Origin of the sequence: Paenibacillus methanolicus (assembly GCF_008124765.1) — a bacterium.
Lineage (GTDB): Bacteria > Bacillota > Bacilli > Paenibacillales > Paenibacillaceae > Paenibacillus_Z > Paenibacillus_Z methanolicus.
On record NZ_VNHS01000008.1, the window covers coordinates 288358 to 346028 of the forward strand.

Annotated in this window: 49 protein-coding genes (2 of these 49 only partly in view); 18 read left to right on the forward strand and 31 right to left on the reverse strand. The window is 56.8% G+C overall.

Features of this window, described 5'->3' with window-relative positions; genetic code table 11:
- Window positions 1-441: the 3' portion of a terpene cyclase/mutase family protein gene (locus BCM02_RS21625; protein ID WP_246183496.1), read on the forward strand. The gene continues 1497 nt to the left of window position 1, outside the view; only the last 441 of its 1938 coding nucleotides appear in the window; its start codon lies off the left edge, out of view; its stop codon occupies window positions 439-441.
- 63 nt (window positions 442-504) lie between these two features.
- The gene (locus BCM02_RS21630; RefSeq protein WP_148931215.1) at window positions 505-846 is read left to right on the forward strand and encodes a hypothetical protein; all 342 of its coding nucleotides are present in this window, start codon (window positions 505-507) and stop codon (window positions 844-846) included.
- Between the two features lie 192 nt (window positions 847-1038).
- Here the strand turns inward: BCM02_RS21630 and BCM02_RS21635 are convergent, their stop codons facing one another.
- The 8 genes from BCM02_RS21635 to BCM02_RS21670 all read right to left on the reverse strand — a co-directional run bounded on the left by BCM02_RS21635 (window position 1039) and on the right by BCM02_RS21670 (window position 10886).
- A complete protein-coding gene (locus tag BCM02_RS21635) occupies window positions 1039-2073 on the reverse strand; it encodes a glycoside hydrolase family 88/105 protein (RefSeq protein ID WP_148931216.1) in 1035 nt (344 codons plus the stop codon).
- A 45-nt stretch (window positions 2074-2118) separates the two neighbouring features.
- A complete protein-coding gene (locus BCM02_RS21640; RefSeq protein ID WP_148931217.1) occupies window positions 2119-2955 on the reverse strand; it encodes a carbohydrate ABC transporter permease in 837 nt (278 codons plus the stop codon).
- Between the two features lie 4 nt (window positions 2956-2959).
- Window positions 2960-3853 carry a carbohydrate ABC transporter permease gene (locus tag BCM02_RS21645; RefSeq protein WP_148931218.1) on the reverse strand — a complete coding sequence of 298 codons (894 nt, stop codon included), beginning with the start codon at window positions 3851-3853 and terminating at the stop codon, window positions 2960-2962.
- Between the two features lie 120 nt (window positions 3854-3973).
- Window positions 3974-5290 (reverse strand): ABC transporter substrate-binding protein, encoded by a 1317-nt coding sequence (locus BCM02_RS21650; protein ID WP_148931219.1) that lies wholly within the window; start codon window positions 5288-5290, stop codon window positions 3974-3976.
- Between the two features lie 142 nt (window positions 5291-5432).
- Window positions 5433-6998, reverse strand: a complete 1566-nt coding sequence (locus BCM02_RS21655; RefSeq protein ID WP_148931220.1) for a response regulator transcription factor — start codon at window positions 6996-6998, stop codon at window positions 5433-5435.
- On the reverse strand, window positions 6991-8751 hold the full coding sequence (locus BCM02_RS21660) for a cache domain-containing sensor histidine kinase (RefSeq protein WP_187434346.1): 1761 nt from the start codon (window positions 8749-8751) through the stop codon (window positions 6991-6993). Before BCM02_RS21660 ends, BCM02_RS21655 begins: the two co-directional genes overlap by 8 nt.
- Window positions 8752-8975: 224 nt before the next feature.
- Window positions 8976-10466 carry an L-arabinose isomerase gene (araA, locus tag BCM02_RS21665; RefSeq protein WP_148931222.1) on the reverse strand — a complete coding sequence of 497 codons (1491 nt, stop codon included), beginning with the start codon at window positions 10464-10466 and terminating at the stop codon, window positions 8976-8978.
- 228 nt (window positions 10467-10694) lie between these two features.
- On the reverse strand, window positions 10695-10886 hold the full coding sequence (locus tag BCM02_RS21670; RefSeq protein ID WP_148931223.1) for a hypothetical protein: 192 nt from the start codon (window positions 10884-10886) through the stop codon (window positions 10695-10697).
- Window positions 10887-11032: 146 nt separating this feature from the next.
- On the opposite strand from BCM02_RS21670, the gene BCM02_RS21675 reads away from it, so the two are divergent.
- The gene (locus BCM02_RS21675; RefSeq protein WP_148931224.1) at window positions 11033-11359 is read left to right on the forward strand and encodes a helix-turn-helix domain-containing protein; all 327 of its coding nucleotides are present in this window, start codon (window positions 11033-11035) and stop codon (window positions 11357-11359) included.
- Window positions 11360-11362: 3 nt separating this feature from the next.
- Here BCM02_RS21675 and BCM02_RS21680 read toward each other — a convergent pair whose 3' ends face one another.
- Window positions 11363-13474, reverse strand: coding sequence for a sensor histidine kinase (locus BCM02_RS21680; protein WP_148931225.1), 2112 nt, complete (start codon window positions 13472-13474; stop codon window positions 11363-11365).
- Between the two features lie 114 nt (window positions 13475-13588).
- On the opposite strand from BCM02_RS21680, the gene BCM02_RS21685 reads away from it, so the two are divergent.
- The 4 genes from BCM02_RS21685 to BCM02_RS21700 are packed head-to-tail and all read left to right on the forward strand — an operon-like array spanning window position 13589 to window position 17285.
- Entirely contained in the window at window positions 13589-14314 is a 726-nt protein-coding gene (locus BCM02_RS21685; protein WP_148931226.1) for a response regulator transcription factor, read from the forward strand.
- Entirely contained in the window at window positions 14301-15167 is an 867-nt protein-coding gene (locus tag BCM02_RS21690) for a class I SAM-dependent methyltransferase (protein ID WP_148931227.1), read from the forward strand. Before BCM02_RS21685 ends, BCM02_RS21690 begins: the two co-directional genes overlap by 14 nt.
- A gap of 1 nt (window position 15168) precedes the next feature.
- A complete protein-coding gene (locus BCM02_RS21695) occupies window positions 15169-15930 on the forward strand; it encodes an RluA family pseudouridine synthase (protein WP_148931228.1) in 762 nt (253 codons plus the stop codon).
- Window positions 15924-17285, forward strand: coding sequence for a CapA family protein (locus tag BCM02_RS21700; protein WP_246183497.1), 1362 nt, complete (start codon window positions 15924-15926; stop codon window positions 17283-17285). The genes BCM02_RS21695 and BCM02_RS21700 overlap by 7 nt, the downstream gene beginning before the upstream one ends.
- Window positions 17286-17377: 92 nt before the next feature.
- On the opposite strand, the gene BCM02_RS21705 is transcribed toward BCM02_RS21700, so the two are convergent.
- A complete protein-coding gene (locus tag BCM02_RS21705) occupies window positions 17378-18139 on the reverse strand; it encodes a DUF3891 family protein (RefSeq protein ID WP_148931229.1) in 762 nt (253 codons plus the stop codon).
- A gap of 125 nt (window positions 18140-18264) precedes the next feature.
- Complete coding sequence (locus BCM02_RS21710; protein ID WP_148931362.1) at window positions 18265-18669, reverse strand: MarR family winged helix-turn-helix transcriptional regulator; 405 nt, start codon at window positions 18667-18669, stop codon at window positions 18265-18267.
- 214 nt (window positions 18670-18883) lie between these two features.
- Between BCM02_RS21710 and BCM02_RS35390 the strand changes: the two genes are divergently transcribed.
- Window positions 18884-19051: a hypothetical protein gene (locus BCM02_RS35390; RefSeq protein WP_187434347.1), complete on the forward strand. Its 168-nt coding sequence runs from the start codon at window positions 18884-18886 to the stop codon at window positions 19049-19051.
- Window positions 19052-19064: 13 nt separating this feature from the next.
- On the opposite strand, the gene gyrA is transcribed toward BCM02_RS35390, so the two are convergent.
- From gyrA to leuC, 16 genes are all read right to left on the reverse strand, one after another.
- Window positions 19065-21506 carry a DNA gyrase subunit A gene (gyrA, locus tag BCM02_RS21715; protein WP_148931230.1) on the reverse strand — a complete coding sequence of 814 codons (2442 nt, stop codon included), beginning with the start codon at window positions 21504-21506 and terminating at the stop codon, window positions 19065-19067.
- A gap of 38 nt (window positions 21507-21544) precedes the next feature.
- Window positions 21545-23521 (reverse strand): DNA topoisomerase IV subunit B, encoded by a 1977-nt coding sequence (gene parE, locus BCM02_RS21720; protein WP_148931231.1) that lies wholly within the window; start codon window positions 23519-23521, stop codon window positions 21545-21547.
- Window positions 23522-23694: 173 nt separating this feature from the next.
- On the reverse strand, window positions 23695-24681 hold the full coding sequence (locus BCM02_RS21725) for an ABC transporter permease (protein ID WP_148931232.1): 987 nt from the start codon (window positions 24679-24681) through the stop codon (window positions 23695-23697).
- Window positions 24674-25570 carry an ABC transporter ATP-binding protein gene (locus BCM02_RS21730; RefSeq protein WP_246183505.1) on the reverse strand — a complete coding sequence of 299 codons (897 nt, stop codon included), beginning with the start codon at window positions 25568-25570 and terminating at the stop codon, window positions 24674-24676. Before BCM02_RS21730 ends, BCM02_RS21725 begins: the two co-directional genes overlap by 8 nt.
- A gap of 165 nt (window positions 25571-25735) precedes the next feature.
- Window positions 25736-26566, reverse strand: a complete 831-nt coding sequence (locus tag BCM02_RS21735; RefSeq protein ID WP_148931234.1) for a GDSL-type esterase/lipase family protein — start codon at window positions 26564-26566, stop codon at window positions 25736-25738.
- Window positions 26567-26864: 298 nt separating this feature from the next.
- A complete protein-coding gene (purT, locus tag BCM02_RS21740) occupies window positions 26865-28043 on the reverse strand; it encodes a formate-dependent phosphoribosylglycinamide formyltransferase (RefSeq protein WP_148931235.1) in 1179 nt (392 codons plus the stop codon).
- A gap of 109 nt (window positions 28044-28152) precedes the next feature.
- Window positions 28153-29985 (reverse strand): ABC transporter ATP-binding protein, encoded by a 1833-nt coding sequence (locus BCM02_RS21745; RefSeq protein WP_148931236.1) that lies wholly within the window; start codon window positions 29983-29985, stop codon window positions 28153-28155.
- Complete coding sequence (locus BCM02_RS21750; protein WP_148931237.1) at window positions 29982-31757, reverse strand: ABC transporter ATP-binding protein; 1776 nt, start codon at window positions 31755-31757, stop codon at window positions 29982-29984. The genes BCM02_RS21745 and BCM02_RS21750 overlap by 4 nt, the downstream gene beginning before the upstream one ends.
- A gap of 323 nt (window positions 31758-32080) precedes the next feature.
- Window positions 32081-35755 (reverse strand): dynamin family protein, encoded by a 3675-nt coding sequence (locus BCM02_RS21755; protein WP_148931238.1) that lies wholly within the window; start codon window positions 35753-35755, stop codon window positions 32081-32083.
- A 55-nt stretch (window positions 35756-35810) separates the two neighbouring features.
- Window positions 35811-36080 carry an NAD/NADP transhydrogenase alpha subunit gene (locus tag BCM02_RS21760; protein WP_148931239.1) on the reverse strand — a complete coding sequence of 90 codons (270 nt, stop codon included), beginning with the start codon at window positions 36078-36080 and terminating at the stop codon, window positions 35811-35813.
- A gap of 7 nt (window positions 36081-36087) precedes the next feature.
- Entirely contained in the window at window positions 36088-36765 is a 678-nt protein-coding gene (nth, locus tag BCM02_RS21765; protein WP_148931363.1) for an endonuclease III, read from the reverse strand.
- A 163-nt stretch (window positions 36766-36928) separates the two neighbouring features.
- Window positions 36929-39661, reverse strand: coding sequence for an S-layer homology domain-containing protein (locus BCM02_RS21770; RefSeq protein ID WP_148931240.1), 2733 nt, complete (start codon window positions 39659-39661; stop codon window positions 36929-36931).
- A gap of 16 nt (window positions 39662-39677) precedes the next feature.
- On the reverse strand, window positions 39678-40313 hold the full coding sequence (locus BCM02_RS21775; RefSeq protein WP_148931241.1) for a GerMN domain-containing protein: 636 nt from the start codon (window positions 40311-40313) through the stop codon (window positions 39678-39680).
- 10 nt (window positions 40314-40323) lie between these two features.
- Window positions 40324-41838, reverse strand: a complete 1515-nt coding sequence (locus BCM02_RS21780) for an N-acetylmuramoyl-L-alanine amidase (RefSeq protein WP_148931242.1) — start codon at window positions 41836-41838, stop codon at window positions 40324-40326.
- Window positions 41839-42134: 296 nt separating this feature from the next.
- Window positions 42135-42728, reverse strand: coding sequence for a 3-isopropylmalate dehydratase small subunit (gene leuD / locus BCM02_RS21785; RefSeq protein ID WP_148931243.1), 594 nt, complete (start codon window positions 42726-42728; stop codon window positions 42135-42137).
- Between the two features lie 33 nt (window positions 42729-42761).
- Window positions 42762-44183, reverse strand: a complete 1422-nt coding sequence (leuC, locus tag BCM02_RS21790) for a 3-isopropylmalate dehydratase large subunit (protein WP_148931244.1) — start codon at window positions 44181-44183, stop codon at window positions 42762-42764.
- A gap of 259 nt (window positions 44184-44442) precedes the next feature.
- Between leuC and BCM02_RS21795 the strand changes: the two genes are divergently transcribed.
- The gene (locus tag BCM02_RS21795; RefSeq protein ID WP_148931245.1) at window positions 44443-45342 is read left to right on the forward strand and encodes a LysR family transcriptional regulator; all 900 of its coding nucleotides are present in this window, start codon (window positions 44443-44445) and stop codon (window positions 45340-45342) included.
- Between the two features lie 20 nt (window positions 45343-45362).
- Here the strand turns inward: BCM02_RS21795 and BCM02_RS21800 are convergent, their stop codons facing one another.
- Entirely contained in the window at window positions 45363-46163 is an 801-nt protein-coding gene (locus BCM02_RS21800; protein WP_148931246.1) for a carbon-nitrogen family hydrolase, read from the reverse strand.
- 115 nt (window positions 46164-46278) lie between these two features.
- Between BCM02_RS21800 and BCM02_RS21805 the strand changes: the two genes are divergently transcribed.
- From BCM02_RS21805 to mtnB, 8 genes are all read left to right on the forward strand, one after another.
- Window positions 46279-46725: a hypothetical protein gene (locus tag BCM02_RS21805; RefSeq protein WP_148931247.1), complete on the forward strand. Its 447-nt coding sequence runs from the start codon at window positions 46279-46281 to the stop codon at window positions 46723-46725.
- 133 nt (window positions 46726-46858) lie between these two features.
- The gene (locus tag BCM02_RS21810; protein ID WP_148931248.1) at window positions 46859-48055 is read left to right on the forward strand and encodes a pyridoxal phosphate-dependent aminotransferase; all 1197 of its coding nucleotides are present in this window, start codon (window positions 46859-46861) and stop codon (window positions 48053-48055) included.
- A 375-nt stretch (window positions 48056-48430) separates the two neighbouring features.
- Window positions 48431-49531: a glutamate 5-kinase gene (gene proB / locus BCM02_RS21815; protein WP_148931249.1), complete on the forward strand. Its 1101-nt coding sequence runs from the start codon at window positions 48431-48433 to the stop codon at window positions 49529-49531.
- Window positions 49532-49580: 49 nt separating this feature from the next.
- The gene (locus tag BCM02_RS21820) at window positions 49581-50828 is read left to right on the forward strand and encodes a glutamate-5-semialdehyde dehydrogenase (protein ID WP_148931250.1); all 1248 of its coding nucleotides are present in this window, start codon (window positions 49581-49583) and stop codon (window positions 50826-50828) included.
- Window positions 50829-50848: 20 nt separating this feature from the next.
- Complete coding sequence (proC, locus tag BCM02_RS21825; protein WP_148931251.1) at window positions 50849-51730, forward strand: pyrroline-5-carboxylate reductase; 882 nt, start codon at window positions 50849-50851, stop codon at window positions 51728-51730.
- Window positions 51727-52962: a 2,3-diketo-5-methylthiopentyl-1-phosphate enolase gene (locus BCM02_RS21830; protein ID WP_148931252.1), complete on the forward strand. Its 1236-nt coding sequence runs from the start codon at window positions 51727-51729 to the stop codon at window positions 52960-52962. Before proC ends, BCM02_RS21830 begins: the two co-directional genes overlap by 4 nt.
- The gene (locus BCM02_RS21835; RefSeq protein ID WP_148931253.1) at window positions 52959-53660 is read left to right on the forward strand and encodes a 2-hydroxy-3-keto-5-methylthiopentenyl-1-phosphate phosphatase; all 702 of its coding nucleotides are present in this window, start codon (window positions 52959-52961) and stop codon (window positions 53658-53660) included. Before BCM02_RS21830 ends, BCM02_RS21835 begins: the two co-directional genes overlap by 4 nt.
- Window positions 53657-54307, forward strand: coding sequence for a methylthioribulose 1-phosphate dehydratase (mtnB, locus tag BCM02_RS21840; protein ID WP_148931254.1), 651 nt, complete (start codon window positions 53657-53659; stop codon window positions 54305-54307). The genes BCM02_RS21835 and mtnB overlap by 4 nt, the downstream gene beginning before the upstream one ends.
- A gap of 100 nt (window positions 54308-54407) precedes the next feature.
- On the opposite strand, the gene BCM02_RS21845 is transcribed toward mtnB, so the two are convergent.
- Window positions 54408-55751 (reverse strand): DUF2515 family protein, encoded by a 1344-nt coding sequence (locus tag BCM02_RS21845; protein ID WP_187434348.1) that lies wholly within the window; start codon window positions 55749-55751, stop codon window positions 54408-54410.
- 197 nt (window positions 55752-55948) lie between these two features.
- Between BCM02_RS21845 and BCM02_RS21850 the strand changes: the two genes are divergently transcribed.
- A complete protein-coding gene (locus BCM02_RS21850; RefSeq protein ID WP_148931256.1) occupies window positions 55949-56629 on the forward strand; it encodes an SOS response-associated peptidase in 681 nt (226 codons plus the stop codon).
- 112 nt (window positions 56630-56741) lie between these two features.
- Here BCM02_RS21850 and BCM02_RS21855 read toward each other — a convergent pair whose 3' ends face one another.
- Together BCM02_RS21855 and recG are read right to left on the reverse strand one after the other, a co-directional pair.
- Window positions 56742-57029, reverse strand: coding sequence for a stage VI sporulation protein F (locus BCM02_RS21855; protein ID WP_148931257.1), 288 nt, complete (start codon window positions 57027-57029; stop codon window positions 56742-56744).
- Between the two features lie 74 nt (window positions 57030-57103).
- On the reverse strand, window positions 57104-57671 hold the 3' end of the coding sequence (recG, locus tag BCM02_RS21860; RefSeq protein WP_148931258.1) for an ATP-dependent DNA helicase RecG. It continues 1481 nt past the right edge of the window; only the last 568 of its 2049 coding nucleotides appear in the window; the start codon falls outside the window, past its right edge; its stop codon occupies window positions 57104-57106.

Here is a 57671-nt window from a genome sequence, read left to right on the forward strand (position 1 = left end):
ATCTACGGCACGTGGGCGGCATTGACGGGACTAGCCGCGGTCGGCGAACGGTCTGACCACCCGGCGATCCGCAAGGCGGTACAATGGCTGCTGGATATTCAGCGTCCGGACGGCGGCTACGGCGAATCATGCGTCAGCGATGTCGCAGGGCAGTATGTGCCTTTGGGACGCTCGACGATCGTGCAGACCGCCTGGGCGCTCGATGCGCTCACGGCCGTGCATGCCAAGCCCAACGATGCCATCAAGCGAGCGGCCGAATGGATTGCCGCCCATCACGGCCAACCTTCCGTGCAAGCCGAATATCCGACAGGCGCCGCGTTGCCCGGCCACGTCTATTCCCGCTACGAAAGTTACCCGATCGTTTGGCCGCTGCTTGCGCTTTCGCATGCTCGCCGCAAGTACGGGAATTTTTTTCCTGAATTTTTGGAAATCGATGCATAATTGATTCCGGGCCGTGACAAATTAACCCAGGTAGAAAAAATTCCACTTGGGAGGAACACGACCATGTACAATCAAACGAATCTTTCGCAACAAATCCAATTCCTGGAGCAAACGATTCACCAGCTGATTAACCAAACGCAGCAAGCTTCCGCCGTCTACCAACAAATGCTTCACCAAGAGCTTCAAAACGCGCAGCAGCTGGAGCAGCTGGCTCGACGCGAGCAGCAAGCGGCGCAAATCATCCAGAACGCCCTGCACGGCCACGAAGTCGCGATTCAGCAAATGAACCAAGTGCAATTGCTCTGCAAGCAACTGGAGCAACGCGTTCAAATCGAGCAAGCACCGTACTCCTTCAATGCGCAGCCGGCGTTCCAAGCGCAGCAGCATGTACCGTACCAACAATAAGCAAAATGAAGCGGCAGGCGCCAGCTTAAGCGGCGACGCGCGTTTCATACCAGGGAAAGTACGCCAGACCAACGTCAATATGCCTTGCGCATAGGGACGTTGGTCTTTGTTTTGCCGCAGGAAACGCACCGTCGCGAATGCCAAAAAGCCAACCGGACATCCGGCTGGCCAATTTGCTAATCTTTATCAACGCTACGAGAATACCCGCTGCTTCGTACGCACCAAATCCGCCAAGAAGACGAGCGCAAGTCCTTGTCCCCAGCCCTGTACCCGCTTGATCGGCACTTCCCGGTAGCCGTCGACGTCGCGCATCACCGCCGTGCCCGCCGAGACGGAACGAACCGAGCCGTCCTCGTCGATTTGACTCAGAATGCCTTCGATCGCGAGATTCACGTATTTGTTGTACAGCGCGCCGGCATGCGTCAGCGCCGCGGCGATCCCCGCTGAACCGCTTGTTTCGCTGTACGAACCCGGATCGGTCAGCACCGTATGCCATAGCCCGTCGATGTTCTGCAGCCGGACGAGCGCGGCCAACTGGTCGCGGAGCGATCCTTCAATGATCATAAACGACGGATGCGTCACCGGAATGAGCGGCAGCGCCTTCGCCATCGTCAGCGCCGCCCAGGAGTTGCCGCGCGCCCAAAAGATGCCGGACATATGGTTCTTCGCAATGTTATCCCAACCGTGGTAGTACAGATTCGTCGCCGGATCCTGCAAACATTGTTCATGACCGTGATACTGTTTCAATCCGTCTTCGAAGTAATCCTCCCGGCCGAGCAGCGCGCCCATGCGGACGAGGAAGTAACCGGCCATCATCATCGTGTCGACCCACGCCTGCTCGGGGAAGTTGTACGTCTCCGAGTTTACGGTATGCTGGAAAATGCCGTCGCCGAAACGTACCGCTTCGTGTCGGAGATAGTCTGCCATCTGGATCGCGACATCCAGATATTTGTTGTCTTCCGTCGCCTTGTAGAGCGCGATCAGCGCGTGACCGACCGATACGCCGTTCACCGACAGCTTCGGCAGCCCGTCCTCGAGCTTCTCGTCGACCCATGCTTGCAGCAACTCGATATAGCGCTTGTTCCCGGTTGCCTCGTATGCTTCCGCTACGCCGTAGAACGCGACGCCTCCGGGCCAGTCCCAGCTAAAGTCCATGCGGAACGTGCGCTCAACGACGCGGTCGATGACATCCTGAATATGTTTCTCGTCAAACATTAGCGGTGGCATATAGCAAAATCCCCTTTCGGATATCCATTTCATGTGCTTGCGTGACTACTTCAGTCCGCTTGTGCTGATCCCTTCGACGATATGCTTCTGGAAAGCGAAGAACACGGCGACGACCGGAACGAGACTGACGATCGACATCGCGAACATCGCGCCCCAGTTGGAGAGCGTGTCGGCGTCAAGATACATTTTGAGCGCCATCGATACCGGGTACATGCTCGGTTTGTTCAGATACAGTACCGGTCCGATCAGATCCTCCCAACGCCAGTAGAACGAGAAGATCGAAGCGGTGGCGAGCGCCGGCGCGATGAGCGGAATGATGATGCGGTAGAACAGTCGGAATTTGCCGCAGCCGTCGATCGTCGCCGCCTCGTCGAGCTCGGACGGTATCGTACGGATGAATTGGATCATTAGGAAGATGAAGAACGGCGCGCCGAAGTAAGCGGGCACGACGATCGGCTTGATCGAGTTCAGCCAATCCATCTTCGCGAACATAATATACTGCGGCACGAGCGTCACGTCATGCGGCAGCATGAGCGTGACCATCATGATGGCAAACCAGAACGAGCTGCCGAAAAACTTCAGCCGCGCGAAGCCGAACGCGACGAACGCGGAAGAGAGCACCGCGCCGATCGTCGCCAAGACGACGAGCACGAGCGAGTTTTTGATGAACGTGCCGAAGCCGTATCCCCCGATACCTTGCCAACCTTGGGAGTAATTCGTCCATATCCATTCGGACGGGATGAGCGAGCCGGCCGTCTGGAAAATTTGCGCGCTCGGCTTGAACGAGCTCATCAGCAGCCAAATGACCGGATAGACCATCAGCAGGGCGCCGCCAGCGGCGATGACATGATAGAGCGTCCACTTCAACGGTTTATATCGCATGGCGTTAGCCCTCCTTCGATTCGTAATGAACCCAGAATTTCGAAGTGGCGAACAGGATCGCCGTGAAGATCGCGACGATGATCAGCATCACCCATGCCATCGCGGATGCGTAGCCCATATCGAAATACACGAATCCTTGACGGAACAGATAGAGCGAGTACAGCAGCGTGCCGTCGAGAGGACCGCCTTCGCCCTTGGAGATAATGTACGCAGGCGTAAACGTCAGGAAGGCCCCGATCGTCTGCAGAATCGTATTGAAGAGCATGATCGGCGTCAGCATCGGGAGCGTAATGCTGAAGAACCGGCGCACCGCGCCTGCTCCGTCCACGCCCGCCGCTTCGTACAGCTCGCTTGGAATGTTCTTGAGACCGGCCAGGAAGATGAGCATCGACGAACCGAACTGCCAGACGGACAGCGAGATGAGCATCCACAAGGCCGCGAACGGTTCGGCGAACCAGCGTACGCTGTCCACGCCGAAGAAATTCAGCAGGCCGTTGATGATGCCCTCGTCGCCGTAAATGTTGCGCCACATGATGGAGACCGCGACGCTGCCGCCGATAATCGATGGCAAATAATAAATGGTACGATATACCCCGACCGCTTTGGCTGCCGTATTGAGAAGCATGGCGATCGCGAGGGCGAAAGCAAGACGCAGCGGAACGCCCATGAACACGTAGATGAGCGTCACCTTCAGCGACTGCCAGTATTTGCTGTCCTCAAAAAACATTTCTTTGTAGTTGTCCAGCCCGATCCAACGGGGCGACGTGAACAAATCGTAGCTCGTGAACGAAAGATAAAGCGACACGCAGGACGGAACGAGAATAAAGACGAGAAAACCGATAACGAACGGACTAATAAAGGCATAACCGGTCAGCTGGTTTTTCCAGGCGACTCGCATGCTACCACTCCCAATCCCAGATTCTGACCTTCTCTAAGCCGCTTTTTGCGTATGGGAAAGAGAGCAGCCCGCCCTGATGACCGGCCGCCCTAACCCCATGTATGCGGTTTGCTGAATGCGTTATTTGTTTTTCGCCAAGATGGCGTTCGCTTCTTTGCGGAATTGTTTCGCCGCTTCTTCCACCGACAGCTTCTGGAAGTCCATTTGCTCGCCCAGGCCGGAGAAGAGCTTGATGATCTCCGCCGTTCCGACCGGATCCGGCGGATCCATCGGGCTGCTGTTCTCCTGCGCCCACGTGACATAGTCGAATACTTGCACTTGCGCCGGATCAAGCGTCGGCTTGATCGCGTCCGCTACCGCGCTGTTGACCGGCACGCCGCGGTCGCCTTTGATCAATTTGTTCGCTTCGACGTTGTTGACCCAGAAGTCGATGAACTTCGCCGCTTCTTCTTTGTGCTCCGAGTTTTTCGATACCGAGAAGTACATGGAAGGTTTCAGGTAGAGACCTTCTTTGCGGCCCGGACCCGGCATATGCGCCATCTCGAGCGGACGGTTCGCTACTTGCTGGATCGCGACGAACTGGTTCGTCCACTGCCAGATGCCGACCTGCTTGTTCTTGACCATCATGTCGTCCTCGAGCCCTTTGATCTGCGCTTTGACGTCCGGCGGCGGCGTATGTCCGTCCTTGACCAGATTCGCGAGGGGCCCGAAGAAATCGATGAACAGCTTGTCGTCCTCGTAGCCAAGCGCCGTGCCTTCCGCGTTGTACAAGTGCTGGCCTTTCGAACGCAGGTAGTAGCCGAAGAATACTTCCGGACGGAAGCCGTTGTCGAAGTAAAGTCCCGCGTCCTTGGCCTTGCTCGCCATCGCGAAGTAGTCGTCCCACGTCCAATCTTCGCCTGGCTTCTCGACGCCCAGCTTCTTCAAGAGCTCAGGGTCGTATTGGAAGTTGACCGTATTAACGCCGATGTTGAAACCATAAAGCTTGTCGCCCAGCTTGCCGCCGGAGATCGAGTTATCCGAAATGTTCGTCGTATCGATGCCGTTGCCCAGATAAGGCGTCAAATCTTCCAGTTGACCCTTCTGGCCGTACTGCGCCAAATACGAGATATCCATCTGTACGATGTCCGGCAGTTCGTTCGCCGCCGCTTGCGGCGCAAGCTTCTTCCAGTAGTCGTCGAAGTTGGCGTATTCCGGTTCGATCTTTACGTTCGGATGTTCCTTTTGGTACATTTCGATAACCTTCAGCGTGTAATCGTGCCGAGGCTGCGACCCCCACCAGGCCATGCGGAGCGTGACCGGCTTGGACGAGTCTGCCGCTCCTCCGGAATCCGTTCCGTCGTTCGGCGCGTTCGAGCCCGCATTGTTGCCGTTGCCGCAAGCTGCCAATGAAACTACGAGCGTAGCCGCCACCAAGAGCGTCGATAGCTTTTTCATCTAACGATCCCCTTTCATGCATGCGCTTGAAATGTTAACCCTTACATTTACAATTGTAGCGGGGCGTAAGCGCTTGCGGAATGCAAAAAACCGCTCCCGTTGTTCAAAAAACAGAGGTTTCGACAACGGGATTATGACATGTTTATACAGGCGAACGTTTATATTCCGAGGGGGACATTCCCGTATATTTCTTGAACACTTGGGAGAAGTATTGGGGATTATCGCCAAAACCGAGCCGTTCCGCAAGTTCGAACACGCGCACGTCCTCCGCCTCTTCGATCAGCGCGATCGCCTGTTCCATTCGCCTTTTCATGACATAGGAGGAAAATTTGTCGCCGATCTCCTTCTTGAACAACTTCCCGAGATAATCCGCGTTCATATAGAGCACTTCGCCGGCAACCCAGTGAAGAGAGAGCTGCGGATTCGCGAGATTCGCTTCGATGACCTCCAACATGCGCCGAATCATGTCGGAATACTTGTTCCGATATCGTTCGAAATTAAAGCTGCATGCTTCCTTGGCCGCGGCGTACATGAATTCGCGAACCGCGTGCAGCGTGTCCATGCCCTCCAGCTTCCCGAGCGAGGTCAGCCAATCTTTCATCCGGTTCGGATCGCCTTGTCGCGCGACCGCGACGTAGATTGGGATGAGGTACGACTTGGTCATCGTCGTGTCCATCCGCTGTTGCGCGAGCGAATCGAACAACGCGGCCAACTCGGCTTCCGTCTCGCTCCATCGGCCGGATTTGACGAGCAGGCAGAGCCGCTCCTCGTCATATAGGAACGGCTCCTGCATTGGCTGCTCCGCATAATCGGCTAAGTCCTGCTTCATGATCAGCGTGCCTTCCCCAACGTAGAAGCGGTGCTCGAGACAAGCCAGCGTGTCCCGGTACATCCTTCTGGCGCCCGTAATATCGCCCGGATCGCTTAGCGCGGACGTGACCTCCTTTTTATAGAAGCCTTTGAACGTGCGTGCGATGTCGGCGATGCTCGCCCGCAACCGGTCCGTTTCCGCAGGGCTTGGCACGAGTAGGAGTACCTGCTTGCCGATGGTCGCCCCGAGCAGAGGCGGTTCCTCCGCGAGCAGATCCTGCGCGATGTTCAGCAGCGCGAACAAGTGCTCATACTCTATGTCGCCCTCGACCTGCATCAGAAGCAGACAAACCGGCTCGCTGCCCAGCGTAAGGCCGAACAATCTCGCATATTCGTCCCAGTCCCGTTTACCGTAGGTTTTGTTCGTGACCAGTTCCTTCAGGAACTGCGCCTTCGCATGCGGTATGACTTTGTTCAGCTCGGTCTCCATTCCGACCAGAAACTGGTCGCGGTTGCGCCGCTTGTCCAGTTCGCGAACGATATCCCGAAGCGATTGCGCAATCGTCTCCTCGTTGCACGGCTTGAGCAAATAATGCTTGACCCCGAACCGCATCGCCTTGCGCGCATAATCGAAATCCCCGAAGCCGGATAGGACGATGAACGCTGGCGCGTCGTCTTCGTTCTCCGTCACCTTCTCGACGAGCTGCAAGCCATCCATGCCCGGCATCCGGATATCGGTAATCACGATGTCCGGCCGATCGCGCTCGATCGCCGCCAACGCCTCCACGCCGTTCCTAGCCGTGCCGGCCAGGCGCGTCCCGGTTCCTTCCCAATCCACGATCGCGGATATGCCTTCCAAAATAATGCGTTCATCGTCCACCAACAGCACCTTATACATGTTCATCCCTCCGCTCATACGGCAGCGCCATCGTAATCGTCGTGCCGGCGCCGCGTTCGCTATCCACTTGCAATCCATAGACATCCCCGAACAAAAGTTTAATCCGGTCGTCGATATTCCGCATGCCCACGCCCGAACCTTTCGGCCGTACGTCGCCCGATTTCAATCCTGCCAAAATCCCGGCGTCCATTCCCGGTCCGGTATCCTCGACGACGATCAGCAGCCGGCCGGCCTCATGCCAAGCGCGTATGCGGATGCGGCAAGGCTCCAGCATATGTTCCACCCCGTAATTCACCGCGTTCTCGACTAGCGGCTGCAGCGAAAGTTTCGGAATCATCGTCGTCTGGTATTCGTCCGGCACGTCCAGTTGAAAATCAAGCCGTTCCTCGAATCGGATTCGTTGAATCGTGACATAGTGGGACACGATGTCCAGCTCGTCCTTCAGCTGAATCAGCGGCTCCTTGATAGTGATCGAGCTGCGCAGCAGGAAGCCAAGCGACTCCACCATTTGCGAGATGGACCGCTGCCGGTTCATTTTGGCCGTCCAATTGATCGTCTCCAGCGTATTGTACAGGAAGTGCGGGTTGATTTGCGCTTGAAGCGCCTTGAACTCGCTCTCCTTGATCGCGAGTTGCTTGACGTAATTCTCTGTGATCAAATCGTCGATGCGCTGGACCATCATGCGGAAATTGCGGTGCAGCTGGCCGGCCTCGTCCATCGGAATTTGCTTGTCGTCTTCATCTTCCCAAGCGTCAAAATGGCCAAGCTGTACCCGTTTCATCTTCAGGTTCAAACGCTCGATCGGTCCGGTGATTCCCTTAGAGAACCGGACCGATAAGATGACGGCCATGACGAACAGCGCCGCGAGCAGCAGCAGCACCGCGCGCTTGACGGCGGCGACCCGCTCGAAGATCGTGTCGTACGGGATAAGCGTCATATACGTCCAGTTCGTATTCGAAGACGGGACGTACGCGACGAAATACCGATTTCCGTCGATGCCGGCCGTCGTATAACCTTGCTTGCCCGCGATGAACTCATTCAGCTTACTCTCTTCGTCCGTTTCGAGCGCCGGGAAGATAGAGTGACCGTCCTTCATAATATAGAGCTCCATATTCTCGAGGCCGCCTGCCTTGTTCAAGTAATCATGAAACAGCCCTTCCATATCGATGCGCACGGTCATGACGCCAAGCGGCGCCAGCTCCAATTCCTGATAGGAGCGGATGAGCCGAGCCGAGCTCAGCGTACGGTCTTCCTCATCCGGCAATATCCAGGTGTTTCCTCCTTTGTTCGGCTCCGTCTCCTTCTTCAGCATGCGGATGCGCTCGGGCGATGACGTGACCAGCTTCGTTCCCGCCGCGTATTCTTTGCCGTAATAATCGGTCATCTGGATCGATAGCACGTATTTCTCCATGCCGCCGATCTCCAGCATCCGCGTCTGAATATAATCGGCGATGACGAAACGGTCGTATTCCGTCCCCGCCTGCTTGATTTTGTTCAAATAAGACTGCAGCGTGCCGTCGGTCGCCAGCCTGTAGGATAGCCGCTCCATCTTCTGCAGCTCGCTCTCGATGCCCGCCGCCGTCAGTCCGAGCGATTGGGCCGACTGACGATACAGCTCCTCGTCGTACTTCTCGAAGGCGTACTGCTGCACGATCAGCATCAGCAAGCAGACGAGCAGCATGACCGCCGTGATGAGCGCGATTAATTTGTATTTGATGCGAAGATTCATGTAAAGCGCTTTCAACGTGACCAATGAGCCGTCCCCTTTCTGCTTGAAGTCCCGCTCCCCGCGAAACGTAACCGCGTTCATTATACATGAAATGTACGTACAAGAGGAGGTGCCAATGGGCCGACACGCGCGGCGCAAAAAAAAAAGACGTCCCGGGGAGCCGGGACGTGCCAATGATCGCCAGTGCGGTGTTGCGTCATGCTTCACAAGATGAATAAAACCGGTCGCCTAGCGGAAAGAATCACCGGCTAGCGCATCCGCCAGAACATATCGTTGAGGCGAAGCTCGTTGCGGAACGCGTTCACTTGCGTCGCGTTGTCGATGATGACGACTTCGATGCCGGCCAGCTCCGCCCAGTCGATGAGCTGTTCGGCCGTAATCGCGTACGAGAGCACCGTATGGTGCGCGCCGCCGGCGTGGATCCATGCTTCCGCCGAGACGTTCAACGAAGGCTGCGGCTTCCATAGTACGCGCGCGACCGGAAGATTCGGCATATCGCGGTCCGGCTGAACGGCATCGACGACGTTAACGATCAGACGGAACCGGTGGCCTAGATCGATCAGCGACGCGTTCACCGCTTGGCCGCTGCGGCCGTCGAAGATCATGCGCGCAGGGTCTGCTTTGCCGCCAATGCCGAGCGGGTGCACTTCCAGACGCGGACGGTTCGCCGCGATCGTCGGACAGACCTCCAGCATGTGGGCGCCGAGGATCATTTCGTTGCCCGGCTCGAAGTGGTAGGTGTAGTCTTCCATGAAGGATGTCAGCTTATTGCCGGCCATGACTTTCATCAGGCGCGTTAATGCAGCCGTTTTCCAGTCGCCTTCTCCGCCGAAGCCGTAGCCCTGCTCCATTAAGCGCTGTACCGCCAAACCCGGGAGCTGCTTCATGCCGTGCAGGTCCTCGAACGTCGTCGTGAATGCCGTGAAGCCGCCTTCTTCCAGGAACGACTTCATGCCCAGCTCGATGCGCGCTTGTTCGCGGATCGATTCCCAACGGTCCGCGTCGTTGCGGATCTCAGCGGCGATATCGTAAGACTTCTCGTATTCGGCTGCCAGCGCGTCGACGTCCGCCTCCGAGAAAGCGGCCATGCGCGCGACGAGATCGCCGATGCCGTAACCGTTAATCGACCAACCGAATTTGATTTGAGCCTCGACCTTGTCGCCTTCGGTAACGGCTACTTGGCGCATGTTATCGCCGAAGCGCGCGACTTTCAGCGAACGGCTCTCGACGGCCGCCACGGCGGTGCGCATCCAGCCTGCGATGCGGCCTCTCGCTTCGGCGTCTTCCCAATAGCCGACGACGACTTTGCGGGCAACGTTCATGCGCGCGCCGATGAAACCGTATTCGCGGTCGCCGTGCGCCGATTGGTTCGTATTCATAAAATCCATGTCGATGCTGTCCCATGGAATATCGCGGTTGAATTGCGTGTGCAGATGGAGGAGCGGCTTGCGCAGCTGCGCGAGACCGGCGATCCACATTTTCGCAGGCGAGAACGTGTGCATCCATGTGATGATGCCCGCGCAATTCTCGTCGGCGTTGGCGGCCGCGAGCACCCTCGTAATTTCATCCGGCGTCGTCACGACTTGCTTGAACGCGACCGGGAACGGAATCGATTCATCGCGGTCAAGACCTTGCGCGATGACCTTCGAATGCTCCGCTACTTCAAGAAGCGTCTCCGGACCGTACAAATGCTGGCTGCCTGTCACGAACCAAAACTGATAAGGTTTTACGGTTAACATGAATAATCTCCTCCTAAATAAGCATAACTTGTACGAACAATTATAATCATTGTATGTTGCACGTGAGATGAACATTGCAGTTGTCATAACCATTATCGAGTAATCACCGTTGCATTCGTTCAACTTGTACGTACAACTTAATGAGTTTATTGTACGACTTCGCCCGTACTTTTTCAAGAGGAATCTTCATGTTGGTTGAGCGTCAACCAAGCAGGTCTTTAGGACTAGTTATTTTTCCGCTTGCAGCCGATACGTTTCTTTACAAAACGTACACGCGAAAACGACGCCGTCTTCGCCTCGGCGCAGCGTCAACCGGTCGTCATCCTCCGATTCCAGCCATTGTCTTCCATGTTCATCCCGGTCGCCAAACGCATGAAAATCAACGCGATTGCCGCACTCGCACGTAAATACCAGAATCATGGCGCAAATCCGCCCCTTCTTTACATAATTTCCGTGTACGCACTTGACATTGATACACTTTGTATCATAAATTACTAGTAGTAGAGTATTACGCCCGCCGAATCACCAGCTCTAGCAGTCAGTACAGAGCGTAAGGAGAAATTAACATGACGATGGGAGATCGTTTAAGAGAGCTGCGGCTGCGAAAGAACATTTCGCAGGAAGAAGTGGCGAAGCAAATCGGCATTACCCGTTCGGCCTACAGCCACTATGAGATCAACAATCGTCAGCCGGTTTACGAAACATTGAAGAAGCTGGCCGTCTTGTTCAATGTCTCGCTGGATTACATTATTGGCGGCGAGCAATCGACTAAACCCGACACCCAGATGATGCCCGAAGCACTTGAAATCATCCGGATATTGAACAGCATGGATCAGGACAAACGCAAGCAGTCGATCGACCGCATGATGGCCGTCATCCGCCAAGCGGAGTAACCGCTACCAATCCGTCACCGGCAGCGAAAGCCAGATCGTCGTTCCAACGCCAGGCTCGCTCTCGGCGCCCATTTTGCCGAAATGCGCCTCGACGATTTCCTTGGCGATCGCAAGGCCCAGACCGCTTCCGCCATCCGCCGAATTGCGCGCGGCATCCTTCTTATAGAACCGGTCGAATATAAAGGGCAGGTGCGTCGCTTCGATGCCTTCTCCCGTGTCGATGACCTTCACGATCGCTTCGTTGGTCGCTTGGCTATAAGAAAAGGAAAGCGTTATCTTGCCGTTCGGCGCCGTATATTTGACCGCATTATAAATGAGATTGGCCATCACCCGCTCCATGCGCTGCTGGTCCAGTTGAAGCGTAATGCGGTCCGGATGCACGGCCCTGCCATCCTCGTCCGTCTCTGCGCCCTCTTCAAACCGGCATTCGAAGCCGATCCCTCTTGTCCGTACATCCATCTCGTACTGCTCTCTTAACGATCCCATCCAACTTTCCATCGTCACTTCCGTATAATGCAACTTCAGCTGTCCCGATTCAAGCCGCGTCAGCTCGAACAGATCCTGAATGAGCCGGCTTAATCCCTGCACTTTGCCAAGCATCATGCGTACGTAGCGGTTCTGCTGCTCCTCCGTGTTCACGACGCCGTCCCGCATCGCCTCCAAGTAACCTTGAAGCAGCGTGATCGGCGTCCGCAGATCATGGGAGATATTCGTCATCAGCTGCCTGCGCGATGCTTCGGACCTCGCGAGTTCCCGGTTGGAGCAAGCTAACGATTCGTTCGCGCTCCGCAGCTCCTCGGTTCGCTCCGCGATTCGCTCTTCCAAATACATGTTCAGCTCGCGCAGCTCGGCGGAGGCTTGCTCTACCCCGCGTAGCGCGTTCGAGAACCGGCTGGATATAATGAACGACTGCATGAGCATAAAGAAGAAGAGACCGATCGGCACCAACTGGGTACGAACCAACATTTCATTATAAAACAAAATGTCATTGATGATCGTCGCCACGAACACCGCTACTCCCACGAGAATAAATCCCGCGCCTTCCCTCTTCCTGAACAACGCCCGCCATAGCACGAGCAGAATATACAAGCTGCCTAATACCACGAACAGCTGGATGGCGGCAACGGTTTTGGAATAGACGATCGACGGCATGACAAGCACGAACGCGCAAATGGACACTCCGATGCCAATGACGACAGGACCGACCCGCCGGTGCATCTCTTTCGGGAACAAACCGCCGATATAAAGGATGCCCGTCACCGCGCTGAACCCGAACGAGATATACTCGATCTTCATCGCGGTCTCCCAATCGATCCCCGGGAACATCTGAATGAGGTACATATTGCCGGTCACGCTTGTGCGGGCCGCCACGTACAAGCAGAGCAAACCGAAATACAAAGTGAATTTCTCTTGACGGCGAAATGCGTACAAGCCCAGATGGAACAACCCGATGATGACCAAGCTGCCGAGAATGGTCATCTCTTGGATGGTTGTCCGCATCTGGCTCTTGGTGATCGCATCGTTCGTCCCCATCCTCAGATCAACCCAGATGCCGCCTTTACGGTGCTGGAAGTTGGACACTTGGACGGTCAGCTGCAGTTCGCCGCGGTCGCCCTCAAGCGTAATAATGCGCGGCTGCTGCCTTGCTTCGGAATCGGCCCGGCTGCGGCCGACTTCGCCTTCGCGCGCGAGCAATCTGCCGTCGACCCACAGCTTGTACGCGCTGAAGATGTTCGGCACCCGAATAGCCAGCAGCTTATCGCTCGGCGTCAGCAGCACCTTTAGCCGGTAGGTGGCATACCCTTCGCCGCTTTGCAGCCCGAACGATGCCGGATAGCTGTTCCACGACTGCGGCACGGCCGCGTACGCGACGGAGGATTCGGGTTGGTAAGCGGCTTCTACCGGGCCGAGCAACCGATGGTCGAACAGCGCCCATTCACCCGACAGATTAAGGCTGCCCTGATCCAAGAACGACCAGCTTCTTAGGTCGATGACGCCTTCCTTGGCTACTGGCGGCGTGGCGGAGGGCTTGGCGGCGCATCCGGCTACCAGCGTTTGGACAATCACGAGAATGAACAAAATAAGACGATAGCGCCGAATAGGTCTTCCCTCCATAAAATCGTTCGTTGCTAGGTACTCCTTCCATTCGCTATAATAAGCGATGAAGCAGGACTATAGGCGCTTACAATGCCTGCGCCGGTCGGAATGGCCCTGGGGAGGAAAACTGGAATGAACGGAAACAGAATATTGGTTGTCGATGACGAGCCGGACATTACCGAGCTGATAACCCTTTATTTGGAGAAAGACGGTTTTGACGTAGACTCGGCGGATAACGGGGAAGATGCGCTTCGGCTGGCCCATACGGTCAAGCCGGATTTAATCATACTGGATATCCAGCTCAAGAGCTTGGACGGCATCGAAGTGTGCAAACGCATCCGGAATGAATCCGGCGTCCCCATTTTATTCCTAAGCTGCATGAGCGACGATACCGACATTATACACGGTCTGGAAGTCGGCGGCGACGATTATATCACGAAACCATTCAGCCCGAGCCAACTGGTGGCGCGGGTCAAGGCGCATTTGCGCCGCCAGTCCAACCCGGACTGGCGCCCGGAGCGCAAACAAGTCGACGTGCTCGCCATGGACGGCCTCGTCATCGATATGATGGGCCGCACGGTGCGCGTGCAAGAGACGGAAGTGAATCTGTCCGCCAAAGAATACGACCTCCTGCTCTGCCTGGCGCAATCGCCGAACCGGGCGTTCCCGCTCGACGAGCTGTACAATCTCGTCTGGGGCGCGGACAGCATGGGCGACACGCGAACGCTGATGGTGCACGTCAGCAACCTGCGCAAGAAAATCGAGCCGGACCCGGCCAACCCGACCTACATCGTGACCGTGAGGGGCGTCGGGTATAAATTTCAACACAAGGAAGGAATTTCGCATGTATATCGCTGATCAATGGAACGACTACGAGCTGCTTGACACTGGGGAAGGAGATAAACTGGAACGCTGGGGCAACTATGTCCTACGGCGTCCGGACCCTCAGGTCATCTGGCCGATCGTCCATGATTCCGCGCGTTGGCGCAATGCCGATGGCCATTACCACCGCAGTTCTTCCGGCGGCGGGCAATGGGAGTTCCGCACGAAGATGCCGGATCGCTGGACCATCGGATACAAAGAGCTTAAGTTCCACATTCGTCCCACCAGCTTCAAGCATACCGGCCTGTTCCCCGAGCAAGCGGTCAACTGGAGCTGGATGATGGACAAAATCCGCAATGCGGACCGTCCGATCCGCGTCCTCAACTTGTTCGCCTACACCGGCGGCGCCACCGTCGCGGCTGCGGCCGCCGGCGCCGAAGTATGTCATGTCGACGCGTCCAAGGGAATGGTGCAGTGGGCGAAGGAGAACGCGCAGCTGTCGGGCCTGGAGAATCAACCGATCCGCTACATAACGGACGACGTGTTCAAATTCGTGCAACGCGAGCAGCGCCGCGGCCGCCAGTACGACGCGATCATCATGGATCCCCCGTCTTACGGGCGCGGTCCGAACGGCGAAATGTGGAAGCTCGAGGAAAACTTGTTCCCGTTTCTCGAATTCTGCACGACGATCCTGTCGCCGAATCCCCTCTTCGTGCTCGTGAACTCGTATACGACGGGCCTGTCCCACTCTGTGCTGCACAACCTGCTGCATATGACGGTCGGACGCAAGTTCGGCGGAACGATCAATTGCGGCGAAATCGGATTGCCGATCACGGCAAGCGGTTTGCACCTGCCGTGCGGTATCCTGGGTCGCTGGGAGGCGAAATAAAATGAACGCGGACATGAACCGGGAGGCGGCAGCGCCTCTCCTTCCCGTTCTTCACGAGGATAATCATCTGCTGGTCGTGCTCAAATCGCCGGGCATCCTGTCGCAGGCGGACGAGACGGGCGAGCCGGACATGGTAACGCTGCTGAAGGATGACTTGAAGGTCCGCTATAACAAGCCCGGCAATGTATTTGTCGGGCTTGTCCATCGTTTGGACCGCCCCGTGGGCGGCGTTATGGTTTTCGCCAAGACCTCGAAAGCCGCGTCAAGACTGTCGGAGTCGGTCCGCTCGCGCAATTTCGAGAAGATGTACGTGGCGCTCGTCCACGGCACGCCTGCCAAGCCTAGCGCGACGCTCCGCCATTATTTGAGCAAAGATGCGGCGCGCAATATCGTAACGGTGCATGATCGTCCCGCGGCGGATGCCAAAGAGGCCGTGCTCGACTACCATGTTGCCGACACGCGCGGCGGGTTGTCTCTCGTCGTCGTCCGGCTGCACACCGGAAGGCCGCACCAAATCCGGGCGCAGATGGCCCGTATCGGATGCCCGCTCGCGTACGACCGCAAATACGGCGCCCCGCCGGCGAAGGGCGAACGCGACCTCGCGCTGTGGTCCGCCTCGATCGGCGTCCATCATCCGGTCTCGAAGGAATGGCTGAACTTCCGCGCCTTGCCGCCGCGGACCGAGCCGTGGAGCCAGTTTCCGGATGAAGCCTGGCGACGCGCCGAATCGATGTTGGCGGCGGATAAAGGTACCTCATGGTAAAGCCGATTCGCGGCGTCTTCTGCTGCTTCGCGGTCCTCATGATCTTGCTATCCGGCTGTTCGTTCGACGAGCGCTCACCCGGCAGCGGATCGGAGGGGGCTGGGCATAATCGCAACGACGCTTCGGCTCCATCGGACAGCCAGGAAGACGTTGGTAACCAAGACGCTGCGGCGAATGGAGAGCAACCGGTTCAAGAGAACGACAGCACGGCCTCCCCTGACGATGCCAACGGCGGCGAAGCGAATGCCGGCGTCCCCACCCCTTCCGAGCCATCCGAGCCGATTCCGCCGCCGACCGACGCGACCTGGATTGCGGCAGGCGACGTCATGATGCATATGCCGCAGCTTCCGGCTTACTACGATGCCAAGACCAAACAGTACGATTTCTCGCCTTACTTCGATTCCGTACGCGCCATTATTAAAGAAGGGGATTGGTCGCTCGCGAACCTGGAGACGCCTATTGCAGGCAAGGCGCTCGGTTATTCCGGCTTCCCCATGTTCAATGCGCCGACGGAGCTGGCGGAGGCGCTTCGCGGGGCCGGCTTCACGATCGTGACGAACGCGAACAACCACTCGCTTGACCGCGGCGCGGAAGGCATCAGCCGAACGCTCGCCGCCTTGGAGGCGCAGCAGCTCGTCACGAAAGGCACATACCGCTCGAAGGCCGAATCCGAGAAGCTGACGATCGTGGAGAAGAAAGGCATACGCATGGGTTTGCTCGCGTATACCTACGGCACGAACGGCATATCGCTGCCGGACGCCATGCCATATGCCGTGGATTTGATCGACGAGCAGAAGATGCTTGGCGACATCGCGAAGCTGAAGGAATCCGGCGCCGACTTTATTACGGTCGCCCTGCATTTCGGCACCGAATATCAGACCTCCCCGTCCGAAGAACAGTCGAAGCTCGCGCGCAAGCTGATCGCACACGGCGCGGATATTATAGCCGGCGCGCATCCGCACGTCGTCCAGCCTTACGAGACGGTCGAGGTAGCGGAACAAGACGGCACGATACGCAAAGGGCTCATCATCTACTCCATGGGCAATTTCATCTCGAATCAACGCGGCGAGACGAAGGATTATGGATTGCTGATGAAAGTTGGCATCCGCAAGGACCACGCTACCGGCAAGACGACGATCCAAGAAGTCGAACCGATTCCGACTTGGGTGTACCGATACAAAACGGGCAAAGCGAACCATTACCGAATCGTCCCGCTCGGCGAGACGATCGCCAAACGTTCAATTCCCGAACTCTCCAACGCCGAGTATGCCGCCCTGACGCACGGGAAAGCAACGATCGACCAAAGACTGGCATCGATGTCCGCCGCGCCTGTAACGGTGCCTGCAGCGCCTTAGGACGCCATGCGGCAGTTGCGACATCCCGCGTTATTTGAACGAAGCGGATCTCGAAATAACGCCCCTTCCATCGCGGAAGGGGCGTTTGTCGTTCACTTCACCTCGCCGACTAGAAACCGAACGCGATGGCTTCTTAGCTCGGCCTGTTTGTACGCCGCCGCGATCCCCAGTTGCTTCGTTTCGCCCTTGCAGACCTCCTTATAAGCGAGGACGGTGTCCACTGGTCTGGCGAAAGGCCCTTCGCTTAATACAACGACATGATCGCCTTGCCATTGCGCCTTGATCCGTCTCCCGCCGCAGCCGCGCGGCTGCGGATACACGAAGCCGCTTGCAAACCATTCGTACTGCCGGATCGGCGTTCCCGGCGGCTCCATGCATAGGAACAGCGACAGTTCATCGCATAAGACCAACGCATTCAAGTGATAGTGAAGCGTTTCCATATACAGGCCTAATTCGGCCTGTATGTTCGCTTGCCGCCCCTTCTCCCGCGAGACAAACGCGCGCGTCTCCGGCGTATCCGCCCTCTCCGCCAGCATCGTGTACAGCAGGCTTGACAGCACCGCCGCATAGGGATTGATTCGCTCCAACTCGTCGATGCCGTGCCGATAGTGCAGAAACCGGATATTCGGCGGGAAATCGCGAAACGAGTAAGGCCGACCCGCCGCGTCGTTCCAGATCGGATCGACATCCAGCCCCGCCCAGCTGCGGTCATGCTCATACGCCGCCTGTATCACCTCGGAGATTCGTTCTCCGAGTAGCTCTTCTTGCCAAGCGGCCATCAGATCGCCCGATATTCGCGCGTGGTCTTGCTGCGCAATCAAGACGTACGTATCCTCTTTTTCGTATACGATCATGTCCCCGCCGCCTTTCTACCTTATCTAGCTATACGGTTATATACACATATTCCCCGGAATAAAAAAGAAACACGGCCGATTGCTCAACCCATGTTTCTTCTGCTCTAGTCCCTTTTACGTTTGCTTCAATTCGCCACTTTCCCGAGCAAATACACAAGCAGCTGCTGATTATGGGAGGAGATTTTGTCCAGCGCCTCCGTAATGTACGCATCGCGGAGCTCCAGCCCTCTGCGCGCCTCGTCTTCGCCCTTCTCCGTGACCGTCACCCACACGATCCGGCGATCGCTGTCATCCCGACTGCGCGTGACGAGTCCGCCTCGCTCCATCCGATCGAGCAGCGTCGTGATCGCCGCCGGCGTCGTGGCGAGGTAAACCAGCAGATCGGACGGCTTCATCGGTTGATGCTGCAGCAGCAGTTCCAGCACGTTAAGCTGCCCCTCCGTAAGCGCCGGCGATAGGCCATCTTCCAGATGCGACTTCCAATCCTTCGAAATCTTCATCCATAATCTCGCAAACTCTGAAGAAACGATAGGGTCCACCCGCTTTCGATCCGAATTTCTTCTCTATTACCATTATACGAAAATCAATTGTCGAATGTAAGATTAACGAGGTTAATATTTTGTACCCTGAGTCGCTATAATACAGAACCATTTGACACGGTTAGACATAGGTTAGTGATGAGGACTGCGAGGCATACTCGAATTCACCCGAGACTCGAATGACCGGAAGGGGAGCGTGACGACAATGGACGACCGTAAAATCGAACTGGTGCGCAGGCTCAAGAATACCGCGATCGCAAAAGACCCACAATGGCTGGACCGGCTAGACGAACCGGCGCCATTGTGGGTTGTGCTGGACCTTATGTTGCGGCTTATGGAACGCGGAGACGAGTCCCATATGCCTTTCGATTAAACCAATTTCATTATCAGACGCCGCATCGTGGGAACACGGTGTGAATGGCGTCTTTTTTATCGACCGTAACGAGCGCCTTGCCCATTCCTCTGCGATCTTCGATCGGCGCTTTCTCCGTCGAGGCTGACAGGTGCGCGCCGGTTGCCGTCAACATGACGAGCTCCCGCTCCTCTTTGCAGTGGAAGGCGCCGACGATACGCTCGCCGTTCGGCTTGACGCGCTTGCCTTCCTTGAACTCGAACGTCGAGACGCCTTTGCCGCCCCGCCCCTGAATCATATAATCCATCAGCAAGGTGCGCTTCGCGTAGCCGAGATCGGTCAAGACAAGCACTTCGCCTTCATCGCCCGTCACCAGCTCCGCCGCGACCACCTCGTCCTCGTCCTTAAGCTGCAAGCCGCGCACGCCGCCGGCGACGCGTCCCATCGGGTTGACTTCGCTTTCCGGGAACCGGATGCTCATGCCGAGCTTGCTAACGAGCAGCAGCTCCTTCTCGCCGTCGCTTGGCAGCACCCGAATGATCTCGTCGCCTTCGCCGACCTTAACCGCCGCAATCGCGGTCGAACGTGACGACTTGTACTCCTTCAGCTCCGTCCGCTTGACCTGCCCCCGCTTGGAGACGAACACGAGCGAGCGTCCCGCCTCCTCGAAATCCTTGACCGGAATGACGCTTACGATGGCATCATCCTTCGGCATCGGGATTACGTTGACGACGGCCGTTCCCGTATCCTTCCATTTGAACTCCGGAATCTGATGGACCGGCAGCTGGTAATACTGTCCTTTGCGCGTGAACAGCAGCACCTGGTCGATCGTGTTGACATCCAACAGGTGACGGATGACGTCGCCTTCCTTGACGCCCGCATTGCTAAGCTCGCCGCCCGAGCGCGTGAACGACAGCTTGGAGGTCCGCTTAATGTAGCCTTCGTGGCTGAGCGTCACGAAGACGTCCTCGGCCGGCACGATAACTTCCAGATTGACCTTCAGTTCTTCCACTTCGCCCTGAATATCCGATCTGCGGTCGATGCCGAACTTGTCCCGAATCTCGGTTAATTCGTCCTTGATGACCCCGATCAGCTTCTTCTCGCTGTCGAGAATGCCGCGAAGGTAGGCGATCCGCTTCATGATCTCCTTGTGCTCTTTCTCGAGCGTCGTAATCTCGAGATTCGTCAAGCGGTACAATTGGAGCGTCAAGATCGCATCGGCTTGCCGTTCGGTAAATCCGAATTTGGCGACCAAGTTGTTCTGCGCATCCTGGCGGTTCTTCGACGCTTTGATGGCAGCGATGACGTCGTCCAGGATGTTGAGCGCCTTGACGAGTCCTTCGAGCACGTGGGCGCGATCTTCGGCCTTCTCCAGCTCGAACGTCGTACGGAACGTGACGACTTCCTTCTGGTGCGCGATATAGGCGCTTAGAATATCCAGCAAGCCGAGCTGTTTCGGCGCTTTATTGACGATCGCGACCATATTGAAGTTGTACGTGACCTGAAGATCCGTCTTCTTGAAGAGATACGCGAGAATGCCTTGCGCATCCGCTTCTTTCTTCAGCTCGACGACGATGCGCAGCCCGTTGCGGCCGCTCTCGTCGCGCACCTCGGCAATGCCTTCGACCTTCTTCTCCAATCGGATATTCTCCATCGCCGTCACCAGCCGCGACTTGACGACTTGGTAAGGGATTTCGGTAATGACGATCTGCTGGCGACCGCCCTTCATATCCTCGATCGCGGTTTTCGACCGAATGTAGATGCGCCCTTTGCCGGTCGTATACGCGTCGCGTATGCCTTCCTCGCCCATGATCAGGCCGCCGGTCGGGAAATCCGGACCGCGCACGATCGACATCAACTGCTCGAGCGTCGTATTCGGCTGCTGCATGAGCAGCACGCAGGCATCGATGATTTCGCGCAGGTTGTGGGTCGGAATTTCGGTCGCGAAGCCGGACGAAATTCCGCTTACGCCGTTGACTAGCAGATTCGGGTACCGCGAAGGCAGCACGACCGGCTCCTTCGTCGTATTGTCGAAATTGTCCTTGAACAGAACCGTACGTTTCTCGATATCCCGTAGCAGCTCCATCGCGATCGGCGACAGTCTGGCCTCGGTGTAACGCATGGCCGCCGCCGGATCGTCGTCCTGGGAACCCCAGTTACCGTGACCGTCCACGAGCACATGCGCCATTTTCCAAGGCTGCGCCATCCGCACCATGCCCTCGTAGATCGAGGAGTCCCCGTGCGGATGATAATTGCCCATGACGTCGCCGACCGTCTTAGCGGACTTCCGGTATGCTTTATCCGGCGTATTCCCGGCATCGTACATCGCGTACAGAATACGACGCTGTACCGGCTTCAAGCCGTCGCGCACGTCGGGAATCGCTCGGTCTTGAATAATATATTTGGAATAGCGCCCGAAGCGGTCGCCCACGACCTCCTCCAGAAACGCCGGCAAAAATTGTTCCAGGTTGCTCATGCCGATTCAAACTCCTACCCCTTATTTGCGGTGCTGTCCTACTCCTCGTAATCGGTAAAATCGACGTTCTCGACGATCCAGCGCTTGCGCGGGTCGACCTTGTCGCCCATCAGCGTGGACACGCGGCGCTCTGCTTTGGCAGCGTCTTCGATCTGCACCTGAAGCAGCGTGCGCGATTCCGGATTCATCGTCGTCTCCCACAATTGATCGGGATTCATCTCGCCGAGTCCCTTGTACCGCTGCAGCTCGAACTGCTTGCCGAATTCCTTCAAATAATTCTGCAGCTGTTCGTCCGTCCACGCGTAGCGAACCGTCTCAAGCTTGCCCGATTTGCGCGTGATCTTGTACAGCGGCGGCTGGGCGATGTAGACCCGGCCCATATCGATGAGCGGCTTCATATATCGGTAGAAGAAGGTCAGCAGCAGCACCTGAATGTGGGCGCCGTCCGTGTCGGCATCCGTCATGATGATGATTTTATTGTAATTGCACGATTCCGAGTCGAACTCCGATCCGACGCCCGCCCCGATCGTGGCGATGATCGCTTTGTATTCGTCGTTCTTCAAAATATCGACGAGCTTCGCCTTCTCCGGGTTCATCGGCTTGCCCTTCAGCGGCAGAATCGCTTGATGCTTGGAGTCGCGCCCTTGCTTGGCCGAACCGCCGGCGGAATCGCCTTCGACGATGAACAGCTCGTTGCGCGTATAGTCCTTCGACTGCGCCGGCGTCAACTTGCCGCCGAGATTGGAGCTCTCGCTCTTCTTCTTGCCGCTGCGTATCTCGTCGCGCGCCTTGCGTGCCGCTTCGCGCGCCCGCGAAGCCTGAACGGCTTTTTTCACCAGCTGCTGCGCGATTTGCGGATTCTCTTCCAGGAATACCTGCATTTTGTCCGATACGACCGCGTCCACGGCGCTTCTCGCGCTTGCGCTGCCGAGCTGGTCCTTCGTCTGGCCGACGAATTCGACCTCCGCCATCTTAATGTTGATGACCGCCATCATGCCTTCGCGCAAATCGTTGCCTTCGAGATTCTTTTCCTTCTCCTTCAGCATTGCGGTCTTGCGCGCATAATCGTTCATGACGCGGGTGAACGCCGTCTTGAAGCCCGTCTCGTGCGTGCCGCCGCCGCGGGTCGGAATCGAATTGACGAACGAAGCGATCGTCTCGGTGTAGCCGTCGTTGTACTGCATCGCGATCTCGACTTCGATCTCGTCGCGTTCCGACGCGAAGTGAATGACGTCGTGCAGCACCGTCTTGTCTTCGTTCAAGAATTGGACGAATTGACGCGCGCCCCCTTCGTAGTGGAAGACATCTTCCTTGCCGGCGCGATCGTCCTTCACCGTGACTTTAAGACCGGAGTTCAAGAATGCGATCTCCTGCAGCCGCTCGGATAACGTCTCGTAGTTGATCGTCGTATTGCCGTGGAACACGCGCGCGTCGGGCTTGAACGTGACTTTCGTGCCCGTCCGGTTCGTATTGCCCGTCACGACCAAGCCGGTCGTCGGCTCGCCGACATGTTCCTTACCCGCGTCGTCTACCCAATACTCGAAGCGCTGCTTATGTATCTTGCCGTCCCGGAATATCTCGACTTCCAGCCATTCGGAGAGCGCGTTCGTGACGGATGCGCCGACGCCGTGCAAACCGCCGGATTTCTTATATCCGCCGCCGCCGAACTTGCCTCCGGCGTGCAGCATCGTGAATACAACCTGCGGCGTAGGGATGCCGGTCTTGTGCATGCCGGTCGGAATCCCCCTGCCGTTATCGCGAACCGTGATGGACTGGTCCTTATGGATGACGACGTCGATCGCGGAGCAAAATTTCGCCAAATGCTCGTCGACCGCGTTGTCGACGATCTCCCAGACGAGATGATGCAGCCCCGAGGTGGTTGTACTGCCGATGTACATCCCGGGCCGTTTACGGACAGCGGTAAGACCTTCCAGCACCTGAATGTCGCCTTCGTCATAGTTGCGATTGGCCGCAGAAGTCGCCTCCCCCGCAAACGTATTCAACTGCTCTGTCATACACGTCCCCCTTATCTGTTCAAAGCAGACTGCTGGCACGGTTCGCCGATCGCGAGGCACTCCCCTCGACATCTTGGCGTTCCCGTTCCCGCTCAGTCAGCTCTGCTTAAATGACGACGGCTGCGCCCGGCTTCCCGCCTGGCACAGCTGCTCTACCGTCACTTCAAGCTATTTTAATTCAAAATATCCTGTTTCGTAAAGACAAGGAACGAAACGACGATGCTTATGGCCGCCCAAATCGCCAACACCGTTAGCGAAAACGGCAGCGACATGCCGGCGATCGGAGGCGGCGAGCCGTTCATGTACATCGTCAAATCGAGGTTCACCGAAAAGAAATATTTGGCGCTTTCCCACGACGACGCCATGTTGCCGAGGATCGTGCCGGTGATGACCGCCGCCATCATCGTGACGATGCTCGCCGCCGTCCCGCGCAACAGCACGGACACCATGAGCGCCAGCAAAGCGACCGTCATGGAGGAAAACCAGATCAACCCGCCTTGCATGATCATGTACTGCCATTGCGGGATAGCATGCACGTTCGTGCTGTCTACCTGCGCGCCGGACACGTCGAAGCCGGTGAATACCGGGGCATCCCAGCCCTCATAGCCGAAGAAAACGCCGGATATTAAATAGCAGAGCACGAAGCTCGTCACGACGATTAATGACACGTAGAGCATCATGGCCAATATTTTGCTGAGCAGGATCTTCCATCTGCGGACCGGCCTTGTCAGCAGCATCTTAATCGTACCCGTCGTTCGCTCGCCCGATACGAGGTCGGAAGCGATCGCAAGCACGAGCAGAGGATAAAACAGCGTGACCGACCCGGACATGAAGCCGCGCGTGAACGTAATCGCGTCGGGCGTGCTCGGATTGACGTCCCGGTCCAAATAATACTGCAGTTGCTGAACGGCGATTCTGCGGTACCGCTTCCATTCTTCCGGGACGCTATCGCTCGCCAGCGTGCTCTGGTAGTCGTTGATCTGGTTCATGACCTGGTTGCGCCAATCTTTGAAATTCTGGGCGTTCGTCTGCGAAATCCGCATTTGGGCATACGTAAAAATCGGAATTAGAATGATCAAAACGAGAACGACGACGTAAAAGCGTTTTTTCCTCCAAATTTTGAGCGTCTCGTTCTGTACGAGCGGCAGCAGCCTATCCAATGCTTTCTCCCTCCGTCATTCGCAAAAATAGCTCTTCGAGCGTGGGAGCGACATGCTGCACCGATCGGATGCCGATTCCGACGCGCACCGCTTTCTCAACCAAGTCCTGAATACGGCCTGCCGGCATCTGCGCTACGATCGGCTCCTTCATCGGCGCCAAGATTCCCTCTTCAATTTGATGCTCGTCGTTCGCGACCAGACGGACGCCTTCCTCAGCCAGCAGCCTCCGGCCTGCTTCGGTCTGATCGAATTGCCAAACCACGTAGCTACCCGCTTGCGCGACGAGCTCGTCCACCGTGCCGACGGCCCTGACCCGCCCATGGCTAATAATGGCGACGCGATCGCACATGAGCTGGATTTCGCTCAGCAGATGGCTGGAGATAAACAGGCTCATCCCTTGACCCGCCAGCGAGCGAATAAACTCGCGAAGCTCCTTGATCCCTTTCGGGTCCAAGCCGTTCGTCGGTTCGTCCAATATGAGCAGCTTCGGCCTGCCGAGCAGCGCTTGAGCGATGCCTAGTCGCTGGCGCATGCCGAGCGAATACGTCTTCACTTTATCGTGAATCCGCTGTTCCAAGCCCACGATCGCGACAACCTCGTCGATCCGGTCTCTCCCGATGCCCGGCTGCATGCGGGCGAAATGCTCCAGGTTCTCCCATCCGCTCATATAGCTGTATACTTCCGGATTCTCCACGATGCAGCCGACGTGGCGAAGCGCCTCCTCGGGATGCCGATGAACGTTGAAGCCCCCGATTTCGATCGCGCCCGCCGTCGGTTTGATGAGGTCGACCAGCATGCGGATCGTCGTCGTTTTGCCGGAACCGTTCGGTCCGAGAAACCCGAATATTTCGCCTGCGCGCACGTCGAAAGAAACGTCGTGAATGATCATTTTGCCGCGGATGCTCTTCTTGATGCCTCTTACGGACAGCACCTTCTCCGGCTGGATGTCGCGACGGACTGCCGGCTCGGTTAAGGGCCTAAGCGGCGGAGCGTCTGTTACGGAAGTCATAGGCAGCCTCCTGTCACTAATGGGATCGGTATGGCGGTCATGCGCTCAGCGAAGCGACTGAACGACACGCGTCGCAATCTGCTCGTAGCCGAGATGGTTCGGATGAAAATGGTCCGACGACAGATAAAGATCGCTCGCGTTCTCGAACAAATCGTACGTCGGCACGATAGTCATATTATCGTAACGGTGCAAAATGTCGTACACCTGCTGATTCCACTGTTGAATATAGGGGCTTCCGACGCGAAGATCCTCCATCTCGTAGAAAGGATTGAACAGCCCCACGTATACGACGTGCGCGTTCGGATTCAGCGCGTGAATTTGCTCGATGACCGCTTCGAAGCGTTGGAGCCCTTCGGGCATGCCCGCTTTCAATTTCTCCAGGTCGAACTGGCCCGTCGCTTCGCTCGCTTTCTCGCCGGTTACCGATTGGAACAAATCGTTGCCGCCGATCGTGAACAAGACGAGATTCGCCTGCTGGATCGTATACTGATACCCTTTGTTCGTTCGGAGCGATTCGGCCAATTCATCGGCTCGCAGGCCGTTAACCGCCAAATTATTGTTCAACCGAACCGGGATGCCCCACTTGTCCCTCAGCATGGCCACCACTTGTTTAACATAACCCTGCCCTTCGTCATCGCCGAAGCCCTTCGTCAGCGAATCGCCGATCGCGGTTATTCGAATCTCGCTGCTTTCGGAAAGCGGCTTCTTGGCCGGAAGCTCGGCTTGCGGCGATTGGATCGGAGTGTGCTCCGGCGAAGGCCAGACCAAGTCCTTGACGGCATAGCCGAACCCGGCGACCAGCAGCGCCGTCGACAATAGCGCCGCAAGACCAACGACTCTCCATAATGTATCGGAAGACGTACGCTTATTTTCCATCTCTCTATCCCCCTTTTGCCTTCCCCAAGAAAAAAACGGTCAAAAAAACGAAAGTTATGCCGAAAAAAGCAGTCTTGTCTTCTAAAATAATGCTTTCACAAAAAATTTGCAAATCGTTCCTGTTCAGGAAAGCCCATTAATGCATGATGAGCAGCTTGGTCCGCGCTTAAGTGCAGCTATGAATGCGAACTATGATAGGCGAAACGTCTTGGATCCCCCTTAGGAGTCAAGACAAACGTCTTCGACGCAAAAAAACAGAGCCCCCGAAGGGACTCTGAACACTGTTTATCAAAAATGCTTATTCGTATACGATGCGCAGCGATTCGGCGGCTTGCTTGGCCGTCGCGCGCGCCTGCTCCGTCGATGCCGCCGTGCTCAGGGCGACGGCCATCCGACGTCCCGGCTTCGTAACCGGCTTGCCGAATACGCGTACTTGCGTGCTTGGCAGCGCCAGCGCTTCATCCAGTCCGCCGATCCGGAACGAATCGGAATCGCGGTCCGCTTTCAGCGTGTGAGAGGCGCCCGGCGTCAACAGTCGCACATTAGGGATCGGATAACCGAGAATCGCCCGAGCGTGCAGCGCGAATTCCGATAGATCCTGGGTCGCCATCGTGACCATGCCGGTATCATGCGGACGCGGCGATACTTCGCTGAACAGCACGCCGTCTCGGGTCAGGAACAACTCGACGCCATAAATCCCGTAACCGCCCAGCTCGTCCGTCACCGCCTTCGCGATCGCCTCGGCTTGAGCGATCTGCTCCTGCGTCATCTCGTGCGGCTGCCACGATTCGATATAGTCGCCATCCTTCTGCACGTGGCCGATCGGCGCGCAGAACGTCGTGCCCGACGCCGATCGAACGGTTAGCAGCGTAATTTCGGATTCGAAATAAACGAATCCTTCCACGATGACCCGCTGCTTCTTCGCGCGGCCGCCGTCCATGGCGTACTGCCAGCACGCCTCGATGTCCGCCTCCGTCTTGCATACGCTCTGGCCTTTGCCCGAGGAGCTCATGATCGGCTTGATTACGCACGGCGTGCCGAGCGCGGCAACCGCTTCGCGCAGTTCATCGAGCGAATCCGCGAACCGGTATGGCGCGGTCGGAAGCGCCAACGACTCCGCCGCCAGTCGGCGAATGCCTTCGCGGTCCATCGTCAGCAGCGCGGCGCGCGCGGTAGGTACGACCCGGAACCCTTCCTTCTCCAGCTCGACGAGCGCGCTTGTCGCGATTGCCTCGATTTCGGGCACGATCAGGTCCGGCTTCTCGGTCAGAATGAGATCGCGCAGCGCGGCGGCATCCAGCATGTCGATCACGTAATGGCGGTGGGCGACCTGCATGGCCGGCGCGTTCTCGTAGCGATCGACGGCGATCGTCTCGACGCCGAGACGCTGCGCTTCGATGACGACTTCCTTGCCGAGCTCGCCGGAGCCGAGCAGCATCATTTTGCGCGCGCGCGGGGAAAGCGGTGATCCGTACATAAAGAAAAGAACCTCCTGGAATGGCGCCCGGACCGCAAGCCATGTAAGGCGTGCCGATCCGGACGGCGTTTTCTTCCATTGTGGAGGTTCCCGCTGTAAAAATCAAGAATTATGCCGACAGAAAACGATACTGCGCTTCGATTAATCCATTGTACGTGCCGCCGTGTCGCATCAATTCGTCGTGCGTACCCTGCTCCACGATGCGGCCGTGGTCGAGCACGACGATCCGGTCGGCGCCTCGAATGGTCGACAGCCGGTGCGCGACGATGAACGACGTGCGGCCTGCGAGCAGCTTTTTGAGCGCCTCCTGGATCTTCAGCTCGGTCTCGGTATCGATGCTCGCCGTCGCCTCGTCAAGAATGAGAATACGCGGATCGGCCAGCAGCGCCCGCGCGAACGACAGCAGCTGGCGCTGTCCCATCGACAGCACGTTGCCTCGTTCCTGCACCTCCGTGTCGTACCCGTCCGGCAGGCTCATAATGAAATCATGGGCGTCCACCGCTCTCGCCGCTTCCAAAACTTCCGCGTCCGTCGCGTCCAGGCGGCCGAATCGGATGTTGTCCCGAATGGTGCCCGAGAAAATAAACGTATCCTGCAGCACGACGCCGACTTGCGAGCGCAGGCTTTCGATCGTGACGCCGCGAATGTCCGTGCCGTCGATTTTGACCGCGCCTTCAACCGGATCGTAGAATCGGGACAACAGGTTCATGATCGTGCTCTTGCCCGAGCCGGTATGACCGACGAGCGCGATCGTCTGCCCGGCTTTCACTTCGAGCGTGATGCCTTTCAGCGCGGGTCGCCCCTTCTCGTATTCGAACACCAAATTCTCGAAGGAGACGTCGCCCCGAATCGTCGCCAGCTTGCGCGCGCCCGGCAGCTCGCCGACGGTCGGCTTCTCGTCGATATACTCGAATATCCGCTCGGAGGAGGCCATCGCGATCAGCAGCTGCGCGTACATTTGGCCGAGCCGGTTGATCGGATCCCAGAAGTTGCCGATGTAGTTGGCGAAGCCGACCAGCACGCCGACCGTGATCGCGCCCGTCTGAATGAGATGGGAACCATACCAGAATAAGATGAGCGTGCCAACCGCGGAGGTAATCTCGATTACCGGTCCGAACGCTTGGTTGAGCGCGGACGCCTTGTTCCACGCTTTGATGTTGATGCTATTGATATGGTTGAAGAACGCGAAGTTCGCCTTCTCCTGCGTATACGCCTGCGTCACGCGCATCCCTTGGATCGATTCGTTCAAGTGGGAGTTGATCCGGGATTGCTTCATCCGAACATCCTGCCAGGCGAACCGGATGCGTTTGCGCAGCGACGTGGAGACGATGAACATGAGCGGCACCGTAATCATAATGGCCAGCCCCAGCTTGAAGTTCCACACGAGGAGAATGACGACGATGCCGAGCAGCTGCACGCAGTCCATTAACAGGTTAACGACGCCGTTGGTGAACAGATCTTGCAGCGAGTTAACGTCGTTGGTCACCCGCACGAGCACGGAGCCCGCCGGCCGCTTATCGAAGAACCGGAATGACAGCCTCTGGATATGTCGGAACAAATCCTGGCGAAGGTCGTAAATGACCCGCTGCCCGATAATATTCGTATACTTGATGCGGAGCGTGTTCGCCCCCCACTGGATGACATACAACGCAAGCATGATGCCGGCGTACAAATACAGCTTCTGCATGCTCGGCTCGCCAACCTCCGGCGCGATCGCTTCGTCGATCGCCACGATAATCAATGCCGGAATGGCCAGCCGCGTGGCCGTGCCGAGCACCATCATGACGAGCACGAGCGGCAGCATCTGCTTCGCGTATGGTTTCATATAACGGAATAATCGCGTGATTTGCGACCAGTTAAACGGTTTCTCGATCGCATCGTCGTCTTTGTAAATAAAACGTTCTCGATTGTCCGACCTTGCGGACTCTTCGCGCGAATTCACGGCGCAACCTCCTTCCGGCTGTCCAAACCGGCGTTCCGGTCGGGTCTATCCGCATATTGAATGTTGTACGTATCCTGATAAGGTCCAGGTATCCGGCTTAGCTCCTCGTGTTTGCCGCGCTGCACGATTTCCCCGCCTTGCAGGACGAGAATTTCGTCGGCATGCCGTAGCGACGATATCCGGTGCGCGATGATGAACGTCGTTCGCCCTGCCATCACTTCCTGGAAGCCCGCTTGAATTTCGTGTTCAGTCTCCATGTCGACCGCGCTCGTCGCATCGTCCAAGATGAGAATACGCGGATTTTTGATCAACGCGCGGGCGATCGCGATCCGCTGCTTCTGTCCGCCGGACAACCCCATGCCTCGCTCGCCGACGATCGTGCCATAGCCTTCCGGCAGCTCCATGATGAAATCATGGGCTTTGGCGAGCTTCGCCGCGCGGATAATATCGTCCATCGTGACTTCTTTCACGCCATAGGCGATATTGTCGCGAATCGAGCAGGAGAAGAGGAACGTTTCTTGAAATACCGTTGCGATCTGCGAACGCAAGCTCTCTAGCTCGAGATTGCGGATGTCCATCCCATCGATAGAGATCGTACCTTCTTGCGTGTTGTACGCCCGCATCAACAGTTGAATGATCGTCGATTTACCCGAGCCGGTGCCTCCAAGCAAGCCGATGACCGAGCCCGCCGGCGCGTTGATCTCGATGTTGCGCACGGCCGGCGTTTTGTCCGCGTAATGAAACGTGACGTTCTCGAACCGGACATGCCCCTTCAACTTATTATCGCCGAGCACGATCGCCGCTTCCGCGTCTTTGACGTGAACGTAGTGGTTGAACAGCTCGATCAGCCGCTCGCCCGACGCTTTGGACTGCGTATAGTTGTTAATGTGGAAGCCCAATCCCCACATCGGGCCGATAATGTACCAGATCATGCTAAAGAACGCGACCAGCTCGCCGAGGGTTAACGAGCCTTGTATGACCATTCGACCGCCAAGCACGAGCAGAATGACGACGCACAAGCTGGCTAGCAGCTCCATAATCGGGAAATACCGTCCCCACAAATTCGATGCGCCGATCTGATTTTGCTTGTACGCTTCGCTGCGGACCGAGAACTTGTCGATCTCGTGCGATTCGCGCGCGAACGACTTGACGGTGCGCACGCCGGTAATGTTCTCCTGCACCGCCGTCGTCAGGTTGCTCATCGCCTGCCGCATTTCGCGGAAAGCCGGGTGAATCAGCTTCTCGAACCGCAGCGCGGTCAGCGCGAGCAGCGGAATCGTAACCATCGTCATGAGGGTCAACTGCCAGCTGATCGACATCATCATCGCCGCGCCGAAGCCGACCATGAGGAACATGTTCAGAATTTGGGCGAAACCGAAGCCGATGAAATTGCGGATGGCTTCGAGATCCGCCGTCAAGCGGGACATGAGATCACCCGTGCGAGCCGTGTCGTAGTATTGGAAAGACAACGTTTGCAGCTTCTCGTACGAAGCGTTTCGCAGCCGGAAGGCGACGCGGTTACCGAGCCGACCGCCGAAGAAGCCATGCAGAAATTGAAGACACCCTTTCAGGAAGACCACGCCGACGACGGTCAGCGATAACGCCGGCACCATCTCGAATTGCTGCGGTCTAATGACATCGTCGATTAAAATCCGGAGCATGTTCGGGTAAACCAACCCGAGCGCGGTCGCGCATATCAAGCACGCAATCGAAGCCATCAAACTTTTGCGCTCCGCCCAGTAATACGGTTTCAATCGCCTAAAAACGTCCAACTTCTCTCCCACTCCCCACAGCCGTTATTATGAATATGAGTGAATCTTAACAGCATCATTCCGGCAGGGCAAACAACGAACAAACGCGAATAAATGGCAAAATCCGCTTCCTTCCCCATCCTGCGCGCGAGGGAGGGGGTATTCTTCGATATCGTCTTAAATCATATCCAACATGCCCGCATTGCTCCGTTTTTGCACATTCATCCCCGGTTTTTGCACGATTCCATCACACCTATTTTTGGTGTGCCGCGCTGCGTGTTTCCTTGAAATAAAAAAAGAGCTTTCGCGAGCGGCATCTTGCCGCCCGCGAAAGCTCTGTCGTGCTAATTCGATGAAGAAAGTGCGGCTAGCGAATCACTGAGCGACCGCAGACGGGTCACGTCGGCGTCACCGCTCAGGGAATGCAGCTTGCCTTGAACGAACGCGTTAATGTCGCTTCGCGTCAGATGGCTGCTGCCTTCGGTCGCTTGCTGCCACAGCTCCCGATAACGCATCGCCCACGCGTCCTCGACCTCTTGGAACCAACGCGCAAGCGGAGCGGCAATCTCCGCTTCAAGCGCCTTGCGAAGCTGCGCTTTGCCTTCGCCTTCGAAGAACTGACGAGGCGATTTGAATCGGCTCCAGAGCCATTTGCCCGTCACCGTATCCGCCTCCCATTCCCGAGGCTCTTCCGGCGTCGGCGGCGCGAGCGGCTTGTAGGCCGAAGACGCATAGCCTTCAAGCAGCTTCGCAATCTCCTCGGCCGTATCGCCGTGTCGTTTGGCGGCCAGACGGTTCAAGGCGTTATCGAGCCGCAAGCTCGTCGCCTGCAGCTCCTGCGACAGCTCGATCTGTAGCAATCGGGCAAGCTCCAGCCAGGAGGTCCAGATCGCTTTCTTCAAGTCGCGCCCATCGTCCTGCAGACTGCTCGGATTGAAGGCGTAATTGAAGTGGTCGCCGAAGCGCAAGCCAAGACGCTGCTGCACGTAGAACAACAGCTCGCGCAGCTCCTGCTCCAATTGCGGGTTCAACTCGCGATCCGACACGGCGTCCGAGAATCGGATCGCCTCGGCGGCGCGGCTCTCGATCCGATTCCGCTCCGCTTCGCGCGAAGCCGCGTCTCCCTGCGCCGAACGGAGCCACTGTTCGATGGTGCCTTTCGCCCTGCGGATCTCTTCTTCCGCCGACTCGATCGCCAGCTTGCCCAAGTCGCCTCTGGCGAAAGAAAGGAACGACTGCTCGAACGCGGCAAGGCCGGATTTGGCCAGCAGCCGCTCGCTGCCCGTCTGTTTCCCTTCCAAGGCCAGCAGGCTGGATACCGGGAACATACGCGGGAATCGTATGCCGTGCTGCTGCAGATTGCGCTCGACATGCGAGAGCACGCCCTGCAGTTCTTCGTCGCTCGCGGCCAGATCCGCCGCGTTGACGAGGAAGAACATTTTGTCCAGCTCGAATTGATCCTTCACGCGACCCAGCTGCAGCAAAAACTGGCGATCCGCCTGCGAGAACGCATGATTATAGTACGTCACGAACAAGATCGCGTCCGCGTTCTTGATGTAGTTGAACGCCACGCCCGTATGTCGGGCATTAACGGAATCCGCGCCGGGCGTATCCACGAGCACGATCCCTTGGGCCGTAAGCGAATTGGCATGATGCAGTACGATTTCGCTCACGAAGCATGACCGCGATTCTTCCGCCACGTATTTGCGGTATAACTCGTTGTCGACGGCCAGTTTCGTGCCGAGCAGGGCCTCATGTTCCTGCCAACCGCGGGCCGCCGCCTTGAGAAAGCTGTAATGCGGCCGTCCACCGGCGTGCACCGCGTCCGGCGACAACTTGCCGATGGCCTGAAGGATGGCTCTCTCGTCGAGACCATCCGCCGTCTCGCCGAGCAGCTTCAGCGAATAGAGCAAGTCGCCGACCATCGCCGACCGATCCTTCATGACGACCATCGCGGTGCCGTGCGGACGCTCTTCGGTTGGCGGCACGATCCGGTTGACCGCGGCCGTCGTCGGATTCGGGGACACCGGCAGCACGGCATCGCCCAGCAAGCCGTTGGCGAGCGAGGATTTGCCCGCGCTGAACGCGCCGAACAACGCGATGGTGAATTGACTGCTGGTCAGACGCTCCGCCTTCTCCCGCATGGTCGCGACCGAGCCGGCCAGCGCAGCATGCGGAGCGAGCAAATCCGCGGCGGCTTTCAGCCGCTTCGCCGCTTCGCGCTGAGGACCGAGCGCATCTGACTCCTCGATATGCGCCGTCCAAGGCTTATTCGGCGTAAGCGGCGAATCTTTCTCTACCGCGTTGTCGGTAAACGAGACGGCCGTGTTCTCTTGCCCTTGGCTTGGCTCAACGGACGTTAGCTGCTTCTCCGCCGTCTTCAGCGGGATCGGCATCGTAGGACGCGACGGTGCTTCGGGCAGCATCGCGCTAAGCTCCGCTTGGTGCTCGTTCTCCCGTCTCGCCAAAGCCGACAAGGCTTCCAGCGCCGACGCCTGGCCGGACAAGTCTCGCAACCGCTCGCGCAATGGCAGCGCCTCGGATTCGCCGGTCTCCGCGGCTCTGGCGGCGAGATCGTCGACCCAAGGCAAAATCAGCCTGCGATATTCCGCCTTAACGTCAGACGCCAATTCACGGCTATAATTCATCGTATATTCGCCGCTGAACACGGCCCCTTGCTGAATAAGCCCGATTAAGCGCTCCGGCTTCACCTCGACATGAAGCGATTGCTCCAGCCGTTCTTCAAGCGTCGCGTCGCGCCAACCCAGCGCATCGGCCGACCTGCGCATCAAGTCTTTCAAATGCCATTCGATGTTCGCCTCGACCTTCGCGGCGAAATCGTCGCGAAACGCGGCAAGACGCCGTTCCTGCTCGGCCGCGGTCTTGGCACCCGCGAATAGAAGTCCCATCTTGAAGCCCGGCTTGCGGCTCTCGAGGAACGATTGCGCCAAATCCCTGGTCGCAGCCGGCATGACGATCGCGTTGTCCAGCAAGCTTTGCGCCTCACCGAGCAGCTTCGAGCGGTACATGTCCTGCTGCTCCCCGATATCGGCCAATCGACCATTAAGCTCTTCGATCTCGGCTTTGACTTGGGCCGATTCTTCTTCCCCGCCAGCCGATTCCAAGAGCGCTTCGCGCTCGGAAGCATGCTGCTCGGCGACCCACTGCGCATGCGCGCGCAGCAGATGGGCCGCCGAATCGTGCACGCTGCAGAGCGATAGGTCGCGGCGCATCGGCGCGAGCTCCGCGAGTAACCTCTCCAGCTTCTCCCACTCGGAGTGCGGATGATCCGGATGGCGAAGCGATAAATAAATGATGCCGCTCGGCTCCAGATGCCAGTTGGCGAACCCTTCCTCGACGCTCTGCCGGTACGCCGCGAACGACAACTCGCGGTCACGGTGCTTATCGATTTGATTCACGATTAAATAAAGCGGCTTTCCCCATTCTTTCAGCTGCTTCGCAAACGTGAAGTTTATCTCGGACATGACATGGTTGTAATCCATGACATAGAACACGACGTCCGCCATATGAAGCGCGGACTCCGTCGCCATCCGATGAGCGTCGTCGGTCGAATCGATGCCCGGCGTATCCAACAGCACCGTATGTTCGCCAATACGCGGGATCGGGTAGGATAGCGCGATCGACTTTACCGCCTCGCCATCCTTGCAGTAAGCATCCAGCAGTTCCAGCGGCGCCTCAACCGTCTCCGTAATCCCGTCCTTCACGCGTTCGATAACCGCTTTCGGTTCGCCGCTCGCGATTGTGACGACGTTCGCGCTCGTCGGAATCGGACTCGAAGGCAGCAAATTCGCGCCGCAAATCCTGTTCACGAGGGTCGATTTGCCTGCCGAGAAATGCCCGCAGAACGCGATGGCCAGCTTGCCGTCCGTTAATTTGCCATCCAGGTCCCGCAGCTTCCCCGCATGCTGCGAATCGCCCGCCTCGGCCATTCGCTCAGCTACCTGCTCAAGCGCGGCGCTCATGGAACCGACGTCCGGCTGAGCAACTTGATTGCTCATTTCTCTCTCTCCCTATCCATGCCTTCAGTTGCCCGCTTTGGGCCTTAGCTGCAGATTAAGCCGACTCTTCAGCCGACGGAAGACAAATTTCAAACACGTCGCCGTGCTGCAAAATGGTTACGTTGCGCTCTTTCTCTCGCATAACGACGACTTCGGGCTTCACCCGCATACGTTCAATATATTGCTCCGGTACTTCTCCTGCTCCTGATACCGTCACGCCTTCGATCACTTTCTCTTCGTTCTCGGCCGGCGGCGCCTCCATAATCTCTTCGTAAATATCGGAGAACAAGCCAAAATCTTTCGTGTAAACGGAAATGCATTTCATCGTATACTCATCCTTTACTTGTTAATTTCTTCTTTTTGCTATCAGGTTTGCCTGTCGCGGCGTTCTTCATCCGCTGTTTGCCTTCTTTGCAGACTTCCAGCAGCGGACAAACGGGGCATGCCGGATTTTGCGCCTTGCAGTGGTACCGTCCGAAAAAAATAAGACGATGGTGGGTCTCCGTCCAAAGTTCCCGGGGAACCAGCTTCATCAGCTTCTTCTCGACTTCCAGCACGGAATCATCGGCTTTGGCGATACCTAGCCGTTTGGACACGCGCTCGACATGCGTATCCACCGCGATCGCGGGTACGCCGAAAGCGTTGGATACGACCACATTGGCCGTTTTGCGTCCCACGCCGGGAAGCTTCGTCAGCTCCTCGTGCTCGCGCGGAATTTCGCCGCCGTAATCCTCAAGGAGCAATCGGGACAATTTCTGAATGTTGGCTGCCTTATTCCGGAACAGACCGATCCGGCGAATATCGCCTTCCAACTCTTCCAAGGGTACCGATAAATAATCTTCCGGCGTACGGTACTTCTGAAACAGTGTCGCCGTTACTTTGTTCACCGTCTCGTCGGTACATTGCGCCGAGAGCAATACGGCTATCGTGAGCTCGAACGGGTTGCTGTGATGAAGCTCGCAGTGGGCATCCGGAAACATATCGCCCACCACACGCAAAACACGATTCATTTTTTCCTTTGCGTTCAAGCAGCTCTCTCTCCCCACAATTGGGCTATCGTTTCAAAGTGTAGCGAATAATGTCACAATGCGCAACTGAAAAGAACGCTTACATCGTGATATTTCATAAAAAAAGCCGTTCCGCCACAAAGACGAAACAGCTTTTGGGTAAACGCTATGAAACCTTGACAATTTCAAGCACTTTTCCTTGGTAGACGTAGATTACGAGCTTGTTGTCCGCGGCGAGCGCGGAGAGCGCGATTGCGGCATCGCCTTGCGTCACTTTCGTCGAAGATGTAACCGCGAACGTATAATTGGTATCCGACAACGAAGCCAGTCTCACGTACAGCGTTCCCGTAACCGCGTCATATCGGTCAAACGTCTTGTTCAGTCCCGTCAATGCCGTGATAAGGAGCGCGCCGCTTGCACCTTTGCGGACTTCTACGCGATCGCCAACGGCGAGTACCGACGCGCTGGCGGACGTCGTGCCGTTCTTCACGACGCTATAACCGCTCGTGAGCGTTTCCGTGCTAACCGAGCCGTTGTAGTCGATATAAGTGATTTTGTCGGCGGCGACGCCGGTAACTCTGCCTACTTTAACCGAAACGAGCTGAGCGGACGAAGGCGTCGTGCCTACGTAGGTCAAGTTGACAATTTTGCCGGCGGCGAACGCGCTCAAGCTCACGTTCTCGCCAGATTCGCCCAACAGTTTGATGGCCGCGGTGGAAACTTCGGTCGTCGTTCCGTCGCTGCCTTTGATCGTCAACTTCTTCCCGGAATCCGAGGTCGAGACGACTTCGGCTTGGAGCTGTTTATGCAACCGAATGGAAAGGAACTGATTCTGATCGGTGTTCAACAAGCCCGTTACCGTATCGCCGACTTTAATGTCTGCGAGGGTAGCGTTATACTTCCCTTGCATCTCGACGGTATCGTAGATGATTGGAAGCGTTAGCGACGAGTTATTGCCAAGATCTAGCTTAATTTGCCTTGTCGTCGTGTTGACGGAGAGCACTTTGCCCGAATATTGCGTGACGAACTGGACGAATACGGCTTTATCGTTCACGTAGCCGACCGACACCTTGCGGTTCTTGACCAACATCGTCTTGGCCGCCGTAAGCGGGATCGTGCTGTCATTAGTCGTGACGCGGGTTGTATCGGTCAAATAGACGGACAAGAGGGCATTGGTAACGGCATCTCGCACTTGCAACGCGTTGATGTCCGCGTCGAAGCTCAAAATCGTCGCGCCGTTCATGACCTTGACGGACCGGTTAATCGCCTTGATCGACGTTACTTTCTGTTGGCCGTTTAACGTTAGTTGGATCTGGTCGTCCTTCTGAAGGTCCGCCAGCGTGGCGCCCGAAAGCCCGTCGATGAGGACTTCCACGTTGTCGGCAACGTATTTCGCTTCCAGAACGCCGTTACGGGTATAGTTGATCGTCATGGTCGAAGCATCGGCCTTCACGAAGTTGCCGGTCACGGTAAGCGCGGACGTTTGCTGAACCGTGATTTTCGTCGCTTTGCTGTTCTTCACTTCCACCGAAACCGTGTCGCCGTTTTTAATACCGGCTAACCCCTCGGCCAGCACCGTCCCTTGCCAAAGAATGATCGCGTCGGGAGCGACGCTGTAGGTCGACGAAGCATCCGTAGCCGGATCCACGATCGTAATGGAAGTATTCGCTGCGGACGCGCCGCTGACGATGCCTTCGATCGTTTTGTTGACCGGAGCCGATTCCACTTCGATCGCAAGCGTCTGCTGCGCCGCGCGGAACTTATCCCGGGTGACGACGACCTTACTGTCTTTGGCCAAGCTGGATATCGCGATCGCGCTTCCGCTGCCATCCTTCACGACCGTCTTGGCATCATACGTGACTTTGACAGGTTCATCGTTGACCCAAATCCACACGGTATTCGATGCCGGGAGCACACGGTCGACAACCCCCGAAACTTTCTCCACCTGCTGCGTATCGTCCAATTGCTCCAAATAAAGCACGTTATTATTGCTATCCGCGATAACCAGGTAATTCGTGTATAAGACCAGTTTGTCCAACGAAGATAGCTGTTCGGAATCATGACGGTAAATGAGCGTATTCGCCGTCAATTTGTAAGACTTCTCGCTCCCGCCTTCATAAAAGGTAATGCCGTCTTTGGTCAACGTCGTGGCTATGCCGCCGGCTTGTCCCGCATACTTGACTGCAAACTTCGCTTCCGCGCGGCTGAAGATCGTGGCGATCGAAGCACGGGTAATGAAACCCTTCGGATCGAATTTCTCCGCCGTAATCCCTTTAATGAGCTGTAGCTCGACGCCCGCATTCACATATCCGACGTAATCGGCACCGATCTTCGCGCTATCCTGGAAGCTGGAGGCGGCGGAGGCCAGGCTTTCCGCCTTCTTTTGCTCATTGATCGCTTTGACGATCAGTTTGGTTACCCACTCGCGCGAAGCTTTGGTAGAGCCCCATGCCGTATCCGGGTTGTCCTCCGCCAGTTTGAATTCCTCGTCGCGATCAAGCAACCCGAGTTCGAACGCTTTCGTCACGTACGGCTTAAAGTATGTACTCACCTCGAACCCGGATGCGAACACGACGGCGCTGTCCGGATCGACTTCGGATTCTTTCCCGATGAATCGAATCGCCATGACGACCGCTTCCTGATGCGTGATGTTGTCGTTCGGTTTGAACTGGCCGTTAATGCCTTTGACGATGCCTTGGGACGCGAGTTTGGCGATATGCTTCGCGGCCCAGTGCTTGGCGGTTACGTCGGAGAAACCTGCGGTCGCGGCCGTTTGTGCGGTGGTGGAAGCCGCAGCCTCCACCTTGTTTACCGTGCCTGTCCATGCGCTTGTCGTCAATAACGAGAACGCGGCTGCCGCCGTGATGGTCCGCGTCGTCCATTTGGTCTGTCTCTTCATGCCTGCATGCTCCTCTTTATGGTTTTACGATCGGATGATCCAGCATTTCGTGTCCCATTAGGCTGTCGGCCTTCTCGCCGTCGATCAGAATATCGATAGCGTCCACGTCGTCGAACTGAAACAACGTTTTGGTCAAAGACTCGATCGCCAACGCCTCGCCCGGCGCGCCGAATCGCGCTTCGTCCGGAAGATGAATATCCAGCGTGACTGCTTGTCCATCGACCGCTATGCTTAGCAGCTCGGCATGCTTCCAAAGCGATACCTCGCCGTTATCCCCATCCTGCTGCAACGCTTTGAACGCCGCCTCGACCTTGGACTTGCTATCGTTCGCCGGCAATACAAGCTCGCGGGTCCGCTCGCTTAGTCCCGTTTGCTCCTCGTCCGTGAAATAGACGTTCACCGGCGTTTTCGTCTCCTCAATGGCATCTTGCGGTGCCTCTTCGCCGACATTAGCCTTATCTGGCAGCGGCTGATCTGCTTCTTGCTCTTGGGGCTGCGCGGGTTGTTGTTCGTTGGTCGCTTGCTCGTTGCCCGCGGCGGTAACCGCGTCAGGCTCGGAACCAACGTCGCTCCTCGCTCCGCATGCCGCAAGCAGCATCGAAGCGGCAAGCATGGTGCAAAGCAGGTAGCTGGCGCCCATTCGACGTTTCATTCAAGCCCTCCTAGTTTAATTTCAAATATTCCTTAATCCCAGAGACGATTTCCGCGGCAAGTTGGTTTTGCTTCGCGTCGGTAAACAGCACCGACGTGTCGTTCTTGTTGGACAGATAACCGCATTCGAGCAGAACGGCCGGCATCGTCGTATATTTAATGACCCGGAAATTCGCCGTCCTGACCTTGCGGTCCTTCAATCCCGTTCCCTTCACGAGGTGCTTGTGCATGATATCCGCGAAGGCTTTGCTGTTCGCCCGCGTATAATAGGTTTCTACCCCTGATACGCTCGAGGATGCCGCGCGATTCGCGTGAATGGAAATAAACAAATCCGCTTTCGCGTCGTTCGCGATTTTCACCCGACCGTCGAGTTCGACGAACGTATCGGTAGAGCGCGTCATTATGCCTTGAATTCTCGTTTCTTTATCCAACAGCGCCATTACCTTCTTCGCAACGGCAAAGTTGAATTCCTTCTCGTACTTGCCGATGACGCTCGGCGCGCCGGGGTCCTTGCCGCCGTGTCCGGCGTCGATAACGACTTTATAGATGCCTGTGCTTGGATCGGGGTTCGCCGTCGGCGGCGGCGTAATCTCGCCCGGAATCGGGTCTAATACGCGTACGACGATTGCGCCCGGTTCTCGAAGAACCTCATAATTAGTGGCGGACGCCACGTCCAACACGACTCTTATCGTAGATGGCTTGTCCGAAAACAAGGAGAAACGAATCTTTTGCAACGAAACATGCGTATCGACAGTAATTTCGCCGGTTTGAGATACCAAATTCGTAAACGGCGTCGCGAAACCAGCATCAAAGGCGGTATTCGGCAGGTCGAAGACGATTCGTTCCGGACTATGAAGCAGCGTCGTTTTCATCTCGCCCATCGTCCCGTCATAAGGCAAGTACACGCTGTTGATGCCGTCAAAATCGATCGCCTTGAGCAGCGCGTTTACTTGCATGCCTTCTTCATCGCCACCGTTCTCGCCGTTCGACGCATTCCCTCCGGGATTTAAAGAGCCGCTATCGGTCTGCCCTGAACCATCCGATGCATTGCCCCCATCCGCTGAGCTTCCCGAATCGTTGCCCGCATTCGTATCGCTGCTCTGATACAGATGAACGGACTGCGCCTGTTGGTCCCACTCTACGCCGAGCCCTAGATTCTGACTGACGAACCGCAGCGGTACGAACGTCGTGTTCGACTCCGCGAACGGAGCGGAATCCAATTCAATCTCTTGGTCGTTCACGACAGCCGTGCTGCTGCCCAAGGTCAACACGATCTTGGACGCGCCGTTCCCAACCTGGACGGTCGGACTTATCCAATCCACCTGAAATCCGATTCCTTCCGAAACGACCCTAAGCGGCACCATGGTGAGCTGATTGACAACCTTAGGGGCAACGGACGACTGCAGTTCGATGCCGTTCAGGTACAATTTGGGTAAAACCGCCGCTGCGGCACCGCGTGCGCCCACGCCCGATACTAACGAAAAGATTAGCGACAACAGCATGACAGCGGATACTAACTTCTTCATCTTTCACCTCGATGACTGATTTTGGGCTTCGCGAGCAGCGTAAATATAAGAAGCGAACGCGGCGCATCCGCTTTACGGGCATGAGTGCTTGCTCGCGAAGACAATGGACTTCGACGAAAACAATCCGACATTCCGACACTTCTAGACGAATACATAGACGCATTTTGTCATAAAAAGTTGCGTATGAACAGGAAGTTTTGTCCTAATGCGCCCCGCATCTTTTTGCCTCTAAGCCGATTACGTTTCAATAGAAATAGCCCCCGCGGCTTGGCAGGGGCTATCGATCATATTAAGCGTTAGAATGCGACGCGGCTAGCTTCGTACGCGGAGATTTTGTCTTCGTGCTGTAGCGTCAGGCCGATGTCGTCCAAGCCTTGAAGCAGGAACTGACGGCGGTGCTCATCCAGATCGAACTGGATTTCAAGTCCGTAATTGTCGCTCAGCTTCTTGTTCTCGAGGTCTACGTTCAACTCGTAGCCTTCGTTATTTTGCGTGCGCTGGAACAGTTCTTCGACTTGTTCTTCGCTCAGACGGATTGGCAGGATGCCATTCTTGAAGCAGTTGTTATAGAAAATATCGGCATAAGAAGGCGCGATGACGACGCGGAAGCCATAGTCCAGAATTGCCCAGGGCGCGTGCTCGCGGGAGGAACCGCAGCCGAAGTTAGCGCGGGATAGCAGCACGGACGAGCCTTGGTATCTCGGCTGATTCAGGCTGAACTCAGGGATCACGTTGCCTTTCTCGTCCCAACGCCATTCGAAGAACAAGAATTGGCCGAATCCGCTGCGCTCGATGCGCTTCAGGAATTGTTTCGGAATGATTGCATCTGTATCGACGTTAACACGGTCTACGGGAGCAACGATACCCGTCAGTTGAGTGAAAGCTTGCATAGTTTGGTAACTCCTCTCGATTCCGTCTCGGGCTTAGTTGAATACTTCGGATTTGATGTTCCAGTCGCGCACGTCCGTGAATTTGCCCGTGACGGCTGCCGCAACGGCCATTGCCGGCGAGACGAGGTGCGTACGGCCTCCGCGTCCTTGACGGCCTTCGAAGTTACGATTGGACGTCGATGCGCAGCGTTGTCCCGGTTGAAGAACGTCCGGATTCATCGCCAAACACATCGAGCAGCCCGCGTCGCGCCATTCGAACCCGGCTTCCGTGAAGATTTTGTCCAAACCTTCCTTCTCGGCCTGGATTTTAACCCGGCCTGAACCCGGCACGACGATCGCGGTTACTTTGTCGCTGACTTTGTAGCCTCTCGCGATTTCGGCCGCGGCGCGAAGATCTTCGATCCGACCGTTCGTGCAGGAACCGATGAAGACGTAATCGACTTCGATCTCGCTCATTGGCGTGCCTGGCGTCAGCCCCATATATTCAAGCGCCTTCTCGGCTGCTTTGCGGTCATTCTCGGTTGGCAGATCCGCCGGATTCGGTACGGAAGACGTAATGTCCGTGCCCATGCCCGGGGAAGTGCCCCATGTTACTTGCGGAATCAAGGAATCCACGTCGAAATCAACCACCGTGTCGTAGCTTGCGCCTTCGTCCGTCGTCAGCTGGCTCCATACGGCAACCGCTTGGTCGAACGCTTCTCCTTGCGGTGCGTACTCGCGGCCGCGGAGGTATTCGTAAGTCGTCGCGTCCGGGGCGATCAGACCGGCGCGAGCGCCGCCTTCGATCGACATGTTACAAACCGTCATGCGCTCTTCCATGGAGAGCGAACGGATCGCTTCGCCCGTGTATTCGATAACGTATCCGGTCGCGAAGTCCGTGCCGTATTGAGCGATAACGCCCAGGATAAGGTCTTTCGCGGTAACGCCCGGTTTACGGCTGCCAGTGAAGCGAACTTCCATCGTCTTCGGCTTCGCCTGCTGCAGACATTGGGTTGCCATTACGTGCTCGACTTCGCTAGTTCCGATGCCGAATGCCAGCGCGCCGAATGCGCCGTGCGTAGACGTATGGCTGTCGCCGCAAACGATTGTTTTGCCCGGGTGCGTAAGACCCAGTTCAGGCCCCATTACGTGCACGACGCCTTGGTCGATGCTATCAAGGTCGTAAAGCGTGACGCCGAAATCTTTGCAGTTCTGCGTCAGCGTATCGATCTGCTGCTTGGAGATCGGATCGGTAATATTATAACGGTCCTTCGTCGGTACGTTGTGGTCCATCGTCGCGAAAGTCAGTTCGGGACGGCGCACTTGGCGGCCGGACATCCGAAGCCCTTCGAACGCTTGCGGCGAAGTAACCTCGTGCACCAGGTGCAAGTCAATGTAAAGAATGCTTGGCTTGCCGGCTTCGGAATGAATGACGTGGTTGTCCCAAATCTTCTCAAACAATGTTCTCTTCGTCATCGATAATCACCTCATAAGTTCGTTAAATCGCTCTGTCGATCTGATGAAGTCATCATAGCATTTCCTTCTTCATTGATCTAAGATATAATATCTATAACGGTAATAGATTCAACCTATCAAGTCGTAACGGCTGCGCCGCCATTTACGGCGCGGCGCGTTACGTTCCGGAGATGTACAAGATGACTTGTATGTATGCAACATATAAATGCTTGTATTTGAACAATCCGACATCGCAAATTCGCAAGGGGTGCCGCCAACGATGGAATTTCGCCAGCTCCAGTACGTCATTCAAATCGCCAAAGAAAAAAACTTCTCCCGCGCCGCGGAGAAGCTTCATATCGCGCAGCCCTCTCTGAGCCAGCAGCTGTCCAAGCTGGAGAAAGAGATCGGCGTCCTGCTGTTTCGCCGCACGACGAACTCCGTCGAGCTGACCCATGCCGGATCCGTATTCGTCGATAAGGCGCAGACGATTTTGGATAGCATCGAACAGCTGAAGCAGGAACTCGACGATCTATCGCACATGCGCAAAGGCAAGCTCGTCGTCGGCTGTCTGCCGATGACGGGCTCGCATGTGCTTCCTCTCGTCCTTCCGGTATTCGCCAAGAAATACCCCGATATCGAAATCGTGCTCGTCGAAGACACGTCCTCCCGCCTCGAACAGCTTACCGCCAGCGGTCAAACCGACCTTAGCTTACTGTCGCTGCCGGTGGATCCGTCGCTCTCGTACGAGACGATCATCGAGGAAGAGATTATTCTGGCCGTGCCGCCCGGTCACCGACTCGCCGATCGCAGCACGCCGGTTCGGCTACGCGAGCTGACGGATGAGCCTTTCGTCGTGCTGAAACAAGGACAAGGCTTCCGGCAAATCACGCTCGACCTTTGCCAGCAGGGCGGATTTGAGCCGCGCATCGTATTCGAGAGCACGAATATCGAGACGGTACAGTCGCTCGTCGCCACCGGGATGGGCATCGCGTTCGTCCCGAAAATGATGACGCGGGTCAAATGGAGCGAATATACGCCGGTTTACCTCTCCCTCGGCATCCCCGCCCCATCCCGAACGCTCGTCATGGCTAGCCGCAAGGGACGATATTTGTCCAAGGCTTCCGAAGCTTTCATTCATACGATGAAGACTACGTTAGAAGAACACTTCGGCTCTTGAACAACCCGGCAACATTATCGTTAATAAAGCGTAGGTCTGCGATCCTCGAACACCGGAATGCGTCCCCGCACTTCGTTCACGAGTCCCAGGTCGATCTCCGCGCGGATTATCGTCTCCGTCTCGCCGGCTTCGGCCACGATTTCGCCCCACGGGTCGATAATCAAAGAATGGCCGAAGAAGCTCGTTTCCCCGCTCGTTCCGCATCTGTTGCAGGCGATGACATACATTTGGTTCTCGATGGCTCGGGCGAGCAGCAGCGTCCGCCAATGGTGAAGCCGCGGGTTCGGCCACTGCGCCGGAACGAACAGCACCTTGGCGCCGGAGAGCGCCAGTTTGCGCGCCAGCTCAGGGAAACGGATATCGTAGCAAATCATCATGCCGGCTTTCTCTCCCGCAACGTCCAGCGTCCCGATCGCGTTGCCCGCGCTCAGATGCTTTTCTTCCTCCATTAAACGGAAGAGGTGGATTTTCGAGTAGTCGGCCTGCACTTCTCCCTTATTGTCAAAAACGTAGATCGTGTTGAATACGCCGCCGTCTTCCCTCTTCTCCGCTACCGAACCGCCGACGATCTGCACGCCATGCTTGCGGCTGAATGCCGAAAGCATGGCTTTCGTCCGTTCTCCGTTTATGTCGGCGATCTGCTCGATTCGATCGAGCGCATAGCCCGTGTTCCACATTTCGGGAAAAACGATCACGTCCGGCTTGTCTGGAGCGTTAACCGCTTGTTCGAGAAGCTCGGCCAGCTTCCGGTAATTCTCGTCCGGATTACCCGCCTCCACGTGCATCTGCAGCAGCGCAAGGCGCAATCTTGGGGTCGTCATTATGCAAAACTCCCTTGCTCTTCATTGGTTTTCCCTAATGATACCTTCTCATGGTTCACTGTCAAGATGGGTACCGTAATAGCGCAATCACTTTACTTTACGAAGGAGAATGATCATGCCGCTTAAAGTAAGATGGTCCACGATTGTCGCGTTGTGCGCGGCGCTGCTGCTGCTTCCGTCCGTGACGCAGGCTTCCGCATTGGAAGAAGCCGGAGCCCCCGTCCGTCCCGTTCAAGTATTCGACGTCGCAGCCGGCAAGGTCGTCAAATCGGTTCCGAACAGCCCCGAGTACCAACAAATCGCCAAGACGTGGATCAAAGAAGCCAAAGAACTTGCTCCTCAGCTTCAACCCGACGAGAAGTGCGGCTACGTATTCCGTATACCGCTTGATCACCCGGCCGTTATTAAAGCGTCCGGCATCACCGTGCAGGCTACCGACGTCTTCTTGTTCTACTGTCCGGAAAAGCCTAAGCTGCTGCTCGTATTCGACGAGAACCGCAAGCCGTTCTTATTCCAATTGAACGTGGACGTAAAGCCGTTCTTGAATAAAGTCGGCCTATAAAAAGCAATGCCGAACGTCTTATCATCTCTCTTCACTCCGCGTTAATCCGAGCTATCGACACGGATTTGGAATCATGTTAAAGTATGTGTAGCTTTCGGGACAGTTAGCATGTGAGCGAAATGGAGTGAAGAGAATGAATAAGACGCAACCTTTACATACGCGTATTCAACCCGCCGATCGCATGACGGGTTTGCCGGCGCAATTTTTCGCGGGTTTGGTCCGCAAAGCCAACGCTCAAGCCGCCAAAGGACGGGATGTCATTAACTTGGGGCAAGGCAATCCCGATCAACCGACTCCGGCTCATATCGTTGCCAAGCTTCAGGAAGAAGCGCCGAACCCGGCTTTCCATAAATATCCGCCGTTCAGCGGTTTTGCTTTTCTGAAAGAAGCGGTTGCCAAACGGTACAAAGAAGATTATAACGTCGATCTGGATCCGGAAACGGAAGTGGCGATTCTGTTCGGCGGCAAGACCGGACTAATCGAAATCAGCCAATGCTTGCTGAACCCTGGAGACGTCGCGCTCGTGCCTGATCCCGGCTATCCGGATTATTGGTCCGGCGTTGCCCTTGCAGGCGGACGTATGGAATACATGCCGCTTAAAGCAGATCACGCATTCCTGCCGGATTACTCCGCCGTATCGCCGGACGTCGCGGACCAAGCGAAACTCATGTTCATCAACTATCCGAACAATCCGACCGGCGCCGTTGCGGACAGTTCGTTCTACGCCGACACCGTCGGGTTCGCAGCCAAGCATAATATTGTCGTCGCCAGCGATTTCGCATATGGCGCGCTCGGTTTCGACGGCAATCAGCCGGTCAGCTTCCTCCAAACGCCGGGCGCCAAAGAAGTCGGCGTCGAATTCTATACGCTCTCGAAAACTTATAACATGGCGGGCTGGCGCGTCGGATTCGCGCTGGGCAACAAAGAAGTAGTCGGTTTGATCAACTTGATCCAGGATCATTACTACTGCAGTTTGTTCGGCGGAATTCAGGCTGCCGCGGCGGAAGCGTTGACAGGCCCGCAAGATTGCGTCGCGCAGCTTCGTCAAACGTACGAAAACCGTCGCAATGCGCTGTTCGGCGAGCTTGACGAGATCGGCTGGCAAGCGAACAAGCCAGGGGGCTCCTTCTTCTGTTGGCTTCCCGTGCCCAAAGGCCATACCTCGGCCTCGTTCTCCGATCTTGTCCTGGAACAAGCCGACGTCGTCGTCGCGCCGGGAATCGGATTCGGCACCCATGGCGAAGGTTATGTCCGATTAGGCTTGCTCGCTTCCGAAGAGCGGTTAATCGAAGCCGCGAACCGCATCGGGCGCCTTGGACTTTTCCGTTAATCCCGCTCCGCCGAGCCTTTACAGGTTCGCGAGGAGCATGATATGCTATGCACAATTGAACACATCAACGTGATGATGGGGCCAAGTACACGAGCATCCGCCGCGCACAGAGAGTAAATTCATGAGCTGAGAGAATTTATCGCGGTAGGCGTGGAAACCCACCCTTGAACTTCCGGTGACGAGCCGGACAGCGCCTGCTGTTATCAGGTATTAAGATGGGTAGCCGTGCGCATTTTGCTTGTGCTATCAACAAAGGTGGTACCGCGGAAGTCACACTTTCGTCCTTTATACAAGTAAAGGATGAAAGTGTGTTTTTTTATTTTCCCCGTTTCATACGGCGGAACAAGATTATCGACTTGGAAAGGAATCGGGCGTATGACGGAACGTACAGTTGTCAAAATCGGAAGCAGTTCGCTCACTTCCGACGAAGGGGGCATCAACCGGGAGCGCATCCGCTTCTTCTCGGATGAACTAGCTTCCTTGCATCGCATGGGACAGCAAGTGCTGCTCGTCACCTCCGGCGCGGTTGCCGCAGGATTCAAGAGCATCGGCTATGCGGCAAGACCGAAGCTGCTGCACGAGAAACAAGCCGCCGCCGCAGTCGGCCAGGCGCTGCTCATGCAAGCCTATCAGGAAGCGTTCTCCGCGCACGGGATCGGCGTCGCGCAAATTTTGCTGACGCGCGCGGACTTCTCCAACCGCTCTCGGATCGGAAACGCGCAGAAAACCATCGAAGAGCTGCTGCGGCAGCGAATGATCCCCATTATTAACGAGAACGATACCGTGGCCACGGATGAGCTTAAATTCGGCGACAACGATACCCTCTCGTCGCTGGTCGGCAATCTGCTCAAAGCGGACCGCCTTCTTATTCTAACCGATACGGACGGCGTCTATATGGAGGATCCCCGGAAAAATCCGAACGCGGCGCGAATCGAACGAGTCGATCAAATTTCGGAAGAAATCATGCGCATTGCCGGCGGCTCCGGTTCTTCCGTTGGCACGGGCGGCATGCGCTCCAAAATCGAAGCGGCCCGGATCGCGATGCGCGGCGGCGTTCCGGCCTTCATCGGACGGGTAAAGGATAGCGGCGATCTGATGGCAGCCGCGCAAGGGACCGGCAAAGGGACGTACTTCGCCGCCAATCTCCATACGCTTCCGGTCAAGAAGCAATGGTTGGGCTTTCATTCCGCCACGCAAGGACGCATCGTCGTGGACGAAGGGGCCGAATCCGCCCTGACCGAGCGGGGCAAGAGCCTCCTACCGGCCGGGATTCGCGCCATCGACGGCGAGTTCCACCCGGGCGATGTCGTCGAGGTCGTCAATCTCGCGCAGCGCACGATTGGCCGCGGGGTCGTCAATTATACGTCTTGGCAAGTGCAGGCCGCCATGGGACTTGGAACCGACGAAGTCAAACGGCGGATCGACGTCGCCCGGATCGAAGTCATTCACCGGGATGAATGGATCACGTTGAAATAGTCGCATTGGATAGTTGATATATGGGGAGAAACAAGGAGGAACGAGAGAGATGAGCGAAGCTAGAATAAAATCCGCGCTTGCCCAGCAAGCTAGCAAATCCTTAATAGCGTTGACGACGGAACAAAAGAACGAAGCGCTCCTGCTCATGGCCGATGCGCTTGTAACTGAACAAGCTTCTATTCTGGCGGCTAACGCCGCCGACTTGGAACGAGGTCGCCAGAACGGTACCGGCGAATCGCTGCTGGACCGGATCGCGCTAACCGAAAGCCGAATCGCCGGCATTGCGGAAGGGTTGCGGCAAATCGTAGAGCTGCCCGATCCGGTCGGGCTCGTTCAAGAGTCGTTCGACCGGCCGAACGGCCTGCGCATCGAGAAGATCTCGGTGCCGCTGGGCGTCATTGGCATTATATATGAAGCTAGACCGAACGTTACCGTCGACGCGGCCGGATTGTGTCTGAAGACGGGTAACGCCGTCGTCCTTCGCGGCGGATCGGCGGCGCTCTCTTCGAACAGCCGCATCGTCGAGGTGCTCCGGGAAGCGCTCTCCCAGTCCGCTCTGCCTGCAGAAGCGCTGCAGCTGATCGAGGACCCGAGCCGCGCATCGGTCGACGAGATGCTGAAGCTGAACGGCTTGCTGGACGTCATCATCCCGCGCGGAGGCGCATCGCTCATCCGCAACGTCGTCGAGAACGCAACCGTGCCCGTCATCGAGACCGGAGCCGGCATCTGTCATACTTATATCGATGAGAGCGCCATTCCTGCAATGGCTTCCGATATTGCCTTCAACGCCAAGGTACAGCGCCCTTCCGTCTGCAATTCCATGGAGACGCTCCTTGTCCACGAGCGGTTCGCGCGCGAACATTTGACAACCATCGCGGACCGGATGCGCGAAGCAAACGTTGAGCTGCGCGGATGCGAAGCTGCGAGAGCGTTTCTCCCTTACGTTAAGGCGGCGACGAATGAAGATTTCGCGACCGAATATAATGATTATATTTTGAACGTCAAAATCGTCGGCGGTCTTGATGAAGCCATTGATCATATCAGCGATTACGGCACCAAACATTCCGAATGCATCGTCACCGAAGACGCTGTTCATGCCGCCCGCTTCCTGCAGACGATCGACGCCGCGGCGGTGTACCACAACGCTTCGACGCGCTTCACGGACGGGTTCGAATTCGGCTTCGGGGCCGAGATCGGCATTAGCACCCAGAAGCTCCACGCGCGCGGACCGATGGGCCTGCCCGCTTTGACATCGACGAAGTATCGCGTTTACGGCAGCGGTCAAATCCGCGGATAATTTCTGGAGGTGCATTCGATATGTCCATACTTTCTTCTTCCGGCCAAGCGCCGGTCATCGGCTCGCTTCGTCTGTGCTTCTACGGCGCGGGCTCCATGGCGGAAGCCGTCGTCCGAGGACTCATTAATCAAGAGTTAGCCGAGCCTTCCCGCATCGCGATGTTCAACCGGAGCAACGCCGAACGGCTTGCCGAACTTCAATCCAAATACAACGTGCGCGTCTCCTCCGCCCCCGACGATCAGATCGGCATGCTGCGCGACGCGGACGTCATTTTCTTAACGATGAAACCGAAAGACGCCGCCGAAGCGCTGCGCAAGCTTGGCGACATCATGAAACCGAATCAGCTGCTCGTGTCCGTCGTAGCCGGATTGTCGCTGAACACGATGGAGCTTCTGCTTGGCCAAAAGATGCCGATTGTGCGCACGATGCCGAATACGTCCAGCACGATCGGACTCGGCGCTACGGGCGTCAGCTTCTCGGCGGCTTGCACCGAGTCGCACCGTCACATCGCGCTAACGATGTTCGAAGCCTTCGGCCTTACGACGGTCGTCGAAGAAGCAAAGCTGGATGCCGTGACGGGACTGTCCGGCAGCGGCCCTGCTTATATCTACTACATGATGGAAGCCATGATGCGCGCAGGCGAGGAACTGGGACTTAGCACCTCCGCTTCACGCGACTTGACGATTCAAACGGTACTTGGCGCCGCTCATATGGTAAAATCAACTGGGGAAACGCCCGCCGACTTGAGACGCAAGGTGACGTCACCGAACGGCACCACCCAAGCGGCCATCGAAACGATGAACCAGCATGAATTCACGGAAGGCGTCATTCGCGCCATTAAACGCGCCTCCGAGCGCGCGGCCGAAATGGGCGCCGAAATCGAAAGGAGCGCACTGCCATGAGCCATGGTAGCGTATGCGTCGCAACTTACCGATGCTACGACGATAAAGCGGATTTCAACAAAAAAGCGCTCGGAATCGCTGTCGGCCTGACGGTCGGCAGCTGGACCGATCTTCCCGAAGCCCGCAAAGCCGAAATGGAGAAACACCTGGGCAAAGTCATCTCGGTGACCGTGCACGAATCGGAAGGCGCCAAGCCGGGCGAACGTTACGCAGATCTGAAAATCGCCTATCCCGACGTCAACTTCAGCCGCGACATCCCGGCGCTGCTCGTAACGGCGTTCGGGAAGCTGTCGATGGATGGTCGGATTAAATTGCTCGACTTGGAGTTCTCGGAATCCTTCGCATCGGCATTCCCGGGTCCGAAATTCGGCCTTGCCGGCGTGCGCGAGCTGCTGGGCGTTCACGACCGTCCGCTTTTGATGAGCATTTTCAAGTCCGTGATCGGGCATGATCTCGAGGGCTTGCGCGAGCAATTCTACAAGCAGGCGCTTGGGGGCGTCGATCTGATCAAGGATGACGAGATCTTGTTCGAGAACCCGCTCACTCCGCTAGAGAAACGCGTGGAGACCTGCATGGCCGCAGCTCGTCTGGCAGAACAAGAAACCGGGCAAAAGCTGCTGTATGCCGTCAATCTTACCGGGCCGACTTCCCAGCTTGTCGCCAATGCCAAGCGCGCCGTCGCCGCAGGTGCCAACGCCCTGCTGTTTAACGTGCTTGCATACGGCTACGATGCGCTGCACATGCTGAGCAGCGATCCGGAGATCAACGTGCCGATCGCCGCGCACCCTTCGCTGGCCGGCGCCTTCTACCCTTCGCCGCATTATGGCATCGCGGCACCGCTGCTGCTCGGCAAACTGATGCGGCTCGCCGGCGCGGACCTCGTGCTTTTCCCGTCGCCATACGGCTCGGTCGTCATGCCGAAGGAGGAGAATTTGGCCGTACAAGCCGCGCTGATCAATCCCGCTCTTCCGGTTCGCGCCAGCATGCCGGTGCCGTCCGCGGGCATTCACCCTGGGCTCGTGCCGCTGATCCTCCGCGATTTCGGCAGAGACGTCGTCGTCAACGCCGGCGGCGGCATTCATGGACATCCGATGGGTACCGCGGCAGGCGGACAAGCTTTCCGTCAAGCCATCGCGGCGGCCGAGCAAGGCCTCTCTCTTCCGGAAGCGGCCAAGCAGACCGGCAACGAAGCGCTCCAAACCGCAATCGATTTATGGGGGTTTAAGGAATGACCAGTCAGCATGAACAGCCCGAAGCTTCACCAAGTAAGAAGCAAGTGATTTTCTGTGATTTCGACGGCACGATTACCGTTAACGACAATATCGTCGCCATCATCAAACATTTCAATCCCGAAGGCTGGGAACCGATCGTCGACGACATTATCGCGCAGCGCAAGTCGATTGCGGAAGGCGTGGGCGAACTATTCCGCTTGCTCCCGACATCCATGGAACGCGAAGTCGTCGATTATGCGATCAACAATGTCCGTATCCGCGATGGCTTCCAGGAGCTGCTCGATTACTGCGCGCGCAGCGGCACCGAGTTTTACGTGACGAGCGGCGGAATCGACTTTTTCGTATACCCGGTACTCGCGCGTTTCGGCATTCCCGCCGACCATATTTATTGCAACGGCAGCGACTTCGGCGGCGATCGCATCGAGATCACATGGCCGCATCCGTGCGATGAGCATTGCACGAACAACTGCGGCATGTGCAAAACGACGATCATGCGCAACTTCCCGCCCGAGACGCATACCCGTATTCTCATCGGCGACAGCGTGACGGATTTCGAAGGCGCCAAACTCGCCGACGTCGTCTTCTCGCGCTCGCACTTGACGACCAAATGCGAAGAACTGGGGCTTCCGCATACCGAGTATAACGACTTCCACGATATCGTGGCCGCCCTGCAGCAGAAGGAGGAAATTCGCCAATGAGCTTCGCAGCCATCACGCTTGAAGAGAAACAACGCGCATTAGCGGAACTAACCGAAGTGAAGCAGCTGTTCGCCAGCCGGGGATGGTTCCCGGGCACGAGCGGCAATCTGTCGGTGCGCGTCGGCGAGTTCGCCTCCGACGATTTCCAATTCGCCATTACGGCGAGCGGCAAGGACAAATCCAAATCGACGCCGGAGGACTTTCTGTTCGTCGACCAGAGCGGCCAGCCGTGCGAACGCACGAACCTGAAGCCGTCCGCCGAGACGTTGATCCATTGCGAGATCTATCGGATGACGGGCTGCGGCGCGATTTTCCACGTACATACCGTGTTCAACAACATCGTCTCGGAGCTGTTCTGGGACCGTAAGTCCATCCCGGTGGATGGCGTGGAACTCATCAAGGCATTCAACATCTGGGACGAGGACGCGCAAATCGAAATTCCGATCGTCTCCAACTTCGCGCACATCCCTTCGATCGTGCCGGAAGTCACCGATCGGCTCGACCCGCGCATTCCGGGCATCATGCTCCGCAAACACGGTATCTACGCCTGGGGCGCCAACGCCTTCGAAGCGAAGCGACATCTCGAAGCGTTCGAGTTTTTGTTTGAATATGTTTATCGGTGGGCATTGTTGAAGAAGGATTTATAACCTTCTTCAGCTATGACCATAGCATTGTTGCAAAATCGATAAGATATTTGCAACTATGACCCAACGCCAAAAAGACTGATCCCGTCGGATCAGTCTTTTCTCATTCCTTCGCGCCTAGCTTCACGCCGAGACGTTCGGCCGCTTGCACGGCCGCTTCGATTTTGTTCAACCCCAAGCAATGCTCCTCCGTAACGGCGAACGTCGAGGGGATCGACAACCCTCGAAAAAACGGCAACACCTTCTCCGCATCCGCAAACCAATCGCCTGGCTCAACCGGTTCGACCGGATGGTCCGGCCATACTTGAGATAACTCTGGACTATAGAATGGCTTGCGTCCACGGATTAATCTGCAGCCGTCCAGCTTCTGCTTATAACGCGGTTGCATCCGCTCGGGACGCTTCGACGTGAACAAGTGCGGTGCATAATCCGAACGCGAGCCGGTATGGCGAACCGCTTTGATATATAGATGGACGCCGCGGCCGACTTCCGGAACCCCGAACAACATCGCGTATAACCGTTTGCCGAATTCAATCCGCTCCTCGAGATTCCGAAAATCCTCCAGTACGATGCCCGCCAGCTGCATTTCGCCGTCTTCCAGCGCGCCGTAAGGCATGAACACCGCGTTCAACTGCATCGGGGCTTGTAGGAGAAAGGAAGCGGTATCGAGCACCTGCTGCCGGTAGAACGGATGCTGCACGATCCGCCTTTCAATGAAGTGTTGTTCGTTGACGATGAGCGCAACCGTTAAAATCGCCGACTCCCGTCGCAGCCAAAACTGCTCCCAGACCGGTGCCATGAACCGGCTCACGCCGAACGCGGACAGCAGATGCATCAAGCTCTTCCCTTCTCGGCAGGACGCATCGTAGAGCAGCAGTTGCGGGTAAGCATCTCCGAAGATAAGAGAGTTTGCCCGCTCCAGCATGGCGAATATCGCGTCGCGCTGCTCACCGTTCAGCAGTCGGGGCAGGAGCTCGGCCTGCAAGTCGGTCATGTTATAGCCGCCATTACGGGACACCAAATGGGCGAGCAGCGCCCAATGCAGCTCCGGACGCCGCAAATAAAGAAGCCGGTACGCTTCCGTTCGTGTTACGTTGTTGCGATTCGCTTGAGCCGTCTCATGAACGATTCGCTGGACTAATCGTCGCTCCCAGTCGGACAATTTCCGATTATCCCGCTGTTGTTCATGATCCTTCCCTATCGGTCCGCGTTCTGTCTCGCCGGCTTCCATCGGCTCCGTTAATCGCTCGGGCATAACGTCATCTGCCAGCACCGACCAACTCGCATATAGCGGACGAACTGATGTCTCTCTTAACTTCGGCGGACGGGCGTGTTCGGACATCCGAGCGGATAGATCGCGTGCGCGCCACTTGGCTCTCACAACCGCGAAGACCGCGAACGGCAGCCGAAAGAGCCGCTCCGCTGCTTGATGCCACTTTTCCCGCATTGTCGGCTTTACCCGGTTTGAACTCAAGCTCCCGCCCCTTTTCCCACGTCTATACGACTCAGTATGGGCAATTGGAAGCACCGTTAGCCATTGCATAGTATTGGGCTTGTAAGCTGAGAGATTCCGCTTTTGCATCGGATGATGGGCAAGTATAATAAGCAATATGGATCGACTCGAAAGGAAGGAGTTTGTTAGCCATGTGCGGACGATTTACGATTACGGTGACGTTGGAAGAGCTCATGCTGCGCTATTGGATCGGCGAGACGACGGTTCCGTTCCATGCTCCCAAATACAACGTTGCTCCGGGGCAACAAGTGCTGGCCATCATTCATGACGGGAAGCAGAACCGGCTCGGCGAGCTCAAATGGGGCCTGATCCCTTCCTGGTCCAATGATCCGAAAATCGGCAATAAAATGTTGAACGCCCGTTCCGAAACGGTGCAGGAGAAACCCGCATTCAAGCAACTGATCGGCCGCAAGCGCTGCATCGTACCGGCGGACGGCTTCTATGAATGGCAGAAAACCGATACCGGCAAACAACCGATGCGAATCGTCCTGCGTGACCGAAAGCTTTTCAGCATGGCCGGCCTCTATGATATTTGGGTTAGCCCGGATGGCACGCGGGTAAGCACCTGCACGATTCTGACGACCGCTCCGAACGAACTGATGGCGCCCATACACGACCGTATGCCCGTCATCTTGAAAGCGGAAGACGAGGAACTGTGGCTGGATCGCGGCATGCAGGATGCGGACAAGCTTCGACGGCTTTATGTCCCCTTCACAGCCGATGATCTGGAAGCGTATCCGGTTAGCACGGCGGTCGGCAGCGTAAAGGTGGACGAGCTATCATGCATCGAACCCTTCACGGCGACGAGCTGAGTCTTGCGCTATCCCTGCGTACCAAAGATTAAGACGGCAGAAGGGCCATCCCCAGTCGACTCCGAGAGTCTGACATCGGGATGGCCCTTCTGCATGACCGTTCATCCGCCACTTAGCGAAACATCGCCCACAGCTTTAACAAATGAAGCGTATTGTTCGGATCAATCTTCTGGGCGAGCACGAATGCGACGATTTGCTCCTCCTGAACCTCGTTCAGCGGTTCGTTCAGCACGCTGGAAGCCTGCCTGACGATGCGGCGCACTTTGACGCGGTCCTGCAAATCGTATTTCGTCAAACCGTTTACGACCTGTTTAATGCGCTCTTTGACGACCGGATTTTTCATTTTCACTTTCACGCGTTCGACGAATTCGGGGCGAATTCCAAATTTCGTGTAACTCATAAGCGGCAATAGCACCTCCGTCCGGCATTTCAGCCCTTCGTCCCTACTATATGCCGCTGTCATCCCGAACATATCTAGTCCAACAAATCCCCTTCAAAAAGCTGATCCTGCCTCAATATCCCCTGAAGCCGCGCAAGCGCCGGGTCGGTCCAGAAGTCTTCGCGACGCGTCAGTTCGGCGGCATCGTCGCGCGCTTGTTCCAACACCGCGAGGTCCGTGTCTAGATTCGCCAGCTTGAACTCAGGCACGCCGCTCTGTTTCGTCCCGAAGAAATCGCCTGGGCCGCGCAAGTCCAAGTCTCTACGTGCCACCTCGAAACCGTCGTCGGTTTCGGTCATGACTTTCATCCGTTCGCGTCCGACCTCGGACTTCGGATCGGCGATCAGCACGCAGTACGACTGATGCTCTCCCCGGCCGACTCGGCCGCGCAGCTGATGAAGCTGGGACAAGCCGAACCGCTCGGCATCCATGATAATCATGAGCGTCGCGTTCGGGACGTCGACGCCGACTTCGACGACGGTCGTCGCCACCAGCACCTGCGCCTCGTTACGACCGAACGCGTCCATGGATGCGTCCTTCTCGGCTGGCGTCATTCGGCCGTGCAGCAATCCAATCTTCAAATCCGGGAAAGCTTGTTGCAAT

Bases quoted from the DNA above. Each gene is read 5' to 3' on its own strand.
- BCM02_RS21630 (WP_148931215.1), top strand. From the start codon at position 505: ATGTACAATCAAACGAATCTTTCGCAACAAATCCAATTCCTGGAGCAA.
- BCM02_RS21635 (WP_148931216.1), bottom strand. From the start codon at position 2,073: ATGCCACCGCTAATGTTTGACGAGAAACATATTCAGGATGTCATCGAC.
- BCM02_RS21640 (WP_148931217.1), bottom strand. From the start codon at position 2,955: ATGCGATATAAACCGTTGAAGTGGACGCTCTATCATGTCATCGCCGCT.
- BCM02_RS21645 (WP_148931218.1), bottom strand. From the start codon at position 3,853: ATGCGAGTCGCCTGGAAAAACCAGCTGACCGGTTATGCCTTTATTAGT.
- BCM02_RS21650 (WP_148931219.1), bottom strand. From the start codon at position 5,290: ATGAAAAAGCTATCGACGCTCTTGGTGGCGGCTACGCTCGTAGTTTCA.
- BCM02_RS21655 (WP_148931220.1), bottom strand. From the start codon at position 6,998: ATGTATAAGGTGCTGTTGGTGGACGATGAACGCATTATTTTGGAAGGC.
- araA (WP_148931222.1), bottom strand. From the start codon at position 10,466: ATGTTAACCGTAAAACCTTATCAGTTTTGGTTCGTGACAGGCAGCCAG.
- BCM02_RS21670 (WP_148931223.1), bottom strand. From the start codon at position 10,886: ATGATTCTGGTATTTACGTGCGAGTGCGGCAATCGCGTTGATTTTCAT.
- BCM02_RS21675 (WP_148931224.1), top strand. From the start codon at position 11,033: ATGACGATGGGAGATCGTTTAAGAGAGCTGCGGCTGCGAAAGAACATT.
- BCM02_RS21680 (WP_148931225.1), bottom strand. From the start codon at position 13,474: ATGGAGGGAAGACCTATTCGGCGCTATCGTCTTATTTTGTTCATTCTC.
- BCM02_RS21685 (WP_148931226.1), top strand. From the start codon at position 13,589: ATGAACGGAAACAGAATATTGGTTGTCGATGACGAGCCGGACATTACC.
- BCM02_RS21690 (WP_148931227.1), top strand. From the start codon at position 14,301: ATGTATATCGCTGATCAATGGAACGACTACGAGCTGCTTGACACTGGG.
- BCM02_RS21695 (WP_148931228.1), top strand. From the start codon at position 15,169: ATGAACGCGGACATGAACCGGGAGGCGGCAGCGCCTCTCCTTCCCGTT.
- BCM02_RS21700 (WP_246183497.1), top strand. From the start codon at position 15,924: ATGGTAAAGCCGATTCGCGGCGTCTTCTGCTGCTTCGCGGTCCTCATG.
- BCM02_RS21705 (WP_148931229.1), bottom strand. From the start codon at position 18,139: ATGATCGTATACGAAAAAGAGGATACGTACGTCTTGATTGCGCAGCAA.
- BCM02_RS35390 (WP_187434347.1), top strand. From the start codon at position 18,884: ATGGACGACCGTAAAATCGAACTGGTGCGCAGGCTCAAGAATACCGCG.
- gyrA (WP_148931230.1), bottom strand. From the start codon at position 21,506: ATGAGCAACCTGGAACAATTTTTGCCGGCGTTTCTGGAGGAGGTCGTG.
- parE (WP_148931231.1), bottom strand. From the start codon at position 23,521: ATGACAGAGCAGTTGAATACGTTTGCGGGGGAGGCGACTTCTGCGGCC.
- BCM02_RS21730 (WP_246183505.1), bottom strand. From the start codon at position 25,570: ATGATCATTCACGACGTTTCTTTCGACGTGCGCGCAGGCGAAATATTC.
- BCM02_RS21735 (WP_148931234.1), bottom strand. From the start codon at position 26,566: ATGGAAAATAAGCGTACGTCTTCCGATACATTATGGAGAGTCGTTGGT.
- purT (WP_148931235.1), bottom strand. From the start codon at position 28,043: ATGTACGGATCACCGCTTTCCCCGCGCGCGCGCAAAATGATGCTGCTC.
- BCM02_RS21755 (WP_148931238.1), bottom strand. From the start codon at position 35,755: ATGAGCAATCAAGTTGCTCAGCCGGACGTCGGTTCCATGAGCGCCGCG.
- BCM02_RS21760 (WP_148931239.1), bottom strand. From the start codon at position 36,080: ATGAAATGCATTTCCGTTTACACGAAAGATTTTGGCTTGTTCTCCGAT.
- nth (WP_148931363.1), bottom strand. From the start codon at position 36,765: ATGAATCGTGTTTTGCGTGTGGTGGGCGATATGTTTCCGGATGCCCAC.
- BCM02_RS21770 (WP_148931240.1), bottom strand. From the start codon at position 39,661: ATGAAGAGACAGACCAAATGGACGACGCGGACCATCACGGCGGCAGCC.
- BCM02_RS21775 (WP_148931241.1), bottom strand. From the start codon at position 40,313: ATGAAACGTCGAATGGGCGCCAGCTACCTGCTTTGCACCATGCTTGCC.
- BCM02_RS21780 (WP_148931242.1), bottom strand. From the start codon at position 41,838: ATGAAGAAGTTAGTATCCGCTGTCATGCTGTTGTCGCTAATCTTTTCG.
- leuD (WP_148931243.1), bottom strand. From the start codon at position 42,728: ATGCAAGCTTTCACTCAACTGACGGGTATCGTTGCTCCCGTAGACCGT.
- leuC (WP_148931244.1), bottom strand. From the start codon at position 44,183: ATGACGAAGAGAACATTGTTTGAGAAGATTTGGGACAACCACGTCATT.
- BCM02_RS21795 (WP_148931245.1), top strand. From the start codon at position 44,443: ATGGAATTTCGCCAGCTCCAGTACGTCATTCAAATCGCCAAAGAAAAA.
- BCM02_RS21800 (WP_148931246.1), bottom strand. From the start codon at position 46,163: ATGACGACCCCAAGATTGCGCCTTGCGCTGCTGCAGATGCACGTGGAG.
- BCM02_RS21805 (WP_148931247.1), top strand. From the start codon at position 46,279: ATGCCGCTTAAAGTAAGATGGTCCACGATTGTCGCGTTGTGCGCGGCG.
- BCM02_RS21810 (WP_148931248.1), top strand. From the start codon at position 46,859: ATGAATAAGACGCAACCTTTACATACGCGTATTCAACCCGCCGATCGC.
- proB (WP_148931249.1), top strand. From the start codon at position 48,431: ATGACGGAACGTACAGTTGTCAAAATCGGAAGCAGTTCGCTCACTTCC.
- BCM02_RS21820 (WP_148931250.1), top strand. From the start codon at position 49,581: ATGAGCGAAGCTAGAATAAAATCCGCGCTTGCCCAGCAAGCTAGCAAA.
- proC (WP_148931251.1), top strand. From the start codon at position 50,849: ATGTCCATACTTTCTTCTTCCGGCCAAGCGCCGGTCATCGGCTCGCTT.
- BCM02_RS21830 (WP_148931252.1), top strand. From the start codon at position 51,727: ATGAGCCATGGTAGCGTATGCGTCGCAACTTACCGATGCTACGACGAT.
- BCM02_RS21835 (WP_148931253.1), top strand. From the start codon at position 52,959: ATGACCAGTCAGCATGAACAGCCCGAAGCTTCACCAAGTAAGAAGCAA.
- mtnB (WP_148931254.1), top strand. From the start codon at position 53,657: ATGAGCTTCGCAGCCATCACGCTTGAAGAGAAACAACGCGCATTAGCG.
- BCM02_RS21845 (WP_187434348.1), bottom strand. From the start codon at position 55,751: ATGCGGGAAAAGTGGCATCAAGCAGCGGAGCGGCTCTTTCGGCTGCCG.
- BCM02_RS21850 (WP_148931256.1), top strand. From the start codon at position 55,949: ATGTGCGGACGATTTACGATTACGGTGACGTTGGAAGAGCTCATGCTG.
- BCM02_RS21855 (WP_148931257.1), bottom strand. From the start codon at position 57,029: ATGAGTTACACGAAATTTGGAATTCGCCCCGAATTCGTCGAACGCGTG.